42 protein-coding genes and 3 tRNA genes are annotated in these 45,663 nt (G+C 60.5%); 24 read left to right on the top strand and 21 right to left on the bottom strand.

Annotated features, from left to right (window positions below; translation table 11 throughout):
• Positions 1–115: 115 nt before the first annotated feature.
• The 5 genes from repC to xth form a co-directional block, all read right to left on the bottom strand.
• Positions 116–949 (bottom strand): replication protein C, IncQ-type, encoded by an 834-nt coding sequence (gene repC / locus ACNA1V_RS15645; protein WP_415834530.1) that lies wholly within the window; start codon positions 947–949, stop codon positions 116–118.
• On the bottom strand, positions 939–1,805 hold the full coding sequence (locus ACNA1V_RS15640; protein ID WP_415834529.1) for a helicase RepA family protein: 867 nt from the start codon (positions 1,803–1,805) through the stop codon (positions 939–941). The genes repC and ACNA1V_RS15640 overlap by 11 nt, the downstream gene beginning before the upstream one ends.
• 3 nt (positions 1,806–1,808) lie before the next feature.
• Complete coding sequence (locus tag ACNA1V_RS15635) at positions 1,809–2,111, bottom strand: DNA-binding protein (protein WP_415834528.1); 303 nt, start codon at positions 2,109–2,111, stop codon at positions 1,809–1,811.
• Between the two features lie 580 nt (positions 2,112–2,691).
• Positions 2,692–2,767, bottom strand: a tRNA-Ala gene (locus ACNA1V_RS15630).
• Between the two features lie 76 nt (positions 2,768–2,843).
• Positions 2,844–3,626: an exodeoxyribonuclease III gene (xth, locus tag ACNA1V_RS15625; RefSeq protein ID WP_415834527.1), complete on the bottom strand. Its 783-nt coding sequence runs from the start codon at positions 3,624–3,626 to the stop codon at positions 2,844–2,846.
• Between the two features lie 264 nt (positions 3,627–3,890).
• Here xth and ACNA1V_RS15620 point away from each other — a divergent pair, with 264 nt between their 5' ends.
• The gene (locus ACNA1V_RS15620; RefSeq protein WP_415834526.1) at positions 3,891–4,715 is read left to right on the top strand and encodes a hypothetical protein; all 825 of its coding nucleotides are present in this window, start codon (positions 3,891–3,893) and stop codon (positions 4,713–4,715) included.
• A gap of 143 nt (positions 4,716–4,858) precedes the next feature.
• Here ACNA1V_RS15620 and ACNA1V_RS15615 read toward each other — a convergent pair whose 3' ends face one another.
• From ACNA1V_RS15615 to ACNA1V_RS15605, 3 genes are read right to left on the bottom strand one after another with little or no spacing between them, the layout of a single operon-like run.
• Positions 4,859–5,632, bottom strand: a complete 774-nt coding sequence (locus ACNA1V_RS15615; protein ID WP_415834525.1) for an ABC transporter ATP-binding protein — start codon at positions 5,630–5,632, stop codon at positions 4,859–4,861.
• Positions 5,629–7,257, bottom strand: a complete 1,629-nt coding sequence (locus ACNA1V_RS15610; RefSeq protein WP_415834534.1) for an ABC transporter permease — start codon at positions 7,255–7,257, stop codon at positions 5,629–5,631. The genes ACNA1V_RS15615 and ACNA1V_RS15610 overlap by 4 nt, the downstream gene beginning before the upstream one ends.
• A gap of 55 nt (positions 7,258–7,312) precedes the next feature.
• Positions 7,313–8,299 (bottom strand): Fe(3+) ABC transporter substrate-binding protein, encoded by a 987-nt coding sequence (locus tag ACNA1V_RS15605; RefSeq protein ID WP_415834533.1) that lies wholly within the window; start codon positions 8,297–8,299, stop codon positions 7,313–7,315.
• A 479-nt stretch (positions 8,300–8,778) separates the two neighbouring features.
• Here ACNA1V_RS15605 and ACNA1V_RS15600 point away from each other — a divergent pair, with 479 nt between their 5' ends.
• A complete protein-coding gene (locus ACNA1V_RS15600; RefSeq protein WP_415834524.1) occupies positions 8,779–9,483 on the top strand; it encodes an AzlC family ABC transporter permease in 705 nt (234 codons plus the stop codon).
• On the top strand, positions 9,480–9,833 hold the full coding sequence (locus tag ACNA1V_RS15595; RefSeq protein WP_415834523.1) for an AzlD domain-containing protein: 354 nt from the start codon (positions 9,480–9,482) through the stop codon (positions 9,831–9,833). Before ACNA1V_RS15600 ends, ACNA1V_RS15595 begins: the two co-directional genes overlap by 4 nt.
• Before the next feature lie 165 nt (positions 9,834–9,998).
• Here the strand turns inward: ACNA1V_RS15595 and rfbC are convergent, their stop codons facing one another.
• The 6 genes from rfbC to ACNA1V_RS15565 form a co-directional block, all read right to left on the bottom strand.
• The gene (gene rfbC / locus ACNA1V_RS15590) at positions 9,999–10,544 is read right to left on the bottom strand and encodes a dTDP-4-dehydrorhamnose 3,5-epimerase (RefSeq protein ID WP_415834522.1); all 546 of its coding nucleotides are present in this window, start codon (positions 10,542–10,544) and stop codon (positions 9,999–10,001) included.
• Positions 10,544–11,440 (bottom strand): glucose-1-phosphate thymidylyltransferase RfbA, encoded by an 897-nt coding sequence (gene rfbA / locus ACNA1V_RS15585; RefSeq protein ID WP_415834521.1) that lies wholly within the window; start codon positions 11,438–11,440, stop codon positions 10,544–10,546. The genes rfbC and rfbA overlap by 1 nt, the downstream gene beginning before the upstream one ends.
• On the bottom strand, positions 11,430–12,392 hold the full coding sequence (rfbD, locus tag ACNA1V_RS15580) for a dTDP-4-dehydrorhamnose reductase (protein WP_415834520.1): 963 nt from the start codon (positions 12,390–12,392) through the stop codon (positions 11,430–11,432). The genes rfbA and rfbD overlap by 11 nt, the downstream gene beginning before the upstream one ends.
• 8 nt (positions 12,393–12,400) lie before the next feature.
• Positions 12,401–13,456, bottom strand: a complete 1,056-nt coding sequence (rfbB, locus tag ACNA1V_RS15575) for a dTDP-glucose 4,6-dehydratase (RefSeq protein ID WP_415834519.1) — start codon at positions 13,454–13,456, stop codon at positions 12,401–12,403.
• A gap of 197 nt (positions 13,457–13,653) precedes the next feature.
• A tRNA-Met gene (locus ACNA1V_RS15570) sits at positions 13,654–13,730 on the bottom strand.
• A gap of 275 nt (positions 13,731–14,005) precedes the next feature.
• Positions 14,006–14,500 (bottom strand): hypothetical protein, encoded by a 495-nt coding sequence (locus ACNA1V_RS15565; protein ID WP_415834518.1) that lies wholly within the window; start codon positions 14,498–14,500, stop codon positions 14,006–14,008.
• A 473-nt stretch (positions 14,501–14,973) separates the two neighbouring features.
• Between ACNA1V_RS15565 and ACNA1V_RS15560 the strand changes: the two genes are divergently transcribed.
• From ACNA1V_RS15560 to iscX, 9 genes are all read left to right on the top strand, one after another.
• Positions 14,974–15,465 carry a low molecular weight protein-tyrosine-phosphatase gene (locus ACNA1V_RS15560; protein ID WP_415834532.1) on the top strand — a complete coding sequence of 164 codons (492 nt, stop codon included), beginning with the start codon at positions 14,974–14,976 and terminating at the stop codon, positions 15,463–15,465.
• A 175-nt stretch (positions 15,466–15,640) separates the two neighbouring features.
• The gene (gene iscR / locus ACNA1V_RS15555; RefSeq protein WP_415834517.1) at positions 15,641–16,180 is read left to right on the top strand and encodes a Fe-S cluster assembly transcriptional regulator IscR; all 540 of its coding nucleotides are present in this window, start codon (positions 15,641–15,643) and stop codon (positions 16,178–16,180) included.
• 24 nt (positions 16,181–16,204) lie between these two features.
• A complete protein-coding gene (locus tag ACNA1V_RS15550) occupies positions 16,205–17,419 on the top strand; it encodes an IscS subfamily cysteine desulfurase (RefSeq protein ID WP_415834516.1) in 1,215 nt (404 codons plus the stop codon).
• Between the two features lie 31 nt (positions 17,420–17,450).
• Entirely contained in the window at positions 17,451–17,834 is a 384-nt protein-coding gene (gene iscU, locus ACNA1V_RS15545) for a Fe-S cluster assembly scaffold IscU (RefSeq protein ID WP_068368519.1), read from the top strand.
• Positions 17,835–17,837: 3 nt separating this feature from the next.
• Positions 17,838–18,161 (top strand): iron-sulfur cluster assembly protein IscA, encoded by a 324-nt coding sequence (iscA, locus tag ACNA1V_RS15540; protein WP_415834515.1) that lies wholly within the window; start codon positions 17,838–17,840, stop codon positions 18,159–18,161.
• Positions 18,161–18,688: a Fe-S protein assembly co-chaperone HscB gene (gene hscB / locus ACNA1V_RS15535; RefSeq protein WP_415834514.1), complete on the top strand. Its 528-nt coding sequence runs from the start codon at positions 18,161–18,163 to the stop codon at positions 18,686–18,688. Before iscA ends, hscB begins: the two co-directional genes overlap by 1 nt.
• 90 nt (positions 18,689–18,778) lie before the next feature.
• Positions 18,779–20,644, top strand: a complete 1,866-nt coding sequence (gene hscA / locus ACNA1V_RS15530) for a Fe-S protein assembly chaperone HscA (protein ID WP_415834513.1) — start codon at positions 18,779–18,781, stop codon at positions 20,642–20,644.
• A 6-nt stretch (positions 20,645–20,650) separates the two neighbouring features.
• Complete coding sequence (gene fdx, locus ACNA1V_RS15525) at positions 20,651–20,992, top strand: ISC system 2Fe-2S type ferredoxin (protein ID WP_415834512.1); 342 nt, start codon at positions 20,651–20,653, stop codon at positions 20,990–20,992.
• Positions 20,992–21,186: a Fe-S cluster assembly protein IscX gene (gene iscX, locus ACNA1V_RS15520; RefSeq protein ID WP_415834511.1), complete on the top strand. Its 195-nt coding sequence runs from the start codon at positions 20,992–20,994 to the stop codon at positions 21,184–21,186. The genes fdx and iscX overlap by 1 nt, the downstream gene beginning before the upstream one ends.
• Before the next feature lie 190 nt (positions 21,187–21,376).
• Here the strand turns inward: iscX and ACNA1V_RS15515 are convergent, their stop codons facing one another.
• From ACNA1V_RS15515 to ACNA1V_RS15490, 6 genes are all read right to left on the bottom strand, one after another.
• Complete coding sequence (locus ACNA1V_RS15515) at positions 21,377–22,480, bottom strand: TonB family protein (RefSeq protein WP_415834510.1); 1,104 nt, start codon at positions 22,478–22,480, stop codon at positions 21,377–21,379.
• Between the two features lie 105 nt (positions 22,481–22,585).
• Complete coding sequence (gene lysS / locus ACNA1V_RS15510) at positions 22,586–24,112, bottom strand: lysine--tRNA ligase (protein ID WP_415834509.1); 1,527 nt, start codon at positions 24,110–24,112, stop codon at positions 22,586–22,588.
• 62 nt (positions 24,113–24,174) lie between these two features.
• Positions 24,175–25,279, bottom strand: a protein-coding gene (prfB, locus tag ACNA1V_RS15505) for a peptide chain release factor 2 (protein ID WP_415834508.1) whose coding sequence is annotated in 2 segments (ribosomal slippage) — positions 24,175–25,197 and positions 25,199–25,279 — 1,104 coding nt in all. Because the reading frame shifts where the segments join, the coding sequence is not laid out codon by codon here.
• Between the two features lie 148 nt (positions 25,280–25,427).
• Entirely contained in the window at positions 25,428–27,032 is a 1,605-nt protein-coding gene (locus ACNA1V_RS15500; protein ID WP_415834507.1) for a sensor domain-containing diguanylate cyclase, read from the bottom strand.
• A gap of 228 nt (positions 27,033–27,260) precedes the next feature.
• A complete protein-coding gene (recJ, locus tag ACNA1V_RS15495) occupies positions 27,261–28,967 on the bottom strand; it encodes a single-stranded-DNA-specific exonuclease RecJ (protein WP_415834506.1) in 1,707 nt (568 codons plus the stop codon).
• Positions 28,949–29,884 carry a hypothetical protein gene (locus ACNA1V_RS15490; RefSeq protein WP_415834505.1) on the bottom strand — a complete coding sequence of 312 codons (936 nt, stop codon included), beginning with the start codon at positions 29,882–29,884 and terminating at the stop codon, positions 28,949–28,951. Before ACNA1V_RS15490 ends, recJ begins: the two co-directional genes overlap by 19 nt.
• A gap of 73 nt (positions 29,885–29,957) precedes the next feature.
• On the opposite strand from ACNA1V_RS15490, the gene ACNA1V_RS15485 reads away from it, so the two are divergent.
• The 12 genes from ACNA1V_RS15485 (at position 29,958) to ACNA1V_RS15430 (ending at position 45,303) form a co-directional block, all read left to right on the top strand.
• Positions 29,958–31,358, top strand: a complete 1,401-nt coding sequence (locus tag ACNA1V_RS15485) for a lipoprotein-releasing ABC transporter permease subunit (protein ID WP_415834504.1) — start codon at positions 29,958–29,960, stop codon at positions 31,356–31,358.
• A 19-nt stretch (positions 31,359–31,377) separates the two neighbouring features.
• Entirely contained in the window at positions 31,378–32,085 is a 708-nt protein-coding gene (locus ACNA1V_RS15480) for an ABC transporter ATP-binding protein (protein ID WP_415834531.1), read from the top strand.
• Between the two features lie 29 nt (positions 32,086–32,114).
• Positions 32,115–32,921, top strand: a complete 807-nt coding sequence (locus ACNA1V_RS15475; protein ID WP_415834503.1) for a TatD family hydrolase — start codon at positions 32,115–32,117, stop codon at positions 32,919–32,921.
• 176 nt (positions 32,922–33,097) lie between these two features.
• Complete coding sequence (locus tag ACNA1V_RS15470) at positions 33,098–35,707, top strand: DNA internalization-related competence protein ComEC/Rec2 (protein ID WP_415834502.1); 2,610 nt, start codon at positions 33,098–33,100, stop codon at positions 35,705–35,707.
• 158 nt (positions 35,708–35,865) lie between these two features.
• A complete protein-coding gene (locus ACNA1V_RS15465) occupies positions 35,866–36,807 on the top strand; it encodes an alpha/beta fold hydrolase (protein ID WP_415834501.1) in 942 nt (313 codons plus the stop codon).
• On the top strand, positions 36,804–37,697 hold the full coding sequence (locus tag ACNA1V_RS15460) for a PHP domain-containing protein (protein ID WP_415834500.1): 894 nt from the start codon (positions 36,804–36,806) through the stop codon (positions 37,695–37,697). The genes ACNA1V_RS15465 and ACNA1V_RS15460 overlap by 4 nt, the downstream gene beginning before the upstream one ends.
• Positions 37,698–37,793: 96 nt before the next feature.
• Positions 37,794–38,345, top strand: a complete 552-nt coding sequence (gene greB, locus ACNA1V_RS15455) for a transcription elongation factor GreB (RefSeq protein ID WP_415834499.1) — start codon at positions 37,794–37,796, stop codon at positions 38,343–38,345.
• A gap of 221 nt (positions 38,346–38,566) precedes the next feature.
• Entirely contained in the window at positions 38,567–42,640 is a 4,074-nt protein-coding gene (purL, locus tag ACNA1V_RS15450) for a phosphoribosylformylglycinamidine synthase (protein ID WP_415834498.1), read from the top strand.
• A gap of 197 nt (positions 42,641–42,837) precedes the next feature.
• Positions 42,838–43,098: a 30S ribosomal protein S16 gene (rpsP, locus tag ACNA1V_RS15445; RefSeq protein WP_415834496.1), complete on the top strand. Its 261-nt coding sequence runs from the start codon at positions 42,838–42,840 to the stop codon at positions 43,096–43,098.
• Positions 43,099–43,101: 3 nt separating this feature from the next.
• A complete protein-coding gene (rimM, locus tag ACNA1V_RS15440) occupies positions 43,102–43,725 on the top strand; it encodes a ribosome maturation factor RimM (RefSeq protein WP_415834495.1) in 624 nt (207 codons plus the stop codon).
• Between the two features lie 211 nt (positions 43,726–43,936).
• Positions 43,937–44,698 carry a tRNA (guanosine(37)-N1)-methyltransferase TrmD gene (trmD, locus tag ACNA1V_RS15435; RefSeq protein ID WP_415834494.1) on the top strand — a complete coding sequence of 254 codons (762 nt, stop codon included), beginning with the start codon at positions 43,937–43,939 and terminating at the stop codon, positions 44,696–44,698.
• Positions 44,699–44,922: 224 nt separating this feature from the next.
• The gene (locus ACNA1V_RS15430) at positions 44,923–45,303 is read left to right on the top strand and encodes a DUF1622 domain-containing protein (RefSeq protein ID WP_415834493.1); all 381 of its coding nucleotides are present in this window, start codon (positions 44,923–44,925) and stop codon (positions 45,301–45,303) included.
• A gap of 102 nt (positions 45,304–45,405) precedes the next feature.
• Here ACNA1V_RS15430 and ACNA1V_RS15425 read toward each other — a convergent pair.
• A tRNA-Ser gene (locus tag ACNA1V_RS15425) sits at positions 45,406–45,495 on the bottom strand.
• Positions 45,496–45,663: the final 168 nt, after the last annotated feature.

Here is a 45,663-nt window from a genome sequence, read left to right as displayed (position 1 = left end):
ACGTGCTTACTCGGTTGCCGACGCTGCACAATGGCCGGATCGGAGAACTGCTGCCGCATCGCTGGCAGCCGGAGAGAACGGACTGAAAGACAACGGCCGCTAACGCGGCCGTTCGTCAAGGTGGGTTGCCCAGACGCTTACGCAGCATCCATTTTCCCTTGCTGTATTCCTCGACGCCCCAACCGACGTTGTGCAGTTCAACCAGGGCGCGGCGAGTCGCTTGGCGGCGTTTCTTCATTGCTTCGGTATTGGCGGCGTCGGGCCAGATGTAGGAACAGAGTGTGTCCAGTTCCACGCTGCCTTGCTTGCCTGGATCAATCCAGCCACATAGGCGTTGGTGCATCAGTCTGGCCGGGTCGCTGTTCAGGCGGCGAACTTCGTTCAAGTCGATACGCGAATGTGGCCGATGTCCCAGCACGGCCTCTGCGATCTGGGGGTTCAGGCATACGAACAGCTTGCCGTCCTCGGCATCGAATGCATGGCTCATCAAGTGGAAAGAGGCTCGACGTGGGCCGCTGTCGATAATGACGGTCACGTTTGACATGCGTACCAAGCTGGCTTTGACTGTGCGGATGTTCTCGCCGCTGTCATGCCAGCCGATTTCGGCCATCAAGCGAGTGATGTGGTGTCGCACCACCAGGCCGTCACTGTCCTTGGCATCGAGCTTTGGCGACAGGCCCAGCCGCAGTTGCTTCGGTAAGTGTCCTGTCGGGGCTGCCGTGAGAATGACGCCATTGGGGCCAGCCAGGGCTACCAAGCCCTGGAGCAAGCGCATATCGTCCGCGCCCAGCGGTTCGAAGCCGATAAAGCGGGCGCATTCGTTGTCGCCATACCGATAGGTCACATCCAGTTTGAGTTTCTTGCGGTCGCCGCGTTTCAGGCTGCGGAATAGTCCTGGTGCAAGGCAGTGCATAGGGTCGTGGCGGGCGTGAGTGAGGTTAGAAGCCATCGACAAGCCTCCGGGTGTCACGCGCCTTGCTTGTCGCCTGTTGGAGCGGTACGGGGCGCAGAACACCGTCTTCCTGGCGTTCCAGCCATTGGGCCAGTGGTGCGGCGTTGTTGTTCTGCTTGGATACCCCCAAGCGGAGGAACGCGCTGCGTCGATCAGCACCGATGGCGGCAGGGCTGTTTTGAGGGTCAATGAAGCGTTTAGCCTGATCCTCGGTCATGCGTGCCAGATAGCCGCACCACCGGGCGTTGTCGATCAGGGCCGATGCGCCGCGTGCAGCCTGCTGCTGATCGAGCAAGCCATCGCGTGCGCTGCTTTTGCTGGTGTGATGCACATACAGGACGGCAGCGCCCGTAGTGCTGGCCAGCAGTTCCAGGCGGGCGATCAGGAAGCCCATATCGCCGTTGCTGTTCTCATCGAGTTGGTGAATGCGGCTGAGCGTATCCAACACGATCAGGCGGTAGCCTTCCGTGTATTTCTGCAAGCTGGTGAAGTCATCGTTCGCCATGATGTTGAAGCGGCTGCATGGCGACAAGGCAAAGTTCGCGGCGATGGCGGCGCGGGCGTCCGCAGATAGGTACTTGCGGATTGCATAGCCACGATGGTGATGCTCCAGGGCGTCATCTTCCGCCGCCAGGTAGAACACTTTGCCGGTCTTGCTCGGGGCCAGGTTCAGCAAATCACCACCAGGAACAGGGCACGCAACGGCCATCGCCGCCTGCAATGCCCAGGTGCTCTTTCCGATGCCGCCAGGCGCGATCAGGGCGCCGACTTTGCCAGCCTGAAAACCTGGCCAGATCATGTCTCTGGCAATCGGGGCATGTTCAAAGATATGTGTGTAGTCGAGGATCTCCATGCCTCACCCTCGCGTCAATGCTGGCTGGGCCTGCGCATGACGTTGGCGGGCGACAGTTTCGGCTTTGGTGGGCCTGCCACGGCGCGTAGTGCGTGATTCTGTGGCAGCGGCATCCGCAGCCTGAATAGCGACGTGGCCAGCAAGCCATGCCTCCACGTCCTCGATGCGCCACAGCAGGCGCTTGGTGTTGGGCAGGCGGCAGATCGGCGGCAACGATTGCGGGTTGCGGCACGCATCACTGCGGATGCTGTTGACGGATTTGTGTATGTACTGAGCCAGTTGCTCGACGGTGAGCAGAGGTTTCATGGCAAACGTCTCCGATCCCGACCGACATATGTCGGCCAAGTTCGAATGAGTCCGCGGCCCCGACTCCAGACCTAGCCGATCACGCCCTTGCTCTACTGAGCCGCTGTGACCGGCATCGCATCGGAAAAGACTCGGTGGGGTTGTGCCCCAAGTTGCTTGCCCGCTTTCCGTGCCGATACCGACCTTTGTTTAACCGGCCCCATTCTGACCGGCGGGGGTATCGACTGGCGATGCTTGGCGCATCCTTTCTGGCGTTCCCATCGATCCGCTTACGGTGGGTGCTGCTGAACAATCCGTGGCTCTCGCTTGGTGGAGTGTGAGCGGCGCTACCCGCATCCATCCTTTGCTTTTTTCTCGGAGCCGTTCACAACGTCTTCAGCGCGTGGCAAACCGAATTTCTCGATGGGGGTATCTTAGCAACAGCTTCGTGCATTGTCATGCGTTGCGCATGCCGAAAACCCGCTGCGGGGTGCTGTGGCTTGCCACAATTTTGCCACACCTATTGTGGCAAAACCTGCTCTGAAATGCAAAACAAGGCACTACATCGCTAAACGTAGTGCCTTGTTTTAACTGGAAATTTTGGTGGAGCGGAGGAGGATCGAACTCCCGACCTTCGCATTGCGAACGCGACGCTCTCCCAGCTGAGCTACCGCCCCAAGTAAGAGAGAAATTATAGGCCTGCGGTTTTCAGTTTGCAAGCGCCTTCTGGTGGACGGCAGGCCTGGTATCGCCTCAGATTTTCAGTTCGGTAACGACCGGCGCGTGGTCCGACGGCTGTTCATTTGCGCGTGGGGTTTTGTCGATCAGGCTGGCTACGCAGCGGTCTTTCAGTGCGTCGGAAAGCAGAACATGGTCGATGCGCAGGCCTGCGTTGCGGCGGAAGGCGCCTTGGCGGTAGTCCCACCAGCTATAGCTTTTTTCGGCTTGTTCAAATAGGCGGAAGGAGTCGCTCAAGCCAAGATCCAGCAGTTGCGTCCAGGCAGCCCGCTCTTTGGGCGAAACCAGTACCTGGCCCGCCCATTTGGCGGGGTCATGGACATCGCGGTCGTCAGGAGCGATGTTGTAGTCGCCCAGGATGGCCAGTTTGGGGTAGCGTTGCAGTTCTTCGCGCAGCCATTCGTGCAGGGCGGCGAACCAGCTGAGTTTGTAGGGATACTTTTCGCTGTCGAGCGCCTGGCCGTTAGGGCAATACACGCTGACGACACGAATGTCTCCGCCAGCCGGGTCGGGCAGGGTGGCTGCCAGCAGGCGGCGCTGCGGGTCTTCAAAGCCGGGAATGTTGCGTACGATATCGGCACCCGGTTGACGCGAAATGACGGCAACGCCGTTATAGGTTTTCTGGCCAGCCCAGGCAGCGTGGTAGCCCAATTCCGTGAAGGCGGCGAGCGGGAATTTGTCGTCTTCCAGCTTGAGTTCCTGCAGGCAGAGGGCATCGACAGGGTTGGCGGTCAGCCAGTCGATGACCTGGGGCAGTCGGACTTTCAGGGAATTTACGTTCCAGGCTGCAAGTTTCATTGGGGACGAGACCTCTTGATGACGATGGGTGTCGGGATCGGGCAGAACAGTTGTCAGGCCGTTCATGAAGCGTGCCCGGCAACCCGTTATGGTAACAGCGGGCGCAAGAGGGGGGCGGCTGAGGGTGTACAGAGGACTTTCCAGCGCCGGAAGGGATTTTCGGCGTTCGGCGCCTGGCTCCCGTAAAATCCCTGTTTTCCTTCAAAGTCTTGTCGTCTTGCACATCGCCAATCATGGGCAGATGGCAAGGGCTGTTAACTGTTTATGTCCCAAATGCAAAAAAAGACCCATCGCGCGTGTGAAGCTTTGTCGGCCGCTGCCGCAGCGTACCCCGAGGCCTGGAAAAAGGCTGAGTTGTTCCGCTCGATCAACGGTCAGCCCGGCAAGCCGCGCTGGCAGGATTGGTGTTATCTGCCTTTGGGTGGTTGGTATGCAATTGTGGCCCGCGCCCGGCATGGCGGTAAGGAAATCAATAATTTGGCATCCTTGCTGGATGTATCGCGTTTGGCCGCTTTGGGCGCATGGCGCATGACTCAAGGCATCTACCGGTTCCAGCCGTCGCTGTTGGCGGCGCTGCGCGAGACACCGGCTGAGCTGAATCTGTCTTGCGAGACATTGTTCACGTTGCCGGAGTGGGGCGTGTATCTGGAAGTCCCAGGGCTGGAGGATGGCCTGTATGGCGTCTGGGCACACCTGGAGCACGATGCCAATAATGGCGCGCTGGAGTTGCGCTTGTTGCTGGATGAAGAGGCTGGCTTGACGCCCCTGATTCTGGATCTGGGGGCTGCGACGCTGGCCGATGCCGTGCAAGGGGCGATTGAGGCGTCCGAGCGTGAGGCTGATGTCAATCAGGCCGGCTTGGAAAAAACGGCAGCGCAGCAGAATGATGCCGGGGCCGCGCAGCAGACGGCACGGGTATTGCCCGTCGTGGTTGCGCTATTGCTGACGCTTTGTTCCGAGCAGACTGTATTCCAGCGTAAAGGAGAGGTGGCCAGGCCGTCGAATCCCGTGCCGCGCAAGACCAAACAGGGCGCGCGCCTGTTCCCGGCTGCCGGCCCGACAGAGTGGGAAGTGGTGGGCGATCAGTAAGTCCATGGTTGTCGGCTTGAGCGTTTGCTTGCGTAGCTTGTGTAAGCCCGCAGGCATTGCAGCCTTGGTGCCCAGGCTTGTGAAGGGCGCTTGGTTGCTGAGGTTGGTATTGGCCCACAGTGCGCCGTGGGCGCTGGATGGCTTCAGAGCGCGCGCAAGCGGGCGGCGGCCCGTTTGCTGTTCAGCGTGTCATGCAGGCCAAGAAACTCCGCAACACGGTTGTCTGCAGGTTGTTCGCTGAGTTCGCGCGGGCTGCCCCATTGGCACAAGGCGCCATCGACGATGATACCCATGCGGTCAGCCATGGCGTAAGCTTCGGCTTGGTTGTGTGTGACCAGCAAGGCCGTGGCGCCGCTATCTTTGAGAATATCGCGGACGTCGAAGGCCAGGCGTTCCCGGGTCAGGGTGTCGAGGTTGGAGAAAGGTTCATCCAGCAGCAGGAGTCCGGGTTCGGGAGCCAGGGCGCGTGCCAGGGCGACCCGTTGCTGCTGCCCGCCTGAGATTTCATGAGGATATGCCTGCCCCAAGCCGCTGAGGCCGACCAGTTCCAGCATGAGCGCAACACGTTGTGCTTGGGCGTCGCGGGGCTGGCGCCGCAGTCCGAAGGCAATGTTGCGTGCCACGGAAAGATGCGGAAACAACGCATAGTCTTGGAACATCATGCCGATATGGCGTTCCTCAGGGGGGACATTGCAGCCATCTCCGGCGAGCAGGCGGCCTTCCAGGAGAATACGGCCGGCGTGTACCGGTTCAAAACCTGCAATGGCACGCAAGACTGTGCTTTTGCCGCAGCCGGATGCGCCGAGTAAGGCGCCGAGGTGACCGCGCTCCAGCTGCAGGGTGAAGCCGGATAGTACCGGGCGGCCCGGATAGGAAAGGGTCAGTTGCTCCAGCGAGAGATAGGGCGTGGTGGTCATTGCGTCTGGGTTGAGCGGCTGCCGGCGCGGGCCAGCAGAATCACGGGAAGGAGGCCCGCCGCGACGATGGCCAGGGCGGCAACCGCACCTTCTTCATAGGTGCCACGGGCGGCTTCGGCATAAAGCCAGGTGGCCAGCGTTTCGAAGTTCAAGGGGCGCAGCAGCAAGGTAGCCGGCAGTTCTTTCATGGTATCGACAAAGACCAGCAGGGCGGCGCTGAATAAGGCAGGCCGCAACAGCGGCAAATGCACCCGGCGGAGGACGCCAGCTTCATTTTCACCCAGGCTGCGGGCAGCACGATCCAGTGATGGCGGAATACGGGCATAGCCCGCCTCGATGCCGCTAGCGGCAATGGCCAGGAAACGTATGACATATGCCAGTGTCAGGGCCGCGACGCTGCTCATGAGCCACAGGCGTGGCGCACTTCCCCAGAGCGTCGTGATGGCATTGAGACCCTGGTCCACCCAGGCCATCGGTGCCAGCAGGCCGATGGCCACGATGGTGCCGGGAACAGCGTAGCCCAGGCTGCCGATACGCTGTGCCAGCAGGCTCAGGCGAGAGCCGTGGCGGCCAGGCGCGAGGCGGTGGGCCGCAGCCAGTATCAGGCCGGCTGCCAGGGTCAGCGCTGTGGCAAAGGCGGCGATGCTGATGGTATTGGTGGCGCTGGCGACGAGTTGCTGGGACAGGGCGCCGTTGCTGTCGAAATAGCGCAGGGTTTGCTGCAGCAGGTAGGCGGCCGGCAGGATGAAACCGAGCAGGACAGGTAGTGTTGCCAGGCAGCAGGCGAGCCAGCCGCGCCATCCTGTCAGGGTGACAGCGGTGAGCGGGCGCGGCCTTTGCGTGATGGCATAGCGCTGGCGTCGGCGCGCGTGGCGTTCCAGCCAGATCAGCAGGACGACCAACGCCAGCATGGACAGCGCAATCTGGGCTGCCCCGGCGAGATCGGAACGGCTGATCCAGGTGTTATAGACGGCGACGGTCAGGGTCTGGACACCCAGAAATTCCGATGCGCCGATATCATTGAGCGTTTCCAGCAAGGCAAGGCTGGCACCGACGGCAACCGCAGGTCGCGCCAGCGGTAACGCTACCCGGAAAAATGCTTCGCGGCGCGATGCCCCAAGCGTACGTGCGGCTTCCAGCAGGCTGGCGGCCTGCGTCTGGAACATCATGCGCGCAGTCAGGTAAACATAGGGATAGAGAACGAAACCCAGCAGCAGAATTGCACCGCCCAGCGAGCGGATGTCTGGCAGGCGGAACTGGCGCGGGGAGTCATAGCCCAGCAGTTGGCGCAGGCCTTCCTGGATCGGGCCGAGCGGGTGCAGCAGGTCGAGGTAGGCGTAGGCAACGATGTAGGTTGGAACCGCCAGAGGCAGCAGTAGCGCCCAGGACAGGATGCTCCTGCCGGGAAAGCGATAGGCGCTGACCAGCCATGCGCAACCTGCGCCCAGAACGATAGTGAGTACGCCAACGCCCGCGAGCAATTGCAGCGTATTGCTCGCGGCTGTCGGCAGCACATTCCGGCCCAGGTGTTGCCATAGCCCGTCGCTGCCGCGGCTGGCTTCCCAGGCCAGGGCCGCCAGGGGGGCCAGGACACAGGCGGCAAGCAGCACGGCCAGCGCCGTCATGAACGACGCTGGCCGCAGGCGGAACAGGGGGCGCTGCAATGCAGATCCTGAGGGATTACTGATCGAAGCCTACCTTATCGACCAGTTCGCTGGCTTGCTTGCGGTGCTTGGCAATTTCAGGCAACGACAGCGTATCGACTTGCAGTTCGCCGAAGCTGGCGATGATGGGATCCAGGGCGACGCCAGCCTTGACCGGGTACTCGTAGTTGGCCTTGGCGTACAGGCTCTGCGCATCGTCGGACACCAGGAACTCCAGCAGCTTGACGGCATTTTCCTGGTTGGGGGCATGTTTTGCCACGGAAGCGCCACTGATATTGACGTGCGTGCCGCCGTTGTCGAAGGTCGGGCGTATCACTTTGATTGCATCGCCCCATTTGCGGTTATCGGAGCCTTCTTCGGCGGAGCGCATCTGGCCGACATAATAGGCGTTGGCAATGCCGATATCGCAAATGCCGCCAAGAATGTCGCGCGCGACGTTACGGTCGCCACCGGTCGCCTTGCGGGCAAGGTTGGATTTCACGCCTTTGAGCCATTCTTCGGTGGCTTCCGGGCCGTGGTGGGCAATATAGGCGGCAATCAAGGCGACGTTATAGGGGTGCTGGCCGGAACGGATGCAAACCCGGTTTTTCCATTCCGGTTTTGCCAAGTCTTCGTAGGTGAAAGACTCCAGTGCCAGGTCTTTGTCGGCGTACAGGACACGGTCGCGCAGCGACAGCGTAAACCATTCCCCATCGGCGCTGCGCAGGTTGGCGGGGATGGCTGCTTCCAGCGCAGCGGAACGGACAGGCTGGGTAACGCCGCTGTCAACGAGGTCAAGCAGGTTGCCAACGTCCACCGTCATCAGGACATCTGCGGGAGATTGGCTGCCTTCGGCCTTCACGCGCTCGGCCAGGCCATCTTTGACAAATACCGTATTGACCTTGACGCCGCTCTGTTCGCTGAACTTATCCAGCAAAGGCTGGATCAGGCCGGGTTCGCGCGTGGTGTAGAGGTTGACGTCGCCGCTGGCGCTGGCAAGCACACTGTAACCAAGCGACCCCATCAGCACAGCGGCTTGGGTCAAAGCAAGAACGGAACGGCTGGAAGGCATCAGGAATCTCCGTATGAAGGGTGCAGCGGCACAGAAAAGGCCGCGCGCAAGGAATTCACGGGTGGAAAACAGCAAGGTAAAACGACACAAATCGACGTCGCTGACATATATCTGACAAGCCTGCCAGCGGCGGGCACATACGCATGGCCGCATGATGGGCCCAACGTACATATATCTGCTGCCATCTGATGCCAAGCAGGCACCAAATCAAACAAATGAGAATCAATATTAAACCAAAAGCTGAATCCAAGCTGAATTTTTTTATGTTTGTGACAGTGCGGTGATTCATGGTGCGGCAGCTATTGGTGCAATCGTCCTTATCCAGGCCGATTGTTCTTATGCATCTAACCAGTCCATATATTCGCAGTCAGGGCGGAGCGTTATGATGGCGGGTTGGTCGTTTGGCCAGATTCATACTCTGATGTCATCTCATGCGAGCTTTTTTCAAAGGGCTGCAAGTTAGCCTTTCCATTGCGGCGGGATATCTGCCGGTGGCGTTTTCGTTCGGCCTGGCTGCCTTGCAAGCCGGTTTGTCGCCCTTGACTACGTTGATGTTGTCTGTGGTGGTCTATGCCGGTGCAAGCCAGTTTGTGCTGATTCCTCTGCTTGCCTCCGGTGCTGGCTTGCTGACGGCTTTGCCGACGGTGTTGTTAATGAATGCCCGCCACCTGTTTTACGGGCCCTCGCTGTGGGGGCGCTACCGGCGTTCTGGTGATGGCCGCATACCTACGCCGGTCTTGGCGTTTGGCTTGACTGATGAGGTCTTTGCGGCATCCATGACACGTATGGCTGACGTGCCCGAAGAACAGCGTGAACGCTGGTATCTAGGCCTGCAGACCGGCGCCTATGCTTCCTGGGTGCTGGGGACGGTGCTGGGCGTCGCATTGGGGGGGTATTTCGAACACCCGCCAGCCGCCCTCCAGGCGGCGCTATCCTTTATTTTGCCGGGTCTGTTTTTTGCCTTGCTGCTGGAAATCGGGGTGTGGAAGCATATGCGGGTGATTGTCACGACTGCCATTGCCTGCGTGCTGTTGCTGCAATGGTTGCCTGGCTATCACGCATTGGCGTTCGGCATGTTGATCGGCGCCGCTTCAGGCCTGGTGCCGGTGACGGGCGGGATGAGGGGGCAGGCATGACAGAGAACGAGCTGATTGTGCTGCTCTGTGGCATCGGGACCTTCCTGATCCGTTGGTTGCCCATGCGCCGGCAAGCGCGTGTCAGGGAAGCGGCCGCAGCCGACGGTGTGGCGCAGCGCTTATTGCGCGGCATTGGCCCTGCTGCCATTGCTGCCTTGCTGGCGGTGTCTTTCTGGCCCATGGTGGCGCAGCACCCCGATATCTGGCGGGTGCTGGCAGTGTTGCTGTCGCTGGGAGTCATTCTTGTGCTCAAGCGCTGTTTCGGCGGCATCGCCGGGCCGACGCTGGCCGGCGCAGCGGTATATGGCTTGTTGTATCTGTGCCTGCCGGTGGCAGAAGCCGTTCTGTAGGAGTTTCCCACCGCCGTGCTGTCCGTGCTGGGAATGCGCAGGGAAGGTTTTTGGTAGGGATGGGGCTTGAGGCGCGTCGGTTGCAACAGGCTTGAATGGAATGGCTGGTTTGGCTTCGTGCCTGCTTCTCGCTTTCTGCGCATGTAGGTCAATGGATGGGCCGAACTATGGCAGTGCATTCTGCAGTAGCGGTGCAGCTTGATCTCGATCCGAGAGAATGGGCGGGGCAGACAAGGGCCAGTCTATTGCAAGGGTCGGGTCATTCCAGCGTATGGAACCTTCTGCTGCTGCATTCCAGTAATGGGTGGTTCGGTAGAGGCAATCCGCATGCTCGGAAAGCGTCAAGAATCCATGGGCATAGCCGGGAGGTATCCAAAACAGGCGACGGTTGCTGGCGGATAGCAGAGTACCGGTCCAGCGGCCGAAAGTCGGGGAGTCGGGACGGATATCGACCGCGACATCGAAAATCTCTCCTGCCGTGACGCTGATGAGTTTGCCTTGTGCGTGTGGCTCACGCTGGAAGTGCAGGCCTCGCAGGACATGGCGGCGTGACTGCGAAAGATTTTCCTGAACGAATTCCAGTGTGGGAAGCGCCAGTGCTTCCCGTAGCCGACGTAGGTTCACATTTTCTAGAAAATAGCCGCGTGCGTCCGTGTGGATCTTCGGGCTGAACAGCATGACGCCCGGTAGATGTGTCGTTTCCACTTGCATCAGAACACCCGTGAGCGTGGCAGTGTGGCCAGGTAGTGTCCATAAGGGCTGTTGGGCATGGCATCGGCAAGCGCCTGCAGTTGTGGCGTGTTGATATATCCCAGGCGATAGGCAATTTCTTCGGGGCAGGCCACCTTGAGACCTTGCCGTTTTTCCAGTGTGGCAATGAATTGGCTGGCTTCCTGTAGGGCTTCATGGGTGCCTGTATCCAGCCACGCGTAACCTCGGCCCAGGGTTTCAACATGTAGCTTACGTTGTGCCAGATAGGAGAGATTCAAATCGGTAATTTCCAATTCGCCGCGTGCAGAAGGACGCAACAATTGGGCGCGATCGGTGGCGCTGGCATCGTAAAAATATAGGCCTGTGACAGCATAGTCGGATTTCGGCTGCCTGGGCTTTTCTTCAATCGCAATTGCTGTGCCATGTTGGTCGAACTCGACGACGCCATAGCGTTGCGCATCCTGCACCCGATATGCAAAAACTGTTGCCTGATCAGTTTGGGCGCAGCAGTGGCGCAAGAGCGGTGCCAGATCGTGACCATGGAAAATATTGTCGCCCAGTATCAGTGCGCTGGGGTGGCCGGCAAGAAAGTCGCGGGCAATGATCAGGGCTTGGGCAATGCCGCCAGGCTCGGCCTGGACAGCGTAACTCAGGGACAGACCCCATTGGCTGCCATCGCCCAGCAGGCGCTGAAACAGCGGGGTGTCTGCAGGTGTGCTGATGATCAGTATTTCCCGTATGCCGGTCAGCATGAGCGTGGTCAACGGATAATAGACCATCGGTTTGTCATACACAGGTAGCAGTTGTTTGGAAATGGCCAGCGTAGCCGGGTACAGGCGGGTACCTGAGCCGCCAGCGAGTAGGATGCCTTTACGGGAAGTTGGGCTAGTTTTCATGGGGCGGAGTCAGCCCTCCGGGCTGCCGGGCAAGGAGTTCCAGGGTCAGGCGCACATCATCGTGCCAGTTGGGGATTGTCAGGCCGAATTGTTGTTGAAACCGCAGATTATTCAGCTGGGAATTCTGTGGGCGTGGCGCCGGTGCCGGCCATTCGCTTGCGGTGATGGGATGCAGGCGTGCGCTGCTGTTGCAGGGTACCAAGCCCAATGTTTCCGCATATTGCGTCGCAAATTGGGCATAGTCGTACCAGCTTGTGCAGCCGCCGGCACTCAGATGGTACAGGCCGCCAGGAGCATGGGCAGGTTCCGCGTGCAGGCATTGCGCCAGCGCAGCCAGGGACGCGCTGGCGACGCGTGAGGCGCTGCTTGGCGTGCCGCGCGTGTCCGCGATGATATTCAAGGGGCTGGATGGGTTTTGCTGCAGGCGTTGAAGAATAGTGCTTAGGAAATTGCCTGGGCCGTTGCTGTAAAGCCAGCTCGTACGGAAAATCAGGTGGTGGCAGTGGCTGGTTAGAACCGCCTGTTCACCCTCAAGCTTGCTTTGGCCGTAAACAGACAAGGGCCGGGGCATGTCTTCTTCGTGGTATGCCCGATGCAGTTTGCCATCGAACACATAATCAGTGGAAAAATGTACTAGCCAGCTGCTGGTGCGGGCAGCGGCATCTGCCATGGCAGCCACGGCTGAGCCATTGATGGCATGGGCCTGCTGTTTTTCCGTTTCAGCACGATCCACAGCGGTGAACGCTGCAGCATTAAGAATGACTTGAGGACGGCAGTCATGAATGAGTGCGGTGATGCTGGCTTCATCGCGCAGATCGCATTGTGCTCGTGTTGGAGTATGTAGGAGCAGTCGGCGAGATGGGTTGGAGCATCCCGGGAAAGCAGGGAAGCCGTGGTGTTCCAGGTGTCGCACCAAAGCTCGACCCAATTGTCCGTTGGCACCGAAGAGCAAAATGGAACTCATGGGCGATGCTCACGCCAGGCTGGCGTTTCAGTGCTGATTGCGAGGGGGCTCCATGCGGGGTTGGTCAAATACCAATCCACCGTTGTCGCCAGGCCATCGTGTAGGGGTATCTTTGCTTTCCAGCCCAACTGCTGCTGGATTTTCCGTGTATCCAGCGCGTAGCGCATATCATGTCCAGGGCGGTCGGCGACATGTCTGATTTGTTCCGCATAAGGACGGCCGTCTGTGCGCGGCCGCCGCTGATCCAGCAAGGCGCACAAGGTGAGCGCAATTTCAAGATTGCTGGTTTCGGTTCCGCTGCCGATGTTATAGCGTTGGCCAGGACGTCCATCGGCAAGCAGCATGCGCAAGGCGGTGCAGTGATCGCTGACGTACAGCCAATCGCGCTGCTGTAGTCCGTTGCCGTACAAGGGCAGCGATTTGCCTGCGAGGGCGTTGGCCAGAAATAAGGGAATCAGCTTCTCGGGAAACTGGTGGGGGCCGTAGTTATTGGAGCAGTGAGAAATCAGAACAGGTAGGCCGTAGGTTCTGTGCCAGGCCATGACCAGATGGTCACTCGCTGCCTTGCTTGCAGAATAGGGGCTGCTGGGCCGATAAGGGTGGGCTTCCGTTGCAGCGTCAGCCGTGAGGGAGAGAGAGCCATAGACTTCATCGGTGGAAATGTGCAGAAAGCGAAAGCTTGCACGTTCGTCTTCTGGTAAGGCACTCCAGTAATGGCGACAAGCTTCCAGCAGGACGCCGGTGCCATCGACATTTGTCTGAATGAAGGCAGTGGGATCGTCGATGGATCGGTCCACGTGGGTTTGTGCAGCGAAATGCACCAGTGCGCGAGGCCGGTGATCGGCCAAGACTTGGGCCAGCAGATCGCGATCGCGGATATCGCCGTGAACAAACCGATGGCGAGCATCTTGTTTCAGTGGCGCCAGGTTGGCCATGTTGCCGGCGTAGTTCAGGGCATCAAGATTAAGAACGGTTTCCTGGTTGTGGTTAAACCACTCGAGAATAAAATGACTGCCGATAAAGCCGGCACCGCCAGTAACGAGCAGAGTCATGGTGAGTATCCCGAAAGTGCGGGCACAGAGAAATGGCTAGGCAGTATGCGCCGTGAGTCCTGTCATGCTAGGCCGACGCGATCCGGAGTTCGTATGCTACTGCTACAGTCCGTGAATTTGGGGCAGCACAGGGAGCAACTCCCGGCTTGAACGAAAAAAGGCCAGTCTTTGCGAGACTGGCCTTTTTCAGGAAATTCTGGTGGCGCATCAGGGACTCGAACCCCGGACCTGCGGATTATGATTCCGTCGCTCTAACCAACTGAGCTAATGCGCCAACTCGCAAAGCCAGGCCAAATCGAACGGGTTCGAATGGCAAAGCACCAGCGAAGATCGCGACTATAGCATAAAAAAATATTGGTGTGCAGCGGAGGAAGTGAAAAGCGTGGCATCAGCTATCGCAGCCAGGGCGCGGATACGCCGACATCGGTTGCGTTGCATGTATGGAAACAGACGAAGCCACGGCGCCATGAGGGTATGGCGCCGTGGCTTCCTGTCGCAGGGCGCCTGGCCGTTTCTGGCTAGGTCGCTGTGCTGTTACTGCTGCCGGTATTACTGCTTGGTGGCTTCGGTTGCGCTGCTGATGCCGTCCGGCGTGCTGCCGGCCTTGTCGATTTCCGTCTTGGAGGATTCAGTCGCAGTGCTGATGCGATCTTGCAAGGCCTGGGTTTTTTCCGTCACATCCTCACCAATTTTCTTGGCGTCTTCCGTCACCTTCTCGGTTGCTTCGCTGATGGCGTCCTGGGTCTTCTTGGCGGCATCTTCCGTTGTGTCGCGCGCTTTATCCAGGCTGCGGCTCACGCTGTCGCGAAAAGTGCTTTCCTGCGCAGCTTCCGGTGCCTGGGGGGCGGCAGGAGCGGCTTCCGGTGTGCCGGGGGCGGGCGTGCTTGCTGCCGGTGCCTCAGCCGCCGGGGCGGGGGTCTGGGCAGGCGCGCTGCTGCTCGGGGCCGGCGCAGGTGCGGAGTTGGTTTTTTGCTCGCATGCAGCGAGTGCCAGCAGTGAGGCTGCAATGGCACCGATTGCAATGCGATTGAGTTTCGTATTCATTGATATTACTCCCGATGGACGGACGAAGAAGGCAAATAAGGACGGGGTGGCGAAATGCAGTACAGGAATCTATCTGTGGTGTTTCGCTCGCCCGAACGGATTACAGGGAAAGATTTCCATCCGTCGCCGTATAGGCTAATCCTTTTTTATCTGGCTTGTTAGTCGATATTCATAAAAAACGTGTCAAATATCAAGCCCGCGTGAAAGAAGTGTCAAATTCTGTCTTTGGAAACTGCGCCGAAAGGTAATTTTCCTGGGGCTTTGGAAGATAGTGCCAAAGCGTTGCGCTGGCGCGGCAGGGCGCCTGTCTGCGCTGGCTTGGAGCGAATTTCCGAGTTGATGACTAGGCATGCTATGGCAGCGGGTTGATGGATTTTTCGCTATTTTTTTCGTTATTTCGCGGCGATTTCAATTGCCGGAAATGGGCAAAAAATGCTTGCCATGTTGGGGGTTTTCCCGCACACTTACGCCCCATGATGACCAAGGTACTTTTCATCTGCATGGGCAACATTTGCAGATCGCCCAGTGCGGAGGGTGTTTTCCGGCATTTGATTAATGATGCCGGACTTTCCCGACTGATTGGCGTCGCTTCCGCAGGCACTCACGACTATCATGTCGGTGAGGCCCCCGATGCGCGTGCGCAGGCGGCGGCGCGCAAGCGTGGCTACGATATTTCCCAGCAGCGCGCACGTCTGGTGACTGCTCAGGATTTTCAGGATTACGATCTCGTGCTGGCCATGGATTGGGAAAACCTGACGGCGCTCAAGCAGGTGTGTCCTCGTGCCTATCAGCACAAGTTGCGTTTGCTGATGAGTTTCGCCAATGAGCATGAAGAGGCAACGGTGCCCGATCCATTCTATGGTGGCCCGGAAGGCTTTGGTAAAACGCTGGATTACATTGAGGATGCCTGTCAGGGCATGCTGGATTTCCTGCGCAAGCGGGTCACGCAGTACCAGGCCGCCTGACGCCGTTTGGCGCGTTAGGGCTTGCCGCATGAAGAGGCCGCGTTCGACGCGGCTTTTTCTGGTCTATTAATCCTAGCAAGACACTCGGGAATTCGTTATACTTGAGTTAATCACTCGGGAATAGCGCTGGGCTACCGCATGTTGATGTGGGCCCGGCAGATCACAGGAGCTTGTCATGCGCTTGACCACCAAGGGTCGTTTTGCCGTGACCGCCATGATAGACCTGGCCTTGCGCCAGCATAGCGGTCCCGTAACGCTGGCCGCCATCAGTCAGCGGCAGAACATCTCGCTTTCCTACCTGGAGCAATTGTTCGGCAAACTGCGCCGCCATGAACTGGTGGAGAGCATGCGCGGCCCGGGCGGCGGTTATTCGCTGGCTCGTGTGGCGCGCAAGGTGACTGTCGCGGACATCATTTTTGCTGTGGATGAACCGCTGGACGCCACCAGTTGTGGCGGCAAGCGCGACTGTAGCAGCGGCAAGGATGGCCGCTCCGGCAAATGCATGACGCATGAACTGTGGTCCACGCTGAACCGAAAAATGGTGGATTACCTTGATTCCGTATCTCTGCAGGATCTGGTCGATCAGCATCGCATGCGCATGCTGCAGGAAGCCAGCCAGGATGCCGAGCACGGAGTTTCCACTGCGGTCCGGGTCGAGAAATCGTCCTGCCGGCCGGCAGCAAACAAGGCCGCCGCGACGCATGCCGTGGCCTGATGTCCAGAATTTCCGGAGCTTTTCATGACTATCAACCGCCTCATCTATCTTGATAACGCTGCAACCACGCCTGTCGATCCTCGCGTGATCGAAAAAATGGTGCCTTACCTGGGCGAGCATTTCGGCAATCCTGCTTCGCGTTCCCACGCCTATGGCTGGGAAGCCGAGGAAGCCGTCGAAAATGCACGGGCAGAAGTTGCCAAGTTGATCAACGCGGATCCGCGGGAAATCATCTGGACGTCGGGCGCCACGGAGTCCGACAACCTCGCCATCAAGGGCGCCGCGCATTTTTATGCCGACAAGGGCAAGCACATCATCACGGTCAAGACCGAGCACAAGGCTGTGCTGGATACCTGCCGCGAAATGGAGCGCCTGGGCTTTGAAGTGACCTATCTGGATGTCAAGGACGACGGTCTGCTGGATCTGGACGTCTTCAAGGCAGCTCTGCGTCCGGACACCATTCTGGTGTCCATCATGTTCGTCAACAGCGAAATCGGCGTCATCCAGGACATCGAAACCATTGGCGAAATCTGCCGCGAGCGCGGCATCATTTTCCATGTGGACGCGGCACAGGCAACCGGCAAGGTTGAAATCGACCTGCAGAAGCTGAAAGTTGATTTGATGTCCTTCTGCGCGCACAAGACCTATGGTCCGAAGGGCATTGGTGCCCTGTATGTTCGCCGCAAGCCGCGTGTGCGCATTCTGGCCCAGATGCATGGTGGTGGCCATGAGCGCGGTTTCCGCTCCGGCACGCTGGCCACGCACCAGATCGTTGGCATGGGGGAAACCTTCCGCCTGGCGCGCGAGGAAATGGCAGCCGATAACGCCCGCATCGGCGCACTGCGCGATCGACTGCTCGAAGGTCTGCGCGATATCGAAGAAACCTACGTCAACGGCAGCATGGAGCATCGTGTCTGCGGCAACCTCAACATCAGCTTCAATTATGTTGAAGGCGAGTCCTTGATCATGGCGCTCAAGGAGCTGGCGGTTTCCAGTGGTTCGGCCTGCACTTCGGCCAGCCTGGAGCCTTCCTACGTGTTGCGCGCCCTGGGCCGCAATGACGAACTGGCGCACAGTTCGATCCGCTTCACGCTGGGCCGTTTCACCACCCAGGAAGAAATCGACACAGCCATTGCGCTGGTCAAGGGCCGCGTCGGCAAGCTGCGTGACATGTCGCCGCTGTGGGAAATGGCCAAGGAAGGCATAGATTTGAATTCCGTCCAATGGGCGGCGCATTGATGGCCTGAACAGGTCGTCCAAGGAGATCATCATGGCATATAGCGATAAAGTTCTGGACCACTACGAAAATCCCCGTAACGTCGGTTCCTTTGATAAGGATGACGACAAGGTGGGTACCGGCATGGTGGGCGCGCCCGCCTGTGGCGATGTGATGAAATTGCAGATTCGTGTCAACGAAGAGGGTGTGATTGAAGACGCGCGCTTCAAGACTTACGGTTGCGGTTCGGCCATTGCTTCCAGCTCGCTGATCACCGAATGGGTCAAGGGCAAGACGCTGGCCGAAGCTGCGGCAATCCGCAACACCGAGATCGCACAGGAACTGGCGTTGCCGCCGGTTAAAATCCACTGCTCGATTCTGGCAGAGGACGCCATCAAGGCGGCGATCAAGGATTATCAGGACAAACACGCGAGCTGAGCCATGGCTGTTACCCTTACCTCGAAAGCGGCGGAACACATCGACAAGTTCTTGCGGAAACGCGGCAAGGGTGTCGGCTTGCGCCTGGGTGTTCGCACCACAGGCTGCTCCGGCATGGCCTACAAGCTGGAGTATGTCGATACGCCGGATCCTGCGGACCATGTGTTCGAAAGTTTCGGCGTCAAGGTGTTCGTCGATGCCAAGAGCCTGTCCTACATTGATGGCACGGAACTGGACTACGGCCGTGAAGGGCTGAACGAAGGTTTCAAGTTCAATAACCCCAATGAAAAGGCGACCTGCGGCTGCGGCGAGTCGTTCACGGTGTAATGTTGTCTGCGGAAAACGATCATTTCGGCCTGTTCGGCCTGCCGCGTCGCTATGAGATTGATCTGGTGGCGCTGGAAAAAGCCTGGCTGGCGGTTTCCGCACAAGTGCATCCTGATCGCTATGCAACGGCGACGCCTGCCGCCAGGCGCGTCGCCATGCAATGGGCGGCGCGCGCCAACGAGGCCTACCGGGTGCTGCGCAATCCTTTGGCGCGGGCACGTTATCTGTGCGAGGTCCAGGGCGTAGATCTGCAGGTAGAAACCAATACGGCGATGAGCCCGGCTTTCCTGATGCAGCAGCTGGAGTGGCGTGAGCAGCTCGATGAAGCACGTCAGCGCAAAGATGCTGCCTTGCTGGACGATTTGAGCCAGGCCTTGGGGCAGGCTCGCGCCGCGGCGCAGGTACGGTTGGCGGTGTTGCTGGATCAAGATAACGATGTGGCAGGTGCGGCGAAGGTCGTGCGCGAGTGGATGTTCCTGGAAAAGCTGGAGCAGGAAGTCGAAAGCGTGCGTCACGACGGCGCCTAGAAACAGTATGATGCGGCCCGCCACCGGCGGGCGGGCCGGCTTCGGCGCGTCTGTACTCAGGCGCAAGGTGGCGGGGCAGATAGGATAGATATGGCACTTTTGCAGATTTCGGAACCGGGCGAAGCGCCCGCACCACACCAGCGCCGGCTGGCTGTCGGCATAGATCTCGGTACCACCAATTCCATCGTGGCAGCAGTACGCAGTGGTGTCTGCGATGCGCTGCCGGATATCCACGGCAAGGTGTTGCTGCCTTCGGCAGTGCGCTACCTCGCGGACGGCAATGTCGTGGTAGGGCGTGAAGCCCTGGCGATGCAGGCCCAGGATCCGTTCAATACGCTGGTGTCTTTCAAGCGTTTCATGGGCCGCTCGTTTCAGGAGGCCCGCAGCAGCCGGGCGCCTTATGAGTTCGTGGATGCACCGGGCATGGTTCGGATCCGGACGGTGCAAGGCGATATTTCGCCCGTGGAGGCATCCGCCAAGGTGCTCTCCGAGTTGCATGAGCGTGCCCGTGAAACGCTGGGTGATGATCTGGTTGGTGCTGTGATTACGGTGCCGGCCTATTTTGATGACGCGCAACGCCAGGCGACACGCGACGCCGCCCGCTTGGCCGGACTCAATGTACTGCGCCTGCTCAATGAACCCACGGCCGCAGCCTTGGCCTATGGCCTCGATAGCGGTGTAGAGGGAATTTACGCCGTTTATGACCTGGGTGGCGGCACGTTTGACATCTCCATTCTCAAGCTGAGCCGTGGCGTGTTTGAAGTCGTGGCCACGGCCGGGGACACGGCCTTGGGCGGTGATGATTTCGACGCCGTGATTGTCGATGACTGGTTGGCTGGCATTGCCGATGTTGCAACGTTGGACAAGCCGGACTACCGCAAGCTGCTGGTGGCAGCACGCCAGGCGCGCGAAGCGTTGTCCGATGCGCCGGTCGCCCGTTTGGATGCCCATCTGGAAACCTTGGGACGCCTGTCGCGCGAGTTGAGCGCGGAGCGTTTTGCTGAGCTGGCGCAGCCGCTGGTGGACCGTACCTTGGCTTGCGTGCAGCGGACGTTGCGCGATGCGGGCCTGGATCGGGCTGCGCTGCAAGGCGTCGTGATGGTCGGCGGTGCGACGCGCATGCCCGTCATCCGCGCAGCAGTGCGTGAGGCCTTTGCGCTGGAGCCCAGGATCGAGCTGGATCCGGATCTGGTGGTTGCTTTGGGCGCAGCGCAGCAGGCGGATCTGCTGGCTGGCAACAAGAGTGCCGGGGATGATTGGCTGTTGCTGGATGTGCTGCCGCTGTCGCTCGGGCTGGAAACCATGGGCGGGCTGGTGGAGCGCATCGTGCCACGCAACAGCGCCATTCCGGTTGCGCGGGCGCAGGAGTTCACGACCTTCAAGGACGGCCAGAGCGCGATGAGTTTTCATGTCGTGCAGGGCGAGCGTGAACTGGTGTCGGATTGCCGTTCATTGGCGCATTTCGAGCTGCGTGGTATTCCGCCTATGGTGGCAGGTGCTGCCCGTATCCGGGTGACCTTCCAGGTGGATGCCGATGGTTTGCTCAGTGTGACGGCACGGGAGATGAGCCAGGGAGTCGAAGCCTCCGTGGCAGTCAAGCCCTCTTATGGCCTGAGTGACGAAGAAGTGGCACGTATGCTGGCCGATAGCGTGGCGCTGGCGGATGACGACGCCCAGGCTCGCATGCTGCGCGAAGCATTGGTCGAAGCGCGTCGTCTGTATGAATCGGTGCAGGCCGCCTTGCAAGACGATGCCGATCTGCTGTCGCCGGCTGAGCGTGGCGCTGTGGATGCTGCCATGGCGGCTGTCGGCGCTCTGGATGATGGCAGCCATGTGGACATGGTAAGAAAATTGACCCAGGCGCTTTCAGATGCCACCGACGAGTTCGCGGCGCGGCGCATGGATCGCAGTATCAGGGCAGCGCTCAAAGGGCGCACTCTGAATGACATAGCTTGAGATGACATGCCGAAGATTACTGTTTTACCCCATCCCGAGGTTTGCCCCGAAGGCGCAGTCATAGAGAACGCGCCTCAGGGAGAGTCCATTTGCCGCATTCTGCTGGACAATCACATCGAGATCGAGCACGCCTGCGAATTGTCATGTGCGTGCACGACCTGTCATGTGATCGTACGCGAAGGCTTTGATTCCTTGCCTGAAGCCACGGATACCGAAGAAGATTACCTGGATCGCGCCTGGGGCTTGACGCCCGTGTCGCGCTTGTCCTGCCAGGCGAAGGTTAGCGACGAAGACCTGGTGGTGGAGATCCCCAAGTATTCGATCAATCACGCCAAGGAAAATCACTGATGAAATGGACTGATAGCCTGGCCATTGCAGAAGCGTTGTATGACGCTTACCCGGATGTCGATCCCCTGACGGTGCGTTTCACCGACATGCATGCCTGGATCGTGGCCCTGCCTGAATTCGAGGACAATCCCGAAGCGTCGAACGAACGCATTCTGGAAGCGATTCTGGAAGCCTGGATCGACGAAGCCCGTTGATCCCTGGATCCCTGGTCAAACAAAAAACGCCCTTCGGGGCGTTTTTTGTTTGCACGTTTCGCTGCCGGAATGCATACGTGCAGTCCCATTTGCACAGACTTGCTTGTGCAGAGCCATTTGCGCCAGTCTTTGGGGGAGTGTGTTGTATGTGGCTCGTCTATGCTTCAGGCACCGGTTTGCAGCAAATTGCTTACGGACGGGGCGGAGGCCAGCTATTGAAAGCAGGCAGGCTGCCCTGGGCGGGCACCTTGGCGCGTTGCAGGATGAATGAGATGGGAATTATCAGGGCGGCATCGACGGCCTTGCCGCTTTTGGTTCTGGCCGGGCTGAATTGCCACTGTTGGATTGCGGCAATGGCAGAGGCATCCAGCCTCGGATAGCCACTGCTGGCGGCAAGGGCGACTCGGCTCGGTTTCCCTTTGCTGTCAATGTGGATCAGTACCTCTACGATGCCTTCCTGGCCCAGGCGTCGGGCGATAACAGGGTAGTCGGGAGTGAGCTGGTTGGTGACGACGGGTTTGCTGACGATCGGGTCTGCAGGGTTGGGGTCGTTCCAGTCTTCGGGATCGGCCAGTGTCGCCAGTACTGCGAGCATGGCTTGTTGCTGCGCGCCTATATTCCTTATGGCATGGCGGCTGCGTGCCTGCATGCAACTTTGCCGGAGTTTCGCTGCGGTATCCCGTTTGTTGCGGGCTTGGTAAAGCTCTGCCAGTTGGCAGCTCAGGTCGGCCATTTGCGATAAGTGGGCCTGGGACGGTGTGGCGCCCAACACACTGATGGCCTGCCTGAGATAGCCCGCCTGCAGGGTGCTGTAGGTTTGGATGGCTGCTTCCTGATTGCCGCTCGTGCTTGCCATTGCCTCGGCTTCGATCTGGGCCAGCTCGACGAGCAAGGCGGCATGAGTCAGGGGCTCCGCCTCCAGGTCTCGGTAAAGCGTGTGGGTGAAGAGCAGGGCACGCTTGGCGTCCTGAGGACGAGATGCGTGATGGTAAGCCGTGCCAAGCGCGTGATAAAGATCGGCTTTCTGACGTGCGGACGAGTAGTGGATATTCGTTTGGTAGAGGATGCTTTCGAGCAGGCGGACGGCATCCTCATCGTTTCCGGCTGCCATCAGGGCGTTGGCTTCAACGAGACTCGAGGATCTTTGGGGGGGCACATGCGTCGGCTGGCTGAAAGACTGTTCGACGAGCGCCGGCGGCTTGTCCTGGGCATGGGCCGGGATGGAAGCCAGCAAGGGGAGCAGGGCGGCGAAGGCGCGCTGGTAAAAACGCTGCATGAGAGAAGGCATCGTCATCAGGGCGCTAGGTGCTGCGCGCCGTGCATGGAGGTAGGGACAGGGCTGGATGCAACACCGGCGCCTTGTTGGGCGCCGGTGCAGGGGAATGGTAGCAGTGAGGGATTAATCTTCCCGCCGCAAATGCGGGAACAGGATGACATCACGAATGCTGGGGCTGTTGGTCAGCAGCATGACCAGACGGTCAATGCCGATACCGCAGCCGCCGGTAGGGGGCATGCCGTATTCCAGGGCGCGGATATAGTCTGCGTCGAAGTACATGGCTTCTTCGTCGCCGGCATCCTTGGCTTCCACCTGGGCGCGGAAGCGCTCGGCCTGGTCTTCCGGATCATTCAATTCCGAGAAGCCGTTGGCGATTTCGCGGCCGGTGATGAACAGTTCGAAGCGCTCGGTAATGCCAGGCTGGGTATCGGACGCGCGCGCCAGCGGCGAGACTTCCACCGGATAGTCGATGATGAAAGTGGGGTGCCACAGCTGGGCTTCCGCCGTTTCTTCGAACAGGGCCAACTGCAGGGCGCCCAGGCCTGCGCGTGCGAGCGCCGGACCTTTGACGTCTGCCCCCAGACGGGCCAGTTCCTTGCGCAGGTAATCCGCATCCTGCAGGTCGCTTTCCTGATAGCTGGGCGCGTATTTCAGAATGGCACCCACGATGGTCAGGCGGTCAAAAGGCTGGCCCAGATCCAGTTCACGGCCTTGATATTCAAGCTTGGCGCTGCCGGTCGCAGCGATGGCTGCCTGACGGATCAGGCCCTCGGTGAATTCCATCAGCCAGCGGTAATCCGCATAGGCTGCGTAGAATTCCATCATGGTGAATTCAGGGTTGTGGCGCGGGCTGACGCCTTCGTTACGGAAGTTGCGGTTGACTTCGAAGACCCGTTCGAAGCCGCCCACGATCAGGCGCTTGAGGTAAAGCTCAGGGGCAATACGCAGGAACATTTCCATGTCCAGCGCGTTGTGGTGCGTGACAAACGGCTTGGCGCTGGCGCCGCCGGGAATGGGGTGCAGCATGGGCGTTTCGACTTCCAGGAAGCCGGCCTCGACCATCGCTTGGCGGATGCCTGCGATGGCTTTGCTGCGTGCCAAGAAGGTGCGGCGCGTGTCTTCCGTCATGATCAGATCGACATAGCGCTGGCGATAACGCAGTTCCTGGTCGGAAACGCCGTGGAACTTGTCCGGCAACGGGCGCAGCGACTTGGCCAGCAGGCGGGCTTCGCTGGCATGAATCGACAGCTCGCCCTTGCGGGTCTTGAAGATGCGGCCCGTGACGGCAATGATGTCACCGATATCCCACTGCTTGAAGGCGCCATAGACATCTTCGCCCAGCACGCCTTTATCCAGATAGATCTGGATGCGGCCGCTGCCATCCTGCAGCGTGGCGAAACTGGCTTTGCCCATGACCCGTTTGAGCATCATGCGGCCAGCAAGGCGGACGATGGCAGGCGGCGCTTGCTCCAGCGCTTCTGCATCTATCTCGCCGTAGCGCTGGTGCAGGTCGGCCGCATGCGCGTCCGGTTGGAAGTCATTGGGGAAAGCGACGCCTTCTGCGCGAAGGCGGGCCAGTTTGCCGCGCCGTTCCGCAATCAGGCGGTTTTCGTCGGTGACGGGCGTGGCGGGCGTGGAAGAATCAGTCATGTCGATGAGTTGCTAGGGCGTTCGGGAGCGTGGCGGGAAGTCCGGCGGGCCGGTGGGTCTGTTTAGAGGCCCTGCTTCAGGCTGGCCTGAATGAAAGGGTCCAGGTCGCCGTCCAGCACTTTCTGGGTGTTGGAGATTTCCACGTTGGTACGCAGGTCTTTGATGCGGCTGTTGTCCAGCACATAGGAACGGATCTGGTGGCCCCAGCCCACATCGGTCTTGGAGTCTTCCAGCTTCTGCTGCTCGGCCATACGGTTGCGCATTTCCAGCTCGTAGAGCTTGGATTTCAGCATTTGCATGGCTTCGGCGCGGTTGCGGTGCTGCGAGCGGTCGTTCTGGCACTGCACCACAATACCGGTCGGGCCGTGTGTGATACGCACGGCTGAATCGGTTTTATTGATGTGCTGGCCGCCGGCGCCGCTGGCACGATAGGTGTCGATGCGCAGGTCTGCCGGATTGATTTCCACTTCAAAGGATTCGTCCACCTCGGGGTACACGAAAATGCTGGCAAAGGAGGTATGGCGGCCGCCCGAGGAGTCGAAGGGGCTTTTGCGCACCAGGCGGTGCACACCGGTTTCCGTGCGCAGATGACCGAATGCGTAGTCGCCTTCCACCTTGATGGTGGCGGACTTGATGCCCGCGACATCCCCTTCCGATTCTTCCAGAATTTCGGTCTTGAAGTCTTTGCGTTCACAGTATTTCAGGTACTGGCGCAACAGCATGGAGGCCCAGTCCTGGGCTTCGGTGCCACCGGCACCGGCCTGGATGTCGATGAAGCAGTTCAGCGGATCGGCCGGATTTGAGAACATGCGGCGGAATTCCAGCGCTTCCAGTTCGACCTGGTAGCCGCGGGCATCCTCTTCGATGGACAGCAGGGTGGCCTCGTCGTCATCGGCGCTGGCCAGTTCAAACAGCTCCAGAGAATCACGAACGCCATTGTGCAGGTGCTCAAGTGTGAGCACGACCGTTTCCAGGCTTTTCTTTTCGCGTCCGAGATCCTGCGCATGCTGGGGGTCGTTCCAGATGGTGGGATCTTCCAGTTCGGCGTTTACGACTTGCAGGCGTTCAGCTTTGCTATCGTAGTCAAAGATACCTCCGAAGCTGGCCGACACGGTCGGCGTAGTCTTCGAGGTGGGCGGCGATCTGGTTCTGGCGTTCTGCTTCCATCGTGGTTCCTGGTATGCGCTTGCCTCACCGGCCTTTGGCTGGCCGTGCCGGGCGGGGCCGGCGGCCAGGCAGTTGTGAGCCTGGCGCAAGTCTATTGCAAGTCTGTTTCGGTAGATTAATCCGCTATTTTAACGCGCTGAGCCCATTCTTAGGCGGATTCCGGTGGATGCGGTTCAATGCGGTTGCGGCCATTGCGTTTGGCGGAGTACAGCGCCATGTCAGCCGTCTTGGTAACGCTCTGAAGCGTTGCGCCGTCATCGGGGTAGAGTGCGATGCCGATGGAAACCGTGATGCGGATATTCTTGGGAAACACGGTGCGTTCCACGCGCAGCCTCAGGCGTTCAGCCACCCGGTAGGCCACGGCGGCGCTGGTGTCGGGCAAGAACAGGGCAAACTCCTCCCCGCCGCTGCGGCAAGGCAGATCCGGGCCACGAGAGTTGTCGCGGATGACGGCGGCGATCTGCTGCAATACGAGGTCGCCGATGTCATGGCCGTGGTTGTCGTTGATCTGCTTGAAGTAATCGACATCCAGCAGCAGCAGGGCGAAGGGCGCACGCTCGTCAATCCAGCGCGTGACCTGTTCTTCCAGGCCGCGCCGGTTGGCAAGGCCGGTTAATTGGTCGGTAGAGGATTCCTGGCGCAGCTGGCGCAGTTTGTTGTGGATCAATGCCAGGCTGTGCAACAGGGATTGCTTGAGCTGCGCCGCCTCGAAATACCAGGTGCGGATAGCCAGCAGCTGATTGCGTGTGCTTTCCACATTGTTCATATGCCTGCTGCGCCGGGCCAGTTGCGACAGGGGAAGGGTGATATGGCGCGAGATCCACCAGATGATGACGATCAACAGCAGCATGACCGGCAGCGTGTAGGAGAGGGTCTGCAGCAGCAAGGTGCCCTCGTTGATCAGGACACCTTGTATGGGGCGTTGCGCCACCACTCCCCAGTTGACGCGCTGTACCACGGCATAGCCTGCCAGCAGGTCTTCGCCGTTCTCCAATTGTCTCAGGCTGCCGTCCAGTCCTTCCTGAATGGCCAGGGCCATTGGCGTTCCGGCGATATTCTGGCCGATCCGGTCATTGTCCGGATGATAAATAATGGTGCCTTTGCCATCTACGACATAGAGGATGGAGTCATTGTTATAGAACTGTTGGCCAAGCAGGTTGTGCAGGATGTTTTTTTGCTGCGTATGGATGGTGCCGCCGATATAGCCGTGATAAACGCCATTGGCATCGAACAGAGGCCACGACATCAGCAACACAAGCCGGTTGCCCGCAGAGCGGTAAATGCCGCTGATGTAGGGCGAGCGCAGGGCCAGCGAGCCGCGCACGCCTTCGCTGTCGATGACGACGTTGGGCGCATCATGACGCACGGTTGGCGAGGAGCGTGCCAACAGCTGTGCCTGCTCGGAGACGATATGCACCGAATCGAAGAGATTCCCTTGCTGGCGCAGGCGATGTGTTTCACGCTGCATGGCAACGCTATCGCCATAGAGGGGCGGTTGCGGCAGGCCACTGACGTCAGGTTCCGTGCCCATCAGCAGGCGTGCGCTGTACTCCAGCTGCGACATCGCGTCTTTCAGGAAAGTGTCGGTAGCCTGAGCCAGCTTTTTCGCGTAAACGTGATTGGCTTCCAGCGTGGTTTGCAGCAGCATATCGCGCTGGACGCGGTTGCTGGAGTACAAGACGTTGACCAGAGTGACGAGAACTGCAAGCAGAGTCAGCGAGAGAATGAGTTGGCGAAGATTAATCCTGCTCATTAATGCAGCCCCGTTGCTGCCCCATGGAGATCGGGCGATGGCCGGATTCTAGCATTGCACGGTGTCGCCACCCGGGACTTGAGGCAATAGTGGCGCAAGTGTTGTGGGGAATTGGGGGGCAGGTCGTGATGGCAGTGCGCATGCTCCCGCAAGCGTGTGTCTTGCGGGAGGGGGGCGGTGCCAGGCGTCAGGGTGCCGCATTGCCGCTGGCGGGCCTGAGGCCTGGCGTCACGCGGGTTCTGCGTGTTCCAGCATCAACTGAATGTTGATGTTGCCGTTCCACTCGTTGGTTTCCAGCCGATACGCGGCAGCAATGAATTCCGGTAGTGGGTCGGCATGATTGAACCAGATGGCATCATAGAGCTGGCCGTTGCGTTCCAGGCGCAGCTTGAGGTGGCGCTCCTTCAGCAAACGTTGCTGCACGACGCGGAACTCATCGAGAAACAAGGGCGGTGGGAAACCGGCCCCCCAGACCTGCTGGCCCAGCAGATTGGCTACGGTCGTGTTGGCGTAACCGTCTTCCAGCGATCCATCCGTCTCGATGAGCGGTTCGAATTCAGTGCGGCCGGTCAGTTCACGTACGGCATCTTCGAAGGCCGGCGCGAAACGCGGGAAATCCACTTTGGCAATGGTCAGGCCGGCAGCCATGGCGTGACCGCCAAATTTGCGGATCAGGCCGGGGTGTCGCTTGGATACGATATCCAGCGCGTCGCGCAGGTGCACATCGGGAATGGAGCGGCCTGAGCCACGGATTTCCTCGTCATCTGCCGGTGCGAAGGCGAGTGTCGGCCGCCAGTATTTTTCCTTCAGGCGCGAGGCTACCAGCCCGACAACGCCCTGGTGCCAGCTATCGTCGAAAACGCAAACGGTGGCGCCCGGCGTGGCGCTGGCCGCTTCCATGCTGGCCAGGGCCTGCTCCCGCATGACGGTTTCTATGGTGCGGCGTTCGCGGTTCATGCCGTCGAGTTCGCGTGCCAGCTCCAGCGCCTGGGCCTCGTCATCCGTGGTCAGGCAGGTAATGCCGAGGCTCATGTCCGCCAGGCGGCCGGCGGCATTGAGGCGCGGGCCCAGCGCAAAGCCCAGGTCAAAACTGTTGGCGTTGCGTGGTTCGCGGCCGGCAACGGCGAAGAGGGCGCGTACGCCGGGCTGCATCAGGCCAGCACGCATGCGTTGCAAGCCCTGTGAAACCAGCAAACGGTTGTTCGCATCCAGCTTGACAACGTCGGCAACAGTGCCCAGCGCCACCAGGTCCGCCAGTTCATGCAGGCGCGGGCCGCCATCGGCCGGATAAACGCCACGTTTGCGGAGTTCCGCGCGCAGTGCCAGCAGCACATAGAAAATGACGCCCACGCCCGCCAGGTTCTTGGAGGGAAAGCCGCAGCCGGGCTGATTCGGGTTGACGATGGCCAGCGCGTCGGGGAGCGTGTCGCCAGGCAAGTGATGGTCGGTGACCAGAACCTCTATGCCCATCTCGGCGGCGGCCTGTACCCCTTCGACGCTGGCGATGCCGTTGTCCACGGTCACAATGAGATCGGGATGGCCGGAGGGATGGCGGCAAGCCAGTTCAACGACGGCCGGCGAGAGGCCGTAACCAGTTTCAAAACGGTTGGGAACCAGGAAATCGACATCGGCGCCCATGGCGCGCAGGCCGCGCACCGCGACCGCACAGGCGGTTGCGCCGTCGCAGTCGTAGTCGGCGACAACCAGCAGCTTGCAGCCGGCGTCGATGGCATCAGCGAGGATTTCGGCGGCTTCTTCTGCGCGTGTCAGGCCACGCGGCGGAATAAGCGCCGGCCATTTCAAGCTTGTCTGGGCCGGGTCATCCACGCCGCGTGCGGCCCAAAGGCGAGCCAACAGGGGGTGGATGCCGGCGCTTTCCAGCAGGCGGGCGTGTGAGGGCGAGGCGGGACGTTGTGTCAGGCGCGGAGTTGCCACCAGTTTTTCCATTCATGTTTCGGGACAGGCAGCCAGCGCTGCCACCAGGGACGCGGCGTCAGTTGCAGTGTGACCAGTCGATCGCGGCCCGTCAGGATCAGGGCTTCGGTATTGCCGGGCTGCATGAGCCAGGGCGCCAGCCGAGCTTCCAGTTGTTTGATGTGTTGCAGCCAGCGGCCCCAGTCTTCCGCCAGCGCGGCGTCCTGCAATTCAGGCCATAGCACCGGGCGGCTGCCGGGTTGGCGCGGCCAGGGAGGGGAGCCGCCATACAGCCACAGGCCATTGACCGGTACCAGGCCGCGTGCAGCGCGTGCTTCGTTGACAGGGTGCTCATGCCAGGCCATCTGGATTTCGTTGAGCACACGGCGCCAGGGACGTAGCGCCGGATCGTGGTTCCACCAGCCCAGCAGTCCGTCGCGTGCAACGGTTGCAGGGCTGGCGCTGCGTGCTTGAGCCAGCAGGCCTTGCTCGTCACGCAAAGCCCAGCGGCCCGGCTGCAATACCTGCGCGGCCAGGCCATGCTGCACCAGGATATCGCCTGCTGCCAGTGACAACTCAGCATCTTCTTCCGCGCTGATTTGCAGTTCCGGCAGCGGGATCAGGTTGACCTGATCGGTTCCCATGGCGATATGGGCGAATTCTGCCAGCCAGACGGGCTGGTCATCGGTGACCTCAGGATGCAACAAGGGCCCCAGACCGCTGGCCCAGGCATCCGCCACGGCGGGCCGGAAGCCTTCGGCGCGTAGCCGGCAGACTTCCTCCGGCGTACAGCCGGTCAACGCAGGAGGCAGGGATTCGGGCAAGGGTTTGGCGCGCCGGAACAGTTCGACCAGGCGTGGCGTGGTCTTTTCAAGCTCTTCCGCCAGCGCCGGGGCGATGGCGCTATCCGGCAGGGCACCAGGGATCAGGATAGACATGGAAATGGATTGTAGTGCGAGACTTGCGCGGATGGACGAAGCGCGCAACGGGAAACCGCATAAAATGGCGCGGATGTCGAAACCGCATAAACCCCTCCCGTATGAGATTTGGATCGGCCTGCGCTATGCAGACCTGTCACGGATCGCGTTCCAGACCTTGCGCCGCACGGGCGTGCTATGGCTGCTGGCCCTGTTGTGGCGCCTGCTGCCGGGCCGTCGCGGCGATCCGTTTGCCGCCTGGCGTCAGCAGGCGGGCATCGGGGCGCAGCGAGACGGCTTCGTGTCGTTCGTTGCCGTCAGCGCCATGGCGGGTATTGCTTTGGGTGTTGCCGCGCTGATCGTGGTGCTGTCCGTCATGAACGGCTTCCAGTCGCAGGTGCGGGATCGCATGCTTTCGGTGTTGCCGCATATTGAGCTGTATGTGCCGCGCGCCGCGTCAGACAACCCGCTGGATGGCTGGCAGTACTGGGCGCAGGAGGCGCGCGAACATCCCGCTGTCAGGGGGGCGGCACCGTTTGTTTCGTCGCAGGCCATGCTGGTCAGGGGAAAAAACTTGCGGGGCGTCAAGATCAGTGGGGTCGATCCTGCTGAAGAGGGGCAAGTGTCCGATTTGCCCAGGCAGATGGTCAGTGGTTCGCTGGATGACCTGAAGCCGGGCAGCTATGGCCTGGTGCTGGGCGCCGCGCTGGCAGACAGCCTGGGCCTGCAGTTGGGACAGCCGATCATCTTGATGGCGCCCGAAGGCAGTGTGAGCCCGGCGGGGTTCTCGCCGCGTATGCGCCAGTTCCGTCTGGTGGGAGTATTTGAATCCGGGCACTATGAATACGACTCCAGTCTGGCATTTGTGAATGCGGAAGATGCCGCCAAGGTATTCCGTGAGAATGCGGTGTCCGGGGTTCGTTTGCGTATCGCCGACATGGAAAAGGCGCCAGAAGTCGCGGCGCAGCTACAGAATCAATTGCGTGGGCACGTGATTGCCAGCGATTGGTCGCAGAACAATCGCGTGTGGTTCGCGGCGGTCAAGACGGAAAAACGCATGATGTTCCTCATCTTGATGCTGATCATTGCCGTGGCGGCCTTCAACCTGCTGTCCTCGCTGGTGATGGCGGTCAAGGATAAACGCTCGGAAATCGCAATTTTGCGCACTTACGGCGCAACGCCGCGGGAAGTCGCTCGTATCTTCCTGGTGCAAGGCGCCTTGATCGGTACGGCGGGCACTTTGCTGGGCGTTGGCCTGGGTGCCTTATTGGCCTATAACCTGGAAAGCATCGTACCGGCCATCGAGAATCTGTTGGGGGTGCACTTCATTCCGCAGCAGGTGTATTTCATCAGCTCGCTGCCCTCGCAGCCGCGGGTGGAGGATATCGTCGTGATCGGGGTGTGCTCGCTGGTTTTGTCTCTGCTGGCAACCTTGTATCCCAGCTGGCGTGCGTCGCGCCTGCAACCGGCAGAGGTGTTGCGCAATGAGCATTGAAATCCAGGAAAATGGTGCGATGACAGATCGCCTGGCGGTGCATGAGAAGACGGCGCCCGTCCTTTCCGCGCGCAATCTCGGCAAGGTCTATACCGATGGCCGCCTGACTGTCCCTGTATTGGAAAACGTCGATTTCGATGTTTATCCGGGCGAAATGGTTGCGATCATTGGCGCCTCCGGATCGGGTAAAAGTACCTTGCTGCACCTGCTGGGCATGCTGGATTTGCCCTCATCGGGGGAAGTCCGGGTCGGTGGAGTGGAAACCGCCGGTTTGAGTGAAGTCGAACGCAGCGCTTTGCGTAATCGGAAACTGGGATTCGTCTATCAGTTCCATCACCTGCTGTCTGGTTTTACGGCGCTGGATAATGTCGCCATGCCGTTGATCGTCAGGCGCGAGTCGCGCAAGCTGGCGCGGGAAAAGGCGGCGGTGGCGCTGGCGCAGGTTGGCCTGGCGGCACGGGCCGAGCATTCCCCTGGGCAATTGTCGGGGGGGGAGCGGCAGCGGGTGGCCCTGGCCCGGGCGCTGGTGGGCTCGCCGGCCTGCGTGCTGGCCGATGAGCCTACCGGCAACCTGGATCGGCAGACGGCAGATGAGGTGTTCGATGTGCTGGTACGCGCCTATCGGGAATCCGGCACGGCGTTCGTGATCGTCACCCATGATGCGGAACTGGCCAGTCGTGCCGATCGGCGCCTGCTGATGAAAGGGGGGCGCCTGGAGGCGCTCTGAGGGCGCTTTTTGGCGAAGAGCGATCGGGCATGCTCATAGACACTCATTGTCATCTCGACGCGCCCGAATTGCGGCCAGACCGCAAGGCCGTGATTCATGCTGCCGGCGCTGCTGGGGTGGCGGCCATTGTCATCCCGGCAGTCGCACGTTTCAATTTCAATGCCGTGCGACGGCTGGCGCATGTCATCCCGGGCGGGGCGTATGCCCTGGGGATACACCCTCTTTATGTCGGGCAGTCCGAGGATAGCGACTTGCAGTATCTGCGCGCGGAAGTGCTGCGCCGCATGGAAGATCCGCGGTTGGTTGCCATTGGCGAGATCGGCCTGGATTTCTTTGTTCCCGGGCTGGCGGAAGGCCGTGCGCGCGAGCGGCAGGAGTATTTCTATCAGGCGCAGCTGGATATGGCGCAGGAAATGGGCTTGCCTGTGTTGCTGCATGTGCGTCGATCCCAGGATGTATTGCTGAAGTATCTGCGCCGCCGGCCTGCTATCGGCGGTATTGCCCATGCCTTCAATGGCAGCGCGCAGCAAGCGGAAATGTTTATCCAGCAAGGGTTTGCGCTGGGCGTCGGCGGGGCCATGACTTATGCGCGGGCCTTGCAGATCCGCCGTTTGGCGGCAGCTGTGCCCCTGGCGAACCTGGTGCTGGAGACGGACGCGCCGGATATTCCGCCTGCCTGGCTGATGCCGCCCGAGCGGCGCAATACGCCGGCGCAAGTCGCGCGCATTGCAGTAGAGCTGGCGCAATTGCGCCAGTTGACGCCTGACGCCGTCATTGCCGCGACCGGTGCGACGGCCCGGCGCGTTTTGCCGCGTCTGGCGCGTTTGCTGCCCTGAGGGGCAAGCACCTGATCCGATACGCAACATGAAGAGCTGCCGGCGGAGACGCCGGTTTTTTTATGCGTCCGTACCGTGTCGGGATGTGCTGTTTCCAGCACGCTCGGGCTCGTCAAGCCGAACTCGACACCGGATACTTCCCTGGATGGCAAAGGGAGGTTTGCTTGCGCTTGTGGATGATGGCATTCGTGATGGGTTGCTGGGTCTTGCAGCAGTTGCCGTATTTGCCTGATGAGCACTGGCGTCATGCAGGTGTTGCTGGCGGCCTGGCATTGCTCGGCCTGTCGATGGGCTTGTCGCGTGAGGCCCTGCGAGGGCCGCATCCGGCCAATGGTGGCGGAGCCGACGGAGAGGCCGCGCAGATTGCCCGGCGCGCCACAGAGCGAAGGCCGCTTCTGGCCGCGATCTGTGCAGGGGTGGCGGGTGGCATGCTGGGGGTGGCATGGGCGGCCTGGCAGGCGCAATGGCGTCTGGATGATGCGCTGGCAGCGGGGAATGTCGATGAGGTCAGCCGGGTGGTGATACGGGTGGCGGGTTTGCCCCAGCAGGTGGATCGTGGCTGGCGTTTCGAGGCCGATGTGCTGGAAGCCAGGCCTGCAGGCGTACCCAGCCGTATTCAGGTGTCGTGGCTGCTGCCAGGTGGCGCGTACGGCGCCCCGCCCTTGCCTGGGAGCGTACTGACATCCGCGGCGTTGTCCGCACGCTTGCCGGAACCGGTGCCAGGCCAGGTGTGGCGGGCGGCAATGATCTTGCGGCCGCCGTCGGGAACGCGTAACCCGCATCTATTTGATTACGAAAGCCTGATGTTCGCGCGCGGAATCCGGGCTCTGGGAACGATACGCGGTCAACCGGTGTTGCTGGAGGACTATCCGGTGCGAACGCCGCTGGTCGTGGAAATTGAACGCCTGCGTCAGCACCTGCGCGCGCGGATGCAGCAGGATCTGGCGCAGGCTCGCTATGGCCCGGTCATGGTGGCCTTGGCATTGGGGGATCAGGCGGGCGTGGATGCGCAGGATTGGCGGATCTTCAATGGGTCGGGCATTACCCATCTGGTTTCCATCAGCGGTTCGCACGTGACCCTATTGGCAGGGATGGCGGCCTGGCTGGCGATGTGGGTGTGGCGGCGGGGCGTTTGGCGCGGCCGTGGCTGGGCGGAGCGCTGGCCCGCGCAGCAGGTGGGGGCGCTGGTCGCCTTGGTGCTGGCAGGCGCCTATTGCCTGCTGGCAGGTTGGGGCGTGCCTGCCAGAAGGACATTTTTCATGCTGGCCGTGACCCTAGGGGCGTTGCTGCTGCGTCTGCCGCTATCGGGCGGGCATATCCTGGGGCTGGCTGCGCTGGCGGTGGTGTGGCTGGATCCCTGGGCGGTGCTGTCGGCGGGCTTCTGGCTTTCTTTTGCTGCGGTCATGGTTCTGATGGCTTGCGTCGCGGCACCGCACGGCCAAGGCAAAGCCGGGTCAGGGATCTGGCGGCGCTGCTGGCCCGCCTTGCGCAGCGCGGCAATGCTGCAATGGGCTGTCACCCTGGGCTTGATGCCAGCGCTCGCCTGGCTGTTCCAGCAGCTCCCCTTGCTGTCACCATTAGCCAATGCTCTGGCCATACCATTGGTGGGAATGGTGGTGACGCCGCTGGTGGTGGTGTCTGCCGTTCTGTACCTGATTCCGGGTATGGGTTGGATGGCATCGTGCGGGGTATCGGCGGCGCACGCCGTGTTTGAGGCGATGATGTGGCCCATTCAGGCCATGGGGCGGCAGCCCTGGGCCTTGCTGGATGTAGCGGCGCCGGCGGCGGGCTGGCTGCTGGTGGCGTGTTGCGGGGTGTGGTGGGCGCTGCGGCCAGCCGGATGGCCCTTGCGTCAGGCGGGCTGGCTGCTGATGCTGCCAGCGCTTGGGGGCGTGCCGGTGCGGCTGGGGGAGGGGGAGTGGCGTATCAGCGCCATCGACGTCGGGCAAGGCAGTGCCATACTGGTGGAAACCGCCAGCGGCGCCAGTTTGTTTGATACCGGCGTGCGTTACGGGCCTCAAACAGACGCGGGTGGACGGATTGTCTGGCCTTTTATCCGGGCGCATGGCTGGCGCAGGCTGGAGGAACTGCTGGTGTCACATGCGGATATCGACCATGCCGGCGGTGTTATGAGCGTCCTGAGCGCGATACCGGTAGCGCGAAGCTATGCCTCCTTCGATTTGCAGGCGTTTCTGCGCCGTGAGGCGCGTCTGGGGCATGGAGGAGAGCTGCCTGCGGCCTATCTTCCTGCTGAATCTTCTCTATGCGTAGCGGGGCATGCCTGGCAGCGGGACGGTGTGGTTTTCCGCTTTGTGCATCCGCCACCGCCGGTCGGCAAGGACTGGTGGCGAGGCGGCAATGCCGATAGCTGCGTCCTGAAAGTAGAGGGGGCGTACCACACAGCGCTGCTGACCGGTGACATCGGGGCTGCCCAGGAGCAGGAGTTGCTGGCGGCCGGGGAGGCGGCGGCCGATTGGGTGGCGGCGGCACATCATGGTTCCGCGACGTCTTCGAGCACGGCATTCGTGCAGGCAAGCGGCGCGCATCATGTCGTTGCACAAATGGGAGCCTGGAACCGCTATCGGCACCCTCATCCCGCAGTGGCGCAACGCTGGCAGGATGCGGGCGCGGTGTTCTGGCGATCGGATCAGCATGGCGCAGTCATGGCGCATTCCCGTGCTGAAGGCCTGGTGGTCAGTGCCGAACGGATCAAGGCCAGACGATACTGGCAGTACGAGCCTTCTGCCATGAGCACTGCGACAAGCGCCGCACCGGCAGGCAGGTAAAAAAGGCATGAATGAACATGGCTGAAGGTAAGGCGGCGCGGCGCGAGGCATAGGAGGGGTGCTGGCAATGGGCTTTTGCGCTATTGTTGAATAGCGTCCAGGGTCGGGTTCGGCCTGAATTGCTATTGAGTGACAGAACGAGCTACAGGAGTCAGCCCATGTCTCATCCCCGTTTGGAAAGTGTTGTTTGTGCGAGTCCGGCAGGCATGCACCGGATGGCGTATTGGGAATGGGGTGACCCGGCCAATACGGATGTGGTGCTGTGTGTGCATGGCCTGACCCGCACTGGCCGGGATTTCGACGCTCTGGCGCGGGCGCTGTCGAATGATTTTCGCGTGGTCTGCCCGGATGTTGCCGGCCGAGGTGAGTCGGATTGGCTGGCAAACCCCGTGTTCTATTCCGTGCCGCAGTATGTCGCCGATATGACCACGCTGTTTGCGCGTATCCGTGCCCGGCGCCTGGCTTGGGTCGGGACGTCCATGGGCGGACTGATCGGCATGGCGTTTGCCGGTGCGCTGGCAGCGGCTCGCCGTACACCGGGGAAGGGGCCGGGCGCGGCAGCCAAGGCTGCGGCGTTGCCGGCGTTGTCTGGGATGGTGTTGAACGACGTCGGGCCGCATATTGGCGTGGCTGGCCTGATGCGTATCGGGACGTATGTCGGGCGGCGTCAGGTGTTCAGCAGTTTCGATGATGCCGTGGCGGAAATGAAGGCGATAGCGGCGCCATACGGTGAGCATACCGATGAGCAGTGGCGCGAATTGGCGCGACATGTCTATGTTCAACATGAAGGCGCCTGGGTGCCCAACTACGATCCGTCCATCGCCGTCGGATTGGCCCCGCCGGATGGCATGAGCCAGGCGGCTGCGGAGCAAATGCTGTGGCAATGTTATGAGGCCATGGATGGGCCGGTGTTGATATTGCGTGGTGCTGCTTCGGATATTCTGGTGCCTGCAACCGTGGAAGCCATGCTGGCGGCGCGCAGCGATGCGCGTGCCCTGGAGTTCCAGGGGGTGGGGCATGCCCCGTCATTGATGCACGAAAATCAGATTGCCGGCGTTGCAGCGTTCCTGCGGCACGCCGTTCTAAAATGGCCGCTATGAATAAAGACCGACCTTCAGGCATCGTGCCATCAGGTTTTCAGCTGCCCCGGGAGGGTGGCTTGTGTTTCGACCTGCATTGCCATTCGTTGGCATCGGACGGCGCGCTGGCGCCCGCCATGGTTGCGCGCCGTGCTGCGGCCAATGGTGTGCGTGTCTGGTCGCTCACGGATCATGATGAGCTGAGTGGTTTGGCAGAGGCAGAAAGCGAAGCGCTGGCGCTTGGCATGTGTTTTGTGAACGGCGTGGAAATTTCAGTTACCTGGGCGGGGCATACCGTTCATATTGTTGGCCTGGGCTTTGATCGCGAGCATCCTGTCATCGTGCGTGGGCTTGAGGCCATCCGGCGTGATCGCAGCGAGCGTGCCGAGCGTATCGGCAGGCGTTTCGCGGAACTGGGCATCGCAGGCACTTATGAGGGAGCGCTGGCCCTGGCGGGCAATGAAAACCTTTTGAGCCGCACGCACTTCGCCCGCTACCTTTGGCAGTCGGGGCATGTCTCGAATGTGCAGGAAGCCTTTGACCTGTATTTACGTGATGGCGGCCCTGCGCAGGTTCCCATGAAATGGGCGACGCTGGAAGATGCGGTTTCCTGGATCTTGTCGGCTGGTGGCGTGGCAGTGATTGCTCATCCTGGGCGTTATCGCTATACCCCGGTGCAGTTTGACGGATTGTTTTCGACATTCCGCGATCTTGGCGGTGCTGCCATTGAAGTGGTCACCGGCAGCCATCGGCCTGAGCAGTACGCGGAGTATGAGGCCGTGGCACGCTATTACGGTTTTCGCGCTTCCTGCGGCTCGGATTTTCACAGCACTACGGAAAGCCGCGCGGATCTTGGAAGCCTGCCGCCCTTGCCGGCGAGTTTGACGCCGGTATGGCGTGATTGGTTCTGATCCAGGGCTGTTGGATGGCCGGGGCGGAACAGGCGGGTTTTTTGCCTGGTCACATGCAGGCTGGTTGCATCTTCATCAATAATAAAAAGGTAGGAAATGAACAAGGCATTCGTCAAGGAAACGGATCGGGACGAGGATGATGAACTGCCCGACGCGCAGGCCTTGCCGTCTGGCTCGCGCAATTACATGACGCCGCAAGGTTTTCAGGCAATGCGTGATGAGCTGGCGCACCTGATGACGGTGGAGCGGCCGGAAATCGTCTCCATTGTGTCCTGGGCGGCTTCCAATGGCGACCGATCGGAAAACGGGGATTATCTCTATGGCAAGAAGCGCTTGCGTGAAATCGACCGGCGCATGCGTTTTCTGACCAAACGCCTGGAAATTGCCGAAGTGGTCGATCCGGCGTTACAGCCGAATCGTGACCAGGTTTTTTTCGGCGCGACAGTAACTTATGAAAATCAGGACGGTGATAGCCAGACTGTCACGATTGTCGGCGTTGACGAGGCTGAACCGCTGGCAGGCCGCATCAGCTGGATTTCTCCCGTCGCCCGTGCGCTGATCAAGGCTCGCGAAGGCGATACCGTGGTGTTGCGCACACCGGGCGGGATTCAGGAGCTGGATATTGTCGAGGTTTCCTACCCGGAGTAAAGGCGGGTGCCGCATGATGCGCGTACCCTGGCGTGGCGTTTCTGTCCCGGTTCCTGGCGCTGGGTGATATCCAGGCGGGACACTGGGTTAAAATCCAAAACTTGATTCATCTGGCCTGGCGGCATGGATGGGCATTGCGCCCACGGCCGGCAGGCTGGCTATCCTGGGCCTGCATGGGTCCGGCCGTTCCCTCCTTCTTTTGCCCGAGCGCGTACTTCCCCGTGTCCTCATCGCTTCTTATTATTCCCGGTTCCTCCGCCCTGTCCGCATTCCGTCGCGAGCGCCTGCTTGCTCAACTGCACCAGGCGGGATTGCCCGTGGCCGATGTCGCCGCGTATTACGAACATTTTGCCTGGGCGGAAACGCCGCTGGATGAGACCGGCCGTGAGCGGCTGGCCTTGGCGTTGAACGGTGGAAAGCCGGTCGGCGGCACGGAAGCCGGAAAGGACGTTCTGGTTTTGCGCACGATTCCGCGCCTGGGCACGATTTCCCCCTGGGCCAGCAAGGCGACCGATATTCTGCAGAACTGTGGCCTGCAGAGTGTGCGCCGGGTTGAACGCGGCGTACGTTATCTGCTGACACTGCAGCGTGGCCTGTTGGGCACGCGCAAACTGGATGCGCAGCAACTGGCGCAGGTGGCCGCCTGCCTGCATGACCGCATGACCGAAACGGTGGTTGATGCTGCTTTTGATGGCAGCGCGTTGTTTGCCGAATTGCAAGGCAAGCCGCTGGCAACCGTGCCGGTGCTGGAGCAGGGCCGGGCAGCACTGGAGCGTGCCAATACCGAATTGGGTCTGGCACTGTCTGATGATGAAATCGACTATCTGCTGCAATCGTTCGGCGATCTTGGGCGTGATCCCACTGATGTCGAATTGATGATGTTCGCGCAGGCAAACAGCGAGCACTGCCGGCATAAAATTTTCAATGCCAGCTGGGTGATCGACGGCCAGGCGCGCGAACAAACACTGTTTGGCATGATTCGCGCCACGCATGCGGCACAGCCGCTGGGCACCATCGTGGCATATTCGGACAACGCGGCCATCATGGAAGGCGGCACGGCGCAGCGGTTTTATCCGGGGGCGCAGGCTGAGCTGGGCGAGCGCACTTATGGCCGTCGCGAAGCCACGGTTCATACCTTGATGAAGGTGGAAACGCATAATCACCCGACGGCGATTGCGCCGTTCCCGGGGGCGTCCACCGGTGCGGGGGGCGAAATCCGCGATGAAGGCGCTACGGGTCGCGGTTCCAAGCCGAAGGCAGGCCTGACGGGCTTCACCGTGTCACACCTGCGTTTCGATGATGCCGTACAGCCTTGGGAAAATGATCATCACGGCCTGCCGGATCGCATTGCCTCACCGCTGGACATCATGATCGAAGGCCCCTTGGGTGGCGCGGCGTTCAATAACGAGTTCGGTCGTCCCAATTTGCTGGGCTATTTCCGTACCTATGAACAGACCACGGCGGATGGCCGCTGGGGGTATCACAAGCCCATCATGATCGCCGGTGGTCTGGGCAGCATAGATGGCGACCAGACGCATAAGCTGGGTATTCCGCCAGGTGCGCTGCTGATTCAGCTGGGTGGGCCTGGCTTGCGTATCGGCATGGGGGGCGGCGCGGCGTCCAGCATGGGTGTCGGGGCCAACAGCGCCGAACTGGACTTTGATTCCGTGCAGCGCGGTAACCCTGAAATCGAGCGCCGGGCGCAGGAAGTCATCGACGCCTGCTGGCGTCAGGGGGCCAACAATCCCATTCTGGCTATTCACGATGTCGGGGCAGGTGGCCTGTCCAACGCGTTTCCTGAGTTGGTCAACGACGCGGGCCGGGGCGCTATCTTTGATCTGCGCCGTGTTCCGGTGGAAGAATCCGGCATGTCGCCCGCGGAAATCTGGAGCAATGAATCCCAGGAACGCTATGTGCTGGCGATTCAGCCGCAGGACCTGGAACGGTTCGATGCACTGGCGCGCCGCGAGCGCTGCCCCTATGCCGTGGTCGGCATTACCACGGAAGAGCGCCGCCTGAAAGTGGTGGATGGCGCACGTGGTGCGGACGCCGAGCTGTTTGCCGTGTTGCCGCCTCTGCCGGAAGCAGTGATGGCGGCACCGTCGGCGCAACCGCATCCGGTGGATGTGCCGATGGATGTCATCCTGGGCAAACCGCCGCGCATGCTGCGCGATGTCCAGCATCGCGCCTCGCAAGGCGGTGCGCTGGACCTGACGTTGATTTCCCTGGATGACGCTGCCGAGCGCGTGCTGCGTCATCCGACCGTCGCGAACAAGAGCTTCCTGATCACCATCGGTGACCGTACCGTGGGCGGGCTTTCCAGCCGCGACCAGATGGTCGGGCCCTGGCAGGTTCCGGTTGCAGATTGCGCTGTCACGCTGGCGGATCACGACGGCTTCCGTGGTGAAGCCATGGCCATGGGGGAGCGTACGCCTCTGGCTGTGCTCGATGCTCCGGCGTCGGGCCGCATGGCGGTCGCGGAAGCGCTGACCAACCTGGCTGCTGCGGATGTGGCTCGTCTGGAGGACATCAAGCTGTCTGCCAACTGGATGGCTGCCTGCGGTTCCGCGGGGCAGGATGCTGCATTGTTCGACACGGTTTCTGCCGTCAGCGAACTGTGCCAGCAGGTGGGATTATCCATTCCGGTCGGCAAGGATTCACTGTCCATGAAGACCGCCTGGGAAGAGGCAGGTGAGCGCCGTGAAGTCGTGTCGCCAGTGTCGCTCATTGTCACGGCGTTTGCGCCGGTAGCCGATGTGCGCAACAGCCTGACGCCGCAGCTGCGGACTGACATGGGTGATACGGTTCTTATCCTGGTGGACCTGGGGCAGGGCAAGCATCGCTTGGGCGCCTCCATTTTGGCGCAGGCATTCAATCAGGTCGGCGAAGCCGTGCCCGATATTGATGATGCCGAGTCGCTGCGCGCTTTCTTCGCCGCGATCCGTGCATTGGCTGAAGCCGGCAGCATCCTGGCCTATCACGATCGTTCCGATGGCGGCCTGTACGCAACGGTATGCGAAATGGCTTTTGCCGGGCATACCGGTGTCTCCATCAATCTCGACATGCTGACCTTCGACGCCAGCGTGGCGGATTGGGGCGACTATAAGATTCGTGCCGAGCAGGTGTCGGTGCAACGTGATGAAGCCACCCTGAAGGCCTTGTTTGCGGAAGAGGCGGGGGCGGTCATCCAGGTGCGTGCCGAAGAGCGTGATGCCGTGCTGCAGGTGTTCCGTGGTGCGGGCCTGTCGGTGCATACGCATGTTATCGGTGCGCCCAATAAAACGGATGAAGTCGAGTTCTACCGTGATGGTCATCGCATCTGGAACCGCCCGCGCGCAGAGTTGGGCCGTGTCTGGAGCGAGGTGTCGTGGCGCATCGCCTCGCGTCGTGACAATCCGGCATCGGCACAGGCGGAATACGACACCTGGCTGGATGTATCTGATCCCGGCATGACGCCGCGCGTGGATTTCGATCCTCAAGAGGATGTTGCTGCGCCGTATATCGCAACCGGCGTGCGTCCGCGAGTGGCGATTCTGCGTGAGCAGGGTTGCAACAGCCATATTGAAATGGCCTGGGCTTTCGACAAATCGGGTTTCGAGGCAGTCGATGTGCACATGACAGACCTGCTTTCTGGTCGGGCCTCGTTGGCGTCCATGCAAGGTCTGGTGGCGGTAGGCGGCTTCAGCTACGGTGATGTGCTGGGCGCGGGTGAGGGCTGGGCACGTACCATTCAGCTCAATGACAAGCTCGCGCAACAGTTCGCAGAGTATTTCGCCCGTCCCGATACTTTCGGCCTGGGGGTTTGCAATGGTTGCCAGATGATGGCGGCCCTGGCCTCCATGATTCCGGGGGCGGAGAACTGGCCGCGCTTTACCCGCAACCAGTCCGAGAAATACGAAGCACGGTTATCCATGGTGGAAGTGCAGGGGTCGCCATCCTTGTTCTTCAGCGGGATGGAAGGTGCACGCATTCCGGTGGCCGTTGCGCATGGTGAAGGCTATGCGGACTTCTCGCTGCAAGGCGATCAGTCGCGTGTTTTGGCGGCTGCCCGTTTTGTGGATCACCGTGGCGCCGCGACGGAGGTGTACCCCTACAACCCCAACGGCAGTCCGGAAGGGTTGACGGCAGTGACGACGGCCGATGGCCGCTTCACTGTCATGATGCCGCACCCGGAGCGCGTGACACGCAATGCGATGATGTCCTGGGCACCGGAAGGCTGGGGCCCGGCCGATCAAGGCGGGGATTATTCTCCCTGGCTGCGTTTCTTCCGCAATGCGCGGGTCTGGCTGAAGTAGATGTGTTTCAGCGCCGCCGCCGCCCGCTATGGCGCAAGACCTATGCGAGCGGTGTGCGGCGGCGGTTGCAGCAGTACGCCAATAGCTGGCTGGAAGCATGAATGACGACAGCGTCCGATTGCCTGCTTGCTTCCTGGTCTGCTATTTTTGCTTTATACTAAAGAGCTTTTCATAAACTTTTTCAAGGAACTGCCCTCATGGTGGTGATTCGTCTGGCCCGTGGTGGCTCCAAAAAACGTCCTTTCTACAACGTGGTTGCTGCTGACTCGCGCAATCGTCGTGACGGCCGCTTCGTCGAGCGCGTGGGTTTCTACAACCCCGTCGCCCGTGAAGGCGAAGAAGGCCTGCGCCTGTCGCTGGAGCGCGTGCAATACTGGACCAGCAACGGCGCCCAGCTGTCGCCTGTTGTTGCTCGTCTGGTCAAGGAATACTCGGCCAAGGTTTCGGCTGCGGCCTAATCAATGACTGAAGCGCCGCACAGCCAAGCTGGCGCCAGTGCGCCAGATAATCTGGTTGAGCTGGGCCGCATCGTCTCTGCCTATGGCCTGAGGGGCTGGGTCAAGATCCAGCCCCATTCTGCGCGTTCGGAAGCTTTGTTGACTGCCAAGCGTTGGTGGTTGGTTCCGTTTTCGCGTGCTTCCGGTGCCGTGATGCAAGATGCACGGTCCTGGAAGGTCAAGCTATCCCGAACCCAGGGTGCCACGGTTGTCGGCGCGCTGGATGGCATTGCGGATCGCGATGAAGCCGAAGCGCTCAAGGGCATGCTGGTCATGGTCGCTCGCAGTGATTTCCCGGAAACTGATGAAGGGGAATATTACTGGGTTGACCTGATGGGTTGCCGAGTGTGGGGGCTGGATGATGCGGGTGTCCAAGCTGTCATGGGCGTGGTGGCCGATGTTTCCGATAATGGTGCGCATGCCGTGCTGTCGGTGCGTCGCCAGCAGGAACAGGATGGCTTGTGGGTAGATTTGCTGGATGATAAAGAACGTCCTGTAACGTCTTTGGTGCCATTTGTGGAGGCACATCTTCAGGAAGTCGATCTACCCGGGCGACGTATCGTGACGAACTGGCCGTTGGACTTCTGATCTGAGGTTCGGGCGGCTTGGTGCGAGGCATGTGATCTGCATGGTTCTTGCACGGATGCTGCAATCCCGAAGGTTGTGGTATTTTCCGGAAAGCTGGCTCAGGCCAGCTTTTTTGCATTTCATGGTGTGCCGGTGCGGGCCCGCCATGGCGCAAGCCCTGATTGGGTATTGCGGCTGTTTTCGTACTGCTAGATGAAGGCTTGTGCCTGCCATGCGTTTTGACGCCATTACCCTGTTCCCTGAAATTTTCGCCGGCATCACCGGGCATGGCGTCACCAGCCGTGCCTTGTCGCAGGGCTTGTGGTCATTTCATGCCTGGAACCCGCGTGACTATACTCAGGATGTGCATCGAACGGTTGATGATCGTCCGTATGGGGGTGGCCCGGGAATGGTCATGATGGCAGCTCCGCTGGAAGCGGCGGTGAGGGACGTTCAGGCGGATCGGGAGCGTCTGGGGCAGCCACGTGGGCAGGTCGTACTCTTGTCGCCGACAGGGCGACGTTTTGATCAGTCTGCTGCGGCGCAGTGGATCGCGGGCCCTGGAAAAATTCTGGTTTGTGGGCGCTATGAAGGCGTGGATCAGCGTTTTGTTGATCGGTGCGTGGACGAAGAGTGGTCGCTGGGGGACTTTGTCCTGTCGGGCGGTGAATTGGCTGCGCTGCCTATGATGGATGCCTGCGTTAGGTTATTGCCAGGGGTGCTTAATGACGATCAGTCTGCCTTGCAAGACTCCTTTCACGTCAATCTGGATGGTTTGCTGGACAGCCCGCACTACACCCGTCCTGAAATCTATGATGGTGAGGCAGTTCCGGAAGCGCTGTTGTCCGGGCATCATGCGCGCATTGCCCGCTGGCGTCGGGATCAATCATTGCGCCTGACTTTGGCGCGGCGCCCCGAGCTGATTGAACAGGCCCGGCGGGATGGACGATTGGACAAGGCGGACGAGAAGCTTCTATTGGGCTTGCAGGGTTAGGCGGCCTGGTGTCTGGCCGGCTGGGTGCTCAGGTGTTGTGATGCCTTGAGGTGCTGGCATGCGGCACGGACGCAGTCCGGAAAGCTGAGCCTTGCCGTCCGCCGCTACAATCATGGGAACAACGCGGCCATCCTGGCAGCACGGTCTCGAACACTGGCCTGTGCTGCATGCTGTTGCTATGTTTTGTGTCTGAATGACTCATTTGGCGTATCGGGAACCCCAAGATGCTCAATCATTTTTATGAACTGTCGGTATCGCTGCTGGAAGTTACTGGCACACTGGTCATCTTGATCGGATCTGCGGCGGCAACCTGGCAATTTTTCAGGCAAGCGATGCGCGACGGGTATGGCAAGGCCTACCATCCTTTTCGTTCCACGCTTGGCCGAAGCATACTGCTTGGGCTGGAGTTTCTCGTTGCTGCGGATATCCTGAACTCGCTGGTCATCGCGCCCACGCTCGATGATTTGTTGATCCTTGCCGGCCTGGTCCTGGTGCGTACCTTCCTGAGCATTTCTCTTGGTGTCGAAATCAATGGCCACTGGCCTTGGCAGGACACCCGCCTGGAGCGTGAGGAAAGGGCAGCGCAGGAACGGAAGCAGGCGTAATTCAAGGCAGACGCTGGGGGAATGGTTAAAAATTCCCCCAGCAGGAAAACAAAAAAGCCACCGCGTCGGGTGGCTTTAATCACTGTAACTCTTTGAATTCTTTGGCGGACAGGGTGAGATTCGAACTCACGATACGCTTGCACGTATACCGGATTTCGAGTCCGGCGCATTCGACCACTCTGCCACCTGTCCTTAGGTAACCGCAACGGTGCTGATGTATTAAAGCGCCGTAGTGGAAGAAGAAAAAGATTATATCGGTAGTTTTTTCGCTTGGCAAGGGCTGTCGCCGATTGCCTGCTCTGTTGCGGGTTCAGGCAACAGGGCAGGTGGGGGGCTTCAGGCTTTGGCCAGGGTTTCGGG

The sequence above is a fragment of the Kerstersia similis genome, from assembly GCF_965139615.1.
GTDB classification, from domain to species: Bacteria; Pseudomonadota; Gammaproteobacteria; order Burkholderiales; family Burkholderiaceae_B; genus Kerstersia; species Kerstersia similis.
Note: the sequence above shows the minus strand (reverse complement) of the source record. Positions and strands in the feature narration are given on the sequence as shown.

Excerpts from the sequence above, each read along its gene's own strand:
- repC (WP_415834530.1), bottom strand. The coding sequence starts at position 949 with ATGGCTTCTAACCTCACTCACGCCCGCCACGACCCTATGCACTGCCTT.
- ACNA1V_RS15640 (WP_415834529.1), bottom strand. The coding sequence starts at position 1,805 with ATGGAGATCCTCGACTACACACATATCTTTGAACATGCCCCGATTGCC.
- ACNA1V_RS15635 (WP_415834528.1), bottom strand. The coding sequence starts at position 2,111 with ATGAAACCTCTGCTCACCGTCGAGCAACTGGCTCAGTACATACACAAA.
- xth (WP_415834527.1), bottom strand. The coding sequence starts at position 3,626 with ATGAAACTTGCAGCCTGGAACGTAAATTCCCTGAAAGTCCGACTGCCC.
- ACNA1V_RS15620 (WP_415834526.1), top strand. The coding sequence starts at position 3,891 with ATGTCCCAAATGCAAAAAAAGACCCATCGCGCGTGTGAAGCTTTGTCG.
- ACNA1V_RS15615 (WP_415834525.1), bottom strand. The coding sequence starts at position 5,632 with ATGACCACCACGCCCTATCTCTCGCTGGAGCAACTGACCCTTTCCTAT.
- ACNA1V_RS15610 (WP_415834534.1), bottom strand. The coding sequence starts at position 7,257 with ATGACGGCGCTGGCCGTGCTGCTTGCCGCCTGTGTCCTGGCCCCCCTG.
- ACNA1V_RS15605 (WP_415834533.1), bottom strand. The coding sequence starts at position 8,299 with ATGGGGTCGCTTGGTTACAGTGTGCTTGCCAGCGCCAGCGGCGACGTC.
- ACNA1V_RS15600 (WP_415834524.1), top strand. The coding sequence starts at position 8,779 with ATGCGAGCTTTTTTCAAAGGGCTGCAAGTTAGCCTTTCCATTGCGGCG.
- ACNA1V_RS15595 (WP_415834523.1), top strand. The coding sequence starts at position 9,480 with ATGACAGAGAACGAGCTGATTGTGCTGCTCTGTGGCATCGGGACCTTC.
- rfbC (WP_415834522.1), bottom strand. The coding sequence starts at position 10,544 with ATGCAAGTGGAAACGACACATCTACCGGGCGTCATGCTGTTCAGCCCG.
- rfbA (WP_415834521.1), bottom strand. The coding sequence starts at position 11,440 with ATGAAAACTAGCCCAACTTCCCGTAAAGGCATCCTACTCGCTGGCGGC.
- rfbB (WP_415834519.1), bottom strand. The coding sequence starts at position 13,456 with ATGACTCTGCTCGTTACTGGCGGTGCCGGCTTTATCGGCAGTCATTTT.
- ACNA1V_RS15565 (WP_415834518.1), bottom strand. The coding sequence starts at position 14,500 with ATGAATACGAAACTCAATCGCATTGCAATCGGTGCCATTGCAGCCTCA.
- ACNA1V_RS15560 (WP_415834532.1), top strand. The coding sequence starts at position 14,974 with ATGATGACCAAGGTACTTTTCATCTGCATGGGCAACATTTGCAGATCG.
- iscR (WP_415834517.1), top strand. The coding sequence starts at position 15,641 with ATGCGCTTGACCACCAAGGGTCGTTTTGCCGTGACCGCCATGATAGAC.
- ACNA1V_RS15550 (WP_415834516.1), top strand. The coding sequence starts at position 16,205 with ATGACTATCAACCGCCTCATCTATCTTGATAACGCTGCAACCACGCCT.
- iscU (WP_068368519.1), top strand. The coding sequence starts at position 17,451 with ATGGCATATAGCGATAAAGTTCTGGACCACTACGAAAATCCCCGTAAC.
- iscA (WP_415834515.1), top strand. The coding sequence starts at position 17,838 with ATGGCTGTTACCCTTACCTCGAAAGCGGCGGAACACATCGACAAGTTC.
- hscB (WP_415834514.1), top strand. The coding sequence starts at position 18,161 with ATGTTGTCTGCGGAAAACGATCATTTCGGCCTGTTCGGCCTGCCGCGT.
- hscA (WP_415834513.1), top strand. The coding sequence starts at position 18,779 with ATGGCACTTTTGCAGATTTCGGAACCGGGCGAAGCGCCCGCACCACAC.
- fdx (WP_415834512.1), top strand. The coding sequence starts at position 20,651 with ATGCCGAAGATTACTGTTTTACCCCATCCCGAGGTTTGCCCCGAAGGC.
- iscX (WP_415834511.1), top strand. The coding sequence starts at position 20,992 with ATGAAATGGACTGATAGCCTGGCCATTGCAGAAGCGTTGTATGACGCT.
- ACNA1V_RS15515 (WP_415834510.1), bottom strand. The coding sequence starts at position 22,480 with ATGACGATGCCTTCTCTCATGCAGCGTTTTTACCAGCGCGCCTTCGCC.
- lysS (WP_415834509.1), bottom strand. The coding sequence starts at position 24,112 with ATGACTGATTCTTCCACGCCCGCCACGCCCGTCACCGACGAAAACCGC.
- ACNA1V_RS15500 (WP_415834507.1), bottom strand. The coding sequence starts at position 27,032 with ATGAGCAGGATTAATCTTCGCCAACTCATTCTCTCGCTGACTCTGCTT.
- ACNA1V_RS15490 (WP_415834505.1), bottom strand. The coding sequence starts at position 29,884 with ATGTCTATCCTGATCCCTGGTGCCCTGCCGGATAGCGCCATCGCCCCG.
- ACNA1V_RS15485 (WP_415834504.1), top strand. The coding sequence starts at position 29,958 with ATGTCGAAACCGCATAAACCCCTCCCGTATGAGATTTGGATCGGCCTG.
- ACNA1V_RS15480 (WP_415834531.1), top strand. The coding sequence starts at position 31,378 with ATGACAGATCGCCTGGCGGTGCATGAGAAGACGGCGCCCGTCCTTTCC.
- ACNA1V_RS15475 (WP_415834503.1), top strand. The coding sequence starts at position 32,115 with ATGCTCATAGACACTCATTGTCATCTCGACGCGCCCGAATTGCGGCCA.
- ACNA1V_RS15470 (WP_415834502.1), top strand. The coding sequence starts at position 33,098 with ATGATGGCATTCGTGATGGGTTGCTGGGTCTTGCAGCAGTTGCCGTAT.
- ACNA1V_RS15465 (WP_415834501.1), top strand. The coding sequence starts at position 35,866 with ATGTCTCATCCCCGTTTGGAAAGTGTTGTTTGTGCGAGTCCGGCAGGC.
- ACNA1V_RS15460 (WP_415834500.1), top strand. The coding sequence starts at position 36,804 with ATGAATAAAGACCGACCTTCAGGCATCGTGCCATCAGGTTTTCAGCTG.
- greB (WP_415834499.1), top strand. The coding sequence starts at position 37,794 with ATGAACAAGGCATTCGTCAAGGAAACGGATCGGGACGAGGATGATGAA.
- rpsP (WP_415834496.1), top strand. The coding sequence starts at position 42,838 with ATGGTGGTGATTCGTCTGGCCCGTGGTGGCTCCAAAAAACGTCCTTTC.
- rimM (WP_415834495.1), top strand. The coding sequence starts at position 43,102 with ATGACTGAAGCGCCGCACAGCCAAGCTGGCGCCAGTGCGCCAGATAAT.
- trmD (WP_415834494.1), top strand. The coding sequence starts at position 43,937 with ATGCGTTTTGACGCCATTACCCTGTTCCCTGAAATTTTCGCCGGCATC.
- ACNA1V_RS15430 (WP_415834493.1), top strand. The coding sequence starts at position 44,923 with ATGCTCAATCATTTTTATGAACTGTCGGTATCGCTGCTGGAAGTTACT.